Source organism: Mycobacterium sp. 29Ha, assembly GCF_032883055.1.
Taxonomy (GTDB): Bacteria; Actinomycetota; Actinomycetes; order Mycobacteriales; family Mycobacteriaceae; genus Mycobacterium; species Mycobacterium gallinarum.
Genome location: NZ_JAMQTI010000005.1, coordinates 228,178 through 281,781, shown reverse-complemented (window position 1 = coordinate 281,781; position 53,604 = coordinate 228,178). Strand labels below are relative to the sequence as shown.

Genomic DNA, 53,604 nt, shown 5'->3' with positions numbered 1-53,604 from the left:
TTTCGCTTATCTACACACCGTCACAGGCGACATTGCGCGAAAAATCCGGGCTAGAGGCGCGCGAAGCAGGGGTTGGCGTCCTCGTTGGGTATCGACGCGTTGCGGCTGGAGAACTTTCCGACGACTCCGGTGTCGGTCACGTCGACGCTGTCGGCGTGGATTCCCAGCGGATAGTTCTCGTTCAACTTCTTCGTCAATCCGTCCAGTGCGCCCTGCACACCATCCTTCGGCAGCGGGCCTGTCACCTCGAGAACTTCCAAATTCAAGTCACCGTCGGTGACGACGGGCTTGGCGGTGACGCGGTTGTCGCCGGCGTCCAGGATCACTGTTCCCGCCGCGGCGTCGGTGCGCACGCCTGTGACGAGATTGCCTACGCCAGGCAGGTTTTCGGCGACGGTGTCTTTGATACCGGCCGACCTCCAGCTGAGCGTCGCGTTGAGCGATCCGATCGTTCCCTTGGAATCTCCCGAGTCATGCAACCGCACGTCAGCGAGGGTGACTTCGGCCGTCATCCCCTTGGCGCTCTGCACGCGGTTGCCGTCGGTGGTGACCGAGATGTTGGTGTAGTCGCCGGTGATGTGCTGCCACAGGAAAGGCGGGTTCACGCCGAACGAAACGCTGGCGCCGTCCTCGACGACGCATTCGGCGACCTCGACCAGGATCGTGTCCGCGCGGTGCCGGGCGTAGAGCTCCGCACCCGCGAGTCCGCCGGCAATCAGAGCAAGCACGATGACGGAGGTCAGGATCACCGTCTGAGGGTTGCGGCGGCGCGGACCCCGGGGGCGGTCGGTGGAAGACGGTGCCGGTGACGCCGCCACCGGTGGAATCACCTGCGTCGGCCTCGCGTCGGCAGGCGACGGTGCCCGCCGGATTCGAGCGGTGCGCGGGGATCGGCGTGCTTTCGGGAGCTTTTCGGTCGGCGGCTCCACACGCGGCAGCTTTTCGGTCGGCGGCTCCGCACGCGGGAGCCGCCGCGTCGCCGGATCAGGCGGCGGCGTACGCCTGTCACGCCAATCGGGCTGACCGGGACGTTGCGGCGGTGTCACTTGCGCGATTGTGCCTTAACCGGGCCGGCTCGGAGGAAGTGTCCGCGCGACCTACGCCTGACCGAGTGTGACCTCGGCGGTCCCGTCCGCGCCGGACCTGTCGACGTAGCTGAGGGTGACAGTGTCTCCGGGTGCCTTCGCCCGCACCGCCGCGATCAGGGCCTCTGGGCCGTCGATCACCCGATCGTCGAGCTTGGTCACCACCACGCCGTCGGGCAATCCAGCCTCTGCGGCGGGTCCCCCGTCGACGACCCGTGCGATGGCCGCGCCGGGACCGTCGGCGTCGCTGCTGAGCTGCACCCCCAGCGAGCCATGGCTGGCCGTACCGTTCGATATCAGTTCTTCGGCGATGCGCTTGGCCTGATCCGAGGGGATCGCGAAGCCGAGGCCGATCGACCCGTTCGGCGGGCCGGACCCCTCCAGGCCGCCGCCGAGCGTCGCGATCGCGGAGTTGACCCCGATCAGTTCACCCTGCATGTTGACCAGTGCGCCACCTGAGTTGCCCGGGTTGATGGCCGCGTCGGTCTGGATCGCGTCGAGCACCGTCGGCTGTTCGCCTCCACCGCCGCCCGCGGAGACCGGCCGGTGCAGCGCGCTCACGATGCCCGTCGTCACTGTTCCCTGCAGACCCAGCGGCGAGCCGATGGCGACGACATTCTGGCCGACCTGGACATCGGCGGACGATCCGATCGTGATCGGCGTGAGTCCTGAAACCCCTTGGGCGCGAACCACGGCGATGTCGCCTGCCGGATCTGTCCCGACGACCTCAAAGGGCACCGTCTGACCGTTGGAGAAGGAGACGGTGGCACGGGTGCCGCGGCCGTTCCGCGACGCAGCCTCGGAGACCACGTGATTGTTGGTCAGAATCAGCCCGTCCGAGGTGAGGACGATGCCCGAACCTTCACCACTCGAGTTACCCGTGTCGATCTGCAACTTGACGACACTCGGCATCACCTTGGCGGCGACCTCTTCGACCGAGCCTGCGGGCGCGCTCGCCGCGGGCCTGGTGGACGGCTCTTGAGTCACCGCGGACTGTGCGACGGGCGCGGGGTCCGACTGACCCGCCACTACCGCCGCACCGATCCCGCCGCTCACCACGGCCACAGCGACGGCCCCACCGATCATCTTGACCCGACCATGCGAGCGGCTCTTGCGCTGGACAGCGATGGGGCCCGTAATCTCCTCACGCGCACTGTGATACGAATCATAGGGCTGCGTGATAACCGCTTGACCAGCGTAGCGCCAGTCATAGGGAGAGCGATTCGATCCTGTCGTGACGTCAGTCGGGTGCCCTTGTCCCCTAGCATGATCCGCATACGGCGGACGGGAGGGACGTCGCGGGGCGCGCGGCGGGGTGTTGGTCATGACGTCTTGGTCGCTCCTGAATCTTGGTATTGCACAGTTGATTAGACCAGCATGCCGCCGCCATCTGAGAGTGAACTGAGAGTTACCTATGGAGAGTCGACGACTTTTCCTGTCCCGCAGCGAGGATCGAGTGGCGTCGCTCACCGGTCTGCGCGCGGTCGCGGCGCTGCTCATCGTGGGCACCCACGCGGCGTATGGCACCGGGCAGTTATCGAATAGTTATCTCGGGACACTTTATGCGCGTTTGGAAGTCGGCGTCCCCATCTTCTTCGTGCTTTCGGGCTTCCTGCTGTTCCGACCGTGGGTGCGGGCGACTGCCGACGGAGCACCGACACCGTCGTTGCGCCGCTACGTATCTCGGCGCATTCGTCGCATTGTGCCGCCCTATTTCGTCGTGGTCCTCATCGCGTATGCGCTGTACCACTTCCGGGACGCCGGGCCCAATCCCGGGCACAACTGGAAGGGTCTACTGGAGCACCTCACCCTGACCCAGATCTATGAACCGGTCTACTTCTACGTCATGCATCAGGGTTTGACTCAGACCTGGAGTCTGGCAGTCGAATTCGCCTTCTATGCGGTGCTGCCGCTGCTGGCGGGGCTGCTGCTGAGGGTGCTCTGCAAGGGGGCTTGGCGGCCGCGGCCAATACTCGCAGGACTGGGTTGTCTGGCCGCGATCACACCGGCGTGGCTGTCGCTCCAATACGGGACCGACTGGCTGCCCACCTCGGCAGGCATGTGGCTGCCCGCGCATCTGCTCTACTTCGTGGGCGGAATGACACTGGCGGTGCTGCAGGTCATCGGAGCGCGCGTATCGCTGCTCATTGCGGGTGCGGTCGCGGTACTCAGTTATCTGATCGTGTCCACGCCGATCGCCGGGGACGTCATCGCCGGGGAGACCTCGCTGTGGCAGACCCTGGTGAAAGTCGCGCTGTACGCGGCCATCGCGTGCGCCGCGGTTTCGGCGTTGGTGCTCAGGGAGAGCCACGGGTTCGAACGACTTCTGAATGCATCTCCCGTGGTCTGGCTCGGCGAGATCTCCTACGAGGTCTTCCTGCTGCACGTGATCACGATGGAGATCGTGATGGCGTCGGTACTGAACTGGCCGGTCTTCACAGGATCGTGGGCCGTCGTCGTGGTGCTCACCGTGGCGATGACGGTTCCGTCGGCCTGGCTACTCCATCGCTGGACGCGGGCCGCCTGGGCTACCTCTGGCCCTCCCGCGAACACACCGCAGTCGATCGCACGTGTAGCTGCCGTCCCTTGATAGCGTCCGAAGCGATGGGCAGGGCGAACGCGTGACGATCGTGGTGATGGATGGCCCGACGGCATCCGCGCTGGCGCAGATCCTGCCGTTGCTGCTGCTGACGTTGATCATCGAATTGCGGCGTACGGCGTTGCATCGCAAGGTTTCCCGTACCACCCTGGTGGCATTCTTCGTGTTGTTCGGCGTCATCGAGACGGTCTTGGTGCTGTCGATCGACGGTGAGCTCTATCCGTTCCAGTGGGGCGATCTACTGTCCGCGATCACCATTTTCGGGTTGCTCGCCGCGATCCTCGGGATCTCCCTCATGGAACCGCGCGAGTTCTGACTAGTCGAGGCCACCCCAGAACTCGTTGAGTACCGCCGCGCTGTGGGCGGGATCCTCCACCATCCACCAGTGCCCCAATCCGTCGAGGACCTCGGTGCGCGCGCCGGCTCGGTCGGCTGCGCGACGGCGGATTTCGGCGGAGCCGACGTAGGTGTCCTCGGTGGCCAGAATGGATAGGCCCGGTCGGGCCGCCGCGTTCTCCAGCTCGCGACCGGCTTGCGCCAATGCCGGCTGCGCCGCCGAGCGGTATACCAGCAGGATGGCCCGGCCCAGGTCCGGATCCTGGCCCGCAGCGATCTCAGTCCCCACCTCGATCGGCATACCGCCCAGGGCGTAGGCGGCTGCCCGATCCTCAGCAGTGCCGCCGAGGAAGGCCTCGACCATCTCCTCGCCCTCGCCGGGCGTCTGCCACACCTGTGCCAGGTCGTGCCACACGTAGTCGGGGTCGAACATCCCGACGACGTCGCTGACCCAGCTGCGGACGAGCTCGGGCCGATGGATCATCGCGTTGACCACGTGGATACCGCCGAAGTCGTGGCCGACGAGGTCGATCGGCCCGTTGATGCCTTCGAGCTGCTCCTCGAGCCAGTCGCGGTACGCGAGGTAGGTCGCCGAGAATCCCTCGGGCAGCGGGACGCCGAACCCCGGCGGTGACAACCGCACCACGTCTTCGCGACCCAGGGCTGAGACGAGCGGGCCCCAAAGCGCTTCGGTCTCAGGATTGCCGTGCACCAGAACGATCGTCATGGGCGGCATCCTCGCACGCGCAGCGAGGCGTCCAACGCCGACATGAGCTGTGCCGAGCGACTCTTGCCGGTACGCGCCACGGGATACCTGCGCAGAACGGCGATCAGCGTCGGCGTCGCCCCGTCGCCGGCCTGGTCGATGAATCTGGCGCCAACATCAGGATCGTCGCCGGCCTCGATCTCGGCAATGCGGGCAGCGTTCGCCGCGGCGCGAAGGATGTGTCCGACCTGGTGGTCCTGCGCAATCGGATGCAGATAGGCGGCGGCGGCCGCGTCACCGGCGGCCTGCGCCGCCAAGCGCGCACTCTCTGTGGGAGCGGCACGTGCGGCGCGGTGGGCATTCATGGCGGTCACGCGCTGCAGCCGACTTCTCGGCGCCCCGTTGATGAACTCCCAAGCCGCCTCGATGGCCGCACGCGCACGATCATCGTCGGGCATCACACGCTCGAAATGGCACAGCACGTCTTCTGCCGACTCTGCGACGTAGCGGGCAACCTCACGCAACTCGTCGGCGGTCAGCTCGAAATCGCCTGCCACACAACGACGGTAGCACCGCGGTCTGATTGCGCTCGGCGCCTCGGTGTACCAGGTGGCCACGTTCGGCCCCCGCGGGAGAAGGGCACCCGGTGGCTCCCACTTCAAAATATGACAGACCCCGGGGCTTGCGGCAAGACCCCCTCGGTGGTTCACACTCGTCCGACCAGACCATCCGACGGACGGAGAACTTCGTGACAAACAGCCCGAAACCTTTTGAGCCACATGAGTCGGGCGCGTTCCTGCACGGCACCAAGGCCGACCTTGCGGTCGGCGATCTGCTGGTGCCCGGGTATCGGATGAACTACGACGCGGGACGCAGCGCCAACCACGTCTATGTGACCCGGACACTCGACGCCGCTACCTGGGGAGCCGAGCTGGCGGTCGGCGAGGGCCGGGGCCGCATATACCTCGTGGAACCGACGGGTCCCGTGGAGGACGATCCGAATGTGACGGACAAACGACTACCGGGAAACCCGACTCACTCGTATCGCACCAGGGAGCCCGTCAGAATCGTCGGCGAGATCGCGGACTGGGTTGGTCACTCCCCGGAACAGATTCAAGCCATGCGTGACGCATTGGCCGACCTCGCGCGGCGCGGACTGGACGTGATCTACGACTGATCCTCCAGATAGACCGGCACTCGACGACGTCACCATCGGCCACTCGCGGGCACTAGTCGGTTCCTCCGCCCTCGTGGATGCGCAACGTTCACGCGTTTACGATCGACCCATTTCGTCCAAGGCGACGCGCAGGGAAGTACTGGGGATCTTGACCACCCCGCCGTAAGGCTGATCCATTTCGAGCATCATGAAGATCGGCCCGGCGAGTGCAATTGCGGCGACCAGCAATGCCGCGATTACGCTTGCATTCCGCGGTGCGAACAGCCCGAAACTGGCAAAGATCACCGTGAGCCAACCTACGACAACAACGAAGAACGCCCATGGGAATCGGCTTCCGATTTGTTCGAAGGTCGTCCACCGCGACTGCGCAATCGTGTTGGTGCTCTCGAGCGCGTTGGAGCGCAGCCACTTCTGTCGTTCCGTCTGCGGTGAGAGTTCAAAGAGGTCCCGCTGAACCACAATGATGCCGGGCCCACTGCCGAGCGGCGTGAGCGACACCGCACCGCCTTCCTCCGGCCAAATCTGACTTATGCGTTGTGCAAGCAGATCCTTGGCCAACGCTCGGATTGGGGCGGTCTCTGGCCCGTACTCGGCCAGGGTCCGATCAAGCATGATGAATTGCACTCCGGCACTTCGTAATTCACTCTCTTTCTCGGCGAGCGAGCTGATGGATGAGCCGGTGAGGAGCCCGAGCACCACCGCCGATAGCGTCCCGAGCGTGGCCATTATGGTCCTGATGGTGTCTCGTGACTCGCTGCTCATATGCGGGTCGGGAAGGATCTTTCCGAGGAACATCCCCAACAATGAGCCGCCGAAGATGATCGCGAAGACAACGATGCCGATCAAGATGTCCTTCACTTAGCCCCCCGCTCCCCACCGCGAGAACTCGAAGATCGTTTGCGGCCGCATTCAACGTACTGCGTGGCGTCCGGAGCATATGGATGATCGAAAAGGTTGCCTTCCATCGTCTGGACGGTCAGCCCTCACCGGGAACCGGCGGGATTGGCGACGGCCTGCACGTCTGCCATGTATTGCCATACGCAGTGTGCATCTGACAGCCCAGCGAAAGATATATATGCGTCGTGAACCTTTCAGCCTGACATTGCGATCGGCAACACGCTCAGTCGGCTGAGGCTGATCGTTTAATCGGAATACAGTCACACGTTGAAACGGAACTCGACCACGTCGCCGTCGGCCATCACGTAGTCCTTGCCCTCCATCCGGACCTTGCCGGCAGCCTTCGCGGCGGCCATCGATCCGGCTTCGATCAGGTCGTCATACGAGACGATCTCGGCCTTGATGAAGCCCTTCTCGAAATCGGTGTGAATGACCCCGGCCGCCTTCGGCGCCGTGTCACCCTGGTGAATCGTCCACGCGCGCGCCTCTTTCGGGCCTGCCGTCAGATACGTCTGCAGCTTCAGTGTGTGAAAGCCCGCCCGCGCCAACGCATCCAGACCGCGTTCGGTCTGGCCGATCGACTCCAACAGCTCGGCGGCCGACTCCTCGTCGAGCTCCTGCAGTTCCGCTTCGATCTTGGCGTCGAGGAACACCGCATCCGCGGGCGCCACCATCTCCCGCAACTCCGCAACCCGCGCTTCGTCGGTGAGCACACCCTCGTCGGCGTTGAACACGTAGAGAAACGGCTTCGTCGTCAAGAGGTTGAGTTCGCGCAACAGCGCTGAATCAAAACTTGCGCCGAACAACGTTGTGCCGCCGTTGAGAATCTCCTGGGCCGCCACCGCGGCGTCGTACACCGGGCGGCGGTCCTTGTGGGTCCGCGCTTCCTTCTCCAGGCGCGGCAGCGCGCGCTCCAGCGTCTGCATATCGGCGAGGATCAGCTCGGTCTCGATCACCTCGATGTCGGACTTCGGGTCGATGCGGCCGTCGACGTGCGCCACATCGTCGTCGGTGAAGACTCGGACGACCTGGCAGATCGCGTCGCTCTCGCGAATGTTGGCCAGGAACTTGTTTCCCAGACCCGCGCCCTCGGACGCGCCTTTGACTATTCCGGCGATGTCGACGAACGTGACCGGCGCATGGACGATCTTTTCCGAGCCGAACATCTTCGCGAGCTCCGTGAGCCTCGGATCGGGCAACGGGACGACACCCTCGTTCGGCTCGATCGTCGCGAACGGGTAGTTCGCGGCCAGCACGTCGTTTCGCGTCAACGCGTTGAACAGCGTCGACTTACCGACGTTCGGCAGTCCTACGATTCCGAGATTCAGGCTCACAGGAACGACAGTCTAGGAGACTGTGACGCGCTCGCCAGCAGCGCGCTCACAGCCTCGCTGAGCAATAGCCGGTACGGTCTACGTGTGTCAGCACAGCGCGCGAGGTCGGCCGTCGCGGCCGACCATCGTTCCGTGCACCCCAACATCCCGGGTGTCCCCTGGTGGGGTGCGGTGCTCATCGCCGCGACATTGATGGCGGTCGGGTTCGCCTACGACGCCGGTTCGGGGGCCAAAGAACTGACGTCCGTGTTTGCCGGCACCTATGTGGTCGGCTGTATCTTCGCGGTGCTCGCGGTGCGACAGTCCGGCGTCTTCACCGCCGTCATACAGCCGCCGCTGCTGCTGTTCGGCGCCGTCCCCAGCGCGTACTTCGTATTCACCGACAGCACGCTCTCGAATTTCAAAGACACACTGATCAACTGCGCCTACCCGCTGATCGAACGCTTCCCGCTGATGTTCTTCACATCTGCTGTGGTGTTGCTCATAGGCATGGCGCGTTGGTATTCCGGAATGTCCGCACGCCGCGTCACGCCCGCCGCGACGGACAAGGACGAGACCAGCGAGGGTTCTCTGGTAGCCGCGGTGACCGCCAAGGTGTCCGCGCTGCTGGCCGGCCTTGGTTCCAAGACCAAAGTCGAGGATGCCGACGAAAAGCCGCGCCGCCGCACCAGCGCGGAGCGCCCCAGCCGAGCGTCGGGTCGCTCCGGCAGACCCGCAAGCCGCACCGCCCCACCGCGTTCCCGGCACGCCCGCCCCCCCGAATCGGAGTACGAACCCGGCGACCGGCCACGGCGGCCGCGCCCCAGCCGACAGGCCGAGCCGCCCATGGAGCCGCCGCGCCGCAAGCCCCGGCCGGGGTCGAGCCAGCGCAGGGCCACGCCGCCGCCGGAACGACGCAGCGGATACGAGCGTCCCGAGCGTCGACGCCGCTACGACGACGACCCGCCCCTGCACGGCAGCAACGTCAGCGGCACGCATCACCCGGTCTCGCGGGTGCGCTACCGAGGATCGGAAGACGGCGGAGATGCCGGAGACTACGCGCAGTATCGGCGGCCGCCGCGGTCAGCGCGCGACCGCGCCGTCGAAAGCTGGGAGTACGACATCTGACCGCTAGACGCGGGCCGGCCGGATCTCTCTGGGCAGGGCGAAGACCAGCGTCTCGTTGGCTGTGGTGACCGGCTGCACCGTGTCGTAGCCGTACTCGGCGAGACGCTCGAGCACACCGCGCACCAGCAATTCCGGCACCGACGCACCCGATGTGACGCCGACGGTCGTCACCCCTTCGAGCCACGCCGGGTCGATGTCCTCGGCGTAGTCGACCAGATAGGCGGCATCGGAACCCGCGTTGAGCGCGACCTCCACCAACCGCACGGAGTTCGACGAGTTGCGTGACCCCACAACGATCACCAGCTGGCATTCCGGCGCCATGGCCTTGACCGCGACCTGGCGGTTCTGGGTGGCGTAGCAGATGTCGTCGCTGGGCGGATCCTGCAGCGTCGGGAAGCGTTCGCGCAGCCGGCGCACGGTCTCCATCGTCTCGTCCACGCTCAGCGTGGTCTGCGACAGCCAGATGATCTTGTTCTCGTCGCGGATCGTGACGTTGTCCACGGAATCGGGACCGTCGACCAGCTGCACGTGGTCGGGCGCCTCACCGGCGGTGCCGACCACCTCCTCGTGGCCCTCGTGGCCGATCAGCAGAATGTCGTAATTGTCCCGGGCGAAACGCTTGGCCTCGTTGTGCACCTTGGTCACCAGCGGGCAGGTGGCGTCGATAACCTTCAGATTGCGCTCGGCGGCGTTCTGATGCACCGTCGGGGCCACGCCGTGGGCAGAGAACACCACGATGGCCCCCTCGGGCACCTCGTCGGTCTCGTCGACGAAGATCGCGCCCGCCTTGGCCAGCGTCTCCACGACGTGCACGTTGTGGACGATCTCGTGGCGCACGTACACCGGCGCGCCGTGCTTCTCCAGTGCGCGCTCCACGGTCTCGACGGCGCGGTCGACCCCAGCGCAGTAGCCGCGCGGCTCGGCCAGCAGCACCCGTTTGCCCGCGACGCCACCGGTGACCGAGCTCGAAGCGCCCGGGATCCCCATATTGATAGTCGGTGGCATGTTTCCAAGGGTACTGACCCGCGGGCTCAACTGGCCAACCGTAGGGTGGAGCACATGGCAACCGCACCGTATGGGGTCCGTCTGCTGGTCGGGGCGGCAGTGACCGCCATCGAGGAAACCCGCAAGATTCCGCAGACCATCCTCACCTACCCGATGACCGTGGCCAGCCAGCTCGCCCATCTCGTCATGAAGATGCAACAAGATGTCGCTGACCTGGTCATCAAGGGCGACGAGGCCCTCGAGTCGCTCTTCCCCCCGAAGGACGAGCAGCCCGAATGGGCCACCTTCGACGAGGACCTCGACGACGCCCCTGCGACGCCGGTGGCCGACGGGGAACGCCTCACCGAGGGGCGATTCGCGCTCTTCACCGGCGGCGAACCCGCGACCGACAAGAAGTCCGAGCCTGAGCCGATCGTGCGGACGACGTCGGAGAGCGTGCCCGAGATCGTCGAGGAGCTCGAATACGAGACGCTCACCCTGGCACAGCTGCGGGCACGCCTGACAACGCTGCGGGTCGCCGACCTCGAGGCCCTCCTCGCGTACGAGGAAGCCTCCAAGGCGCGCGCACCCTTCCAGACGCTGCTTTCCAACAGGATCACTCGCGCGACCGCGAAGTGACGACCCCAGCCGCGCGGGAACATGACGGACGCCGAGCCGGGTAAGTCCCCCGACAACCCCTGGCCCGTTCGCGCGGTTTCCACCCGCGTCGCCAAGTACATCGACAAACTCGGCACCATTTGGGTCGAGGGTCAGATCGCCCAGTTGAACCTGCGGCCCACCGTCGCGTTCATCATGCTTCGCGACCCGGCCGCCGACATGTCGCTGTCCGTGGTGTGCCCACGCGACCTGGTCGAGAACGCGCCGGTCGAACTGGCCGAGGGCGTGCAGGTCATCATGTTCGGCAAGCTGGCGTTTCACACCGCACGGGGCTCAGTCTCTTTGCGCGTCAGCGAGATTCGCGCTGTCGGCCTCGGCGAGCTGCTCGAGCGTATCGAGCGATTGCGCAAACTGCTGGAGGCCGAGGGTCTGTTCGATCCGCGTCTCAAACGGCCGCTGCCCTTTTTGCCGCACACCATCGGATTGATCACCGGGCGCGCCTCGGCTGCCGAACGCGACGTCGTTTCCGTCGCGCAAAATCGTTGGCCCGCAGTGCGGTTTGCGATCCGCAACACGGCGGTCCAGGGCCCCAACACGGTGTCGCAGGTCGTCGACGCGCTGCGTGAGCTGGACGCCGACCCCGACGTCGACGTCATCGTGATCGCCCGCGGCGGTGGTGACATCGACGCGCTGCTGCCCTTCTACGACGAAACGCTGTGCCGCGAGATCGTCAGGTGCACAACGCCGGTCGTGAGCGCCATCGGTCACGAGCCCGACAATCCGCTGTGCGATCTGGTCGCGGACGTACGCGCCGCCACACCGACCGACGCGGCCAAACGCATCGTTCCCGACGCCGCCGCCGAGCAGGCCGGCATCCGGGATCTGTGCCGGCGCGGCGGTCGTGCACTGCGGAACTGGGTGCACCGTGAACAACACCACTTGGACCAGTTGCGCAGCAGGCCGGTGCTCGCCGCACCGCTCGCCGCAATCACCGCCCGTTCCGACGAGGTGCATCGCGCCCGTGCGGCCGCCCGTCGCGACATCGCCCGCCTGGTGGCCGCCGAAGCCGACCGGGTCGAGCACCTGTCGGCGCGGCTGGCCACACTGGGACCCGCGGCGACGCTCGCCCGCGGCTACGCGGTGGTGCAGACACTGACGGATGCCTCGAGCACTGGGAGGGTGCTGCGGACCGCCGCCGACGCGCCGTCAGGCGTCCGGCTTCGGATCCGGGTGGCCGACGGCGCGATCACGGCTGTCAGCGACGGCCCAGAAGGGGAGTGTGAATGAAGCCCATTAGTCAGCTGGGATACGAAGAAGCTCGCGATGAGCTGATTGCCGTGGTGCAGCAGTTAGAGCAGGGCGGACTCGACCTGGACACCTCGCTGAAGTTGTGGGAACGGGGCGAAGAGCTGGCCAAACGATGCGAGGAGCACCTCGCCGGGGCACGTAAGCGGGTGGAGGATGCGCTGGCCGCCAAGGACCCGGGAGAAAGTTGAGATCGGAACGATTTCCGACATTGAGGGTCGAAACTGTAACACGTTTCAGTTATTCTGCTCGGCATGGGTGATTCAACGTTGACCACCGAACTCGGCCGCGTCCTCGTCACCGGCGGCTCCGGATTCGTCGGCGCCAACCTGGTGACCGAGCTACTGGAGCGCGGACACGACGTTCGCTCGTTCGATCGCGCCCCCTCGCCGCTGGCCGCACATCCGCGCCTCGAGGTCCTCGAGGGCGACATCTGCGACGAAGAGACCGTCGCCGCCGCCGTCGCCGGCGTCGACACCGTCTTCCACACCGCCGCGATCATCGACCTGATGGGCGGCGCGTCGGTCACCGAGGAATACCGCAGGCGCAGCTTCTCGGTCAACGTCACAGGCACCGAGAACCTGGTGCATGCCGCGCAGGCGGCCGGGGTGAAGCGCTTCGTCTACACCGCATCCAACAGCGTCGTGATGGGCGGCAAGAAGATCTCCGGCGGAGACGAAACCCTGCCCTACACCGAACGGTTCAACGACCTCTACACCGAGACGAAGGTGGCCGCGGAGAAGTTCGTGCTAGCCGCCAACGGTGGCGAAGATGGAGCTGGACTACTCACCTGCTCGGTCCGGCCGAGTGGCATCTGGGGCCGAGGCGATCAGACGATGTTCCGCAAGGTGTTCGAGAGCGTGCTCGCCGGACACGTCAAGGTGTTGGTCGGCGGCAAGAACGTCAAGCTCGACAACTCGTACGTGCACAACCTGATTCACGGTTTCATCCTCGCCGCGCAGCATCTGGTGCCCGGCGGGAGCGCACCGGGCCAGGCGTACTTCATCAACGACGGCGACCCGATCAACATGTTCGAGTTCTCCCGGCCCGTCGTGGAGGCGTGCGGCCAGCGTTACCCCAAGATCCGCGTGCCCGGCCGGCTGGTGTGGTTCGCGATGACGGTGTGGCAGTGGTTCCATTTCAAGTTCGGCCTCCCCAAGCCGATGATCGAACCCCTCGGCGTCGAACGGCTGTACCTCGACAACTATTTCTCTATCGCGAAAGCGAAGCGCGACCTCGGGTACGAACCGCTGTTCACGACCGAGCAGGCAATGAAAGAGTGCTTGCCCTACTACGTCGACCTTTTCCACCAGATGAAGAACGAAGGCGATGCGCCGGCGGTCAGCGTCGCCGGCACAGCACCGCCCGAAGGCTGATCCCTTTCGCCGTACCGCGCCTCAGCTGACGAGGTGGACGGGGTGTCGGGTGACCGCCTCGATCCGCGACCCGGCCCGGTGTAAGAGTTCGGTCCCGAGGGCGATCAGCCCACGCGCCGCGGCGATCTCCTCACCGATCATGGGCTGACTGGGGTCCCTGGGGTTGCGGCGGGCGTCCCCGACGGCGGTCATGCTGTCGCCGTCGTCGAAGTCGACGCGGACGGTCGCATGCGTATGCGTCTCGTCCTCATCGAACCGGATCTCGATGCGCCACGTGTTGGTCAGATCTCTGTCGTACATGTTTGGGTCTCCGCCCTCTGCCTGGTACGTACAGCCTGCGCCTCTCCGGGCGTTTGCGGGCGAAAACTGCCAGGTAAGTATCCGCTGAGAGCCGCGGCGAAGTGCCGCGCAAACGGCCTGGAGCGGAATAATGTCGAAGACTTCCTGGCAAGCGACTGATAGGCCAGACCTTCCGCGTACGGCCGCGACAATTCAAGAAGGAGATCGTGCATGCCTGACAAAAAACCGAACATTCTCGTCATCTGGGGTGACGACATCGGGATCTCTAATCTGAGCTGCTACAGCCGGGGATTGATGGGGTACTTCACTCCCAACATCGACCGGATCGCAGACGAGGGAATGCTTTTCACCGATTCCTACGGTGAACAGAGCTGTACCGCCGGGCGGTCGTCGTTCATCACCGGGCAGAGCGTCTACCGCACCGGCATGAGCAAGGTCGGCATGCCCGGCGTCGACATCGGCCTGCAAAAGGAAGACCCGACGATCGCCGAACTCCTCAAGCCGATGGGTTATGCAACCGGACAGTTCGGCAAGAACCACCTAGGCGACCTCAACAAGTTTCTGCCGACCGCGCACGGATTCGACGAGTTCTTCGGCAACCTGTACCACCTCAACGCCGAGGAAGAACCCGAGCATGAGGACTATCCGACGGCCGACGAGGCGCCATTACTCCGCAAGGCACTGCTGCCGCGTGGCGTCATCCACTCCTGGGCAACCGAGGAGGACTCCGGAGAAGTCGATGACCGGTACGGCCCCGTCGGCAAGCAACGGATCGAGGACACGGGGCCGCTGACGAAGGAGCGAATGGAGACCATCGACGACGAGACGACGTCAGCGTGTGTGGATTTCATCCGGCATCAGCACGAGGCGGACACTCCGTTCTTCGTGTGGATGAACATGACGCATATGCACTTCCGGACCCACACGAAGCCCGAGAGCCGCGGGCAGGCGGGACGCTGGCAGTCGCCGTACCACGACACGATGATCGACCATGACCGCAATGTCGGCACGCTGCTGGATCTCGTCGACGAACTCGGGATCGCTGAAGACACCATCGTCATCTACAGCACCGACAACGGCCCGCACGCGAACAGTTGGCCAGATGGTGCCACCACCCCGTTCCGCAGCGAGAAGGCCACCAACTGGGAGGGAGCCTTCCGAATCCCGGAGATGATCCGCTGGACAGGAAAAATCAAGCCACGCACCGTTTCGAATGAGATTGTCCAGCATCATGATTGGCTGCCGACATTCCTCGCCGCCGCGGGCGATGCCGACATCGTCGAGAAGCTCAAGAAGGGTCACAAAGCCGGCGACATGACCTACAAGGTACACATCGACGGCTACAACCTGCTGCCGTACCTCACCGGCCAAGTCGACCAGAGCCCTCGGCGGGGAATGATCTACTTCTCCGACGACGGAGACGTACTGGGAATCCGCGCCGAGAATTGGAAGATCGTGTTCATGGAGCAGCGCTGCCCAGGCACTCTGCAGGTGTGGTTCGAACCGTTCACCCCGCTACGCGCACCGAAGCTGTTCAATCTACGCACTGATCCGTACGAGCACGCTGATGTTACGTCAAACACCTACTGGGACTGGCTTATTGATCGTCTCTACCTGATGTTCTACGGGTCGGCGATCGTCAACCAGTTCCTGGAGACCTTCAAGGAGTTCCCGCCACGGCAGGAACCGGCGTCGTTCACCATCAACAACGCGGTCGAGGAACTGGAGAAGTTCCTGGCCACCCGGGGCGGCTGATGCTCGAGTCGTGGACCGACGGACCTACGAAGTCGGCCATCGTCGACTTCGTAGCGCGGGTCACCTCCGAGGGTCCGGATTACGTTGCCCCCGACGCGCGAGTCGCCGTGTTCGACAACGACGGCACGCTGTGGTGCGAGAAGCCGATGTACATCCAGCTGGATTTCCTCCTTCGGCGGTTCAAGGAGCAGGCCGAAGCGACTCCGTCGCTGCGCGATCAACAGCCCTACAAGGCTGCTTATTCCGGCGACCTCCAATGGCTGGGCAACGCGGTCACGAAGCACTACCAGGGCGACGACACCGACCTGAAACCCTTGATGGGCGCGATACTGCGAGCCCATCACGAGATCACGGTCGAGGAGCATGCTGGCCGGGTCAACACGTTCTTCGCCGACGCGAAGCACCCGACACTTGGCAGGGCCTACACGTCATGTGGGTATCAGCCGATGGTGGACCTGCTCCGCCATCTCGAGGCCAATGGCTTCACCAACTACATCGTCTCCGGTGGCGGCCGCGACTTCATGCGCCCGGTTACCAGTGCGCTGTATGGCATTCCGCCCGAACGGGTGGTGGGCAGTTCGGTAGGCCTGGTCTATCGGGGCGGACATCTTTACACGACAGACCAACCGGAGTTCCTCGATGACGGCCCCATCAAACCCGTCCGGCTGTGGAGCCGAATCGGACGCCGCCCGATCTTCGCTGCAGGCAACTCCAACGGCGACATCGAGATGCTCGAGTTCACCGACGGCTTCCGCCTCTTGATCTTGCATGACGACGCAGACCGCGAATTCGATTACACCGCAGGCGCGGAGAAGTCATTGAAACAGGCGGCGACCGATGACTGGACAGTCGTCAGCATGAAGAATGACTGGACGACGGTGTTCGCCTAGTGTGCACACAGATCGGCGAATCAACTCGATACGCCCTGATTCTCGATCTCAATGCACACTTGAAGAAGCCATGACGCCTGACGACCTCGTCTGGATCCCCTCGCAGACCGCGACGCTGGGATCGGATCGCCATTACCCCGAGGAGGCGCCGGCGCGGGTGGCTGACGTCGAGGGGTTCTGGATGATGGCCAGAGCCGTGACCAACAGTCAGTTCGCCGAGTTCGTCTATGCCACAGCGTATCTCACGGTCGCCGAGCGGCCGTTGAATCCCAGGGACTACCCGGACGCGCCGCCGGAGAATCTGCTGCCGGGGTCGATGGTGTTCACTCGCACAAAGGGCCCGGTGGACCTTCGGCACCTCAACCTGTGGTGGACGTGGACGCCCGGGGCGTCGTGGCGCCACCCTGTCGGTCCGCTCTCGTCGATCGACAAGCGCGTCGATCACCCCGTGGTACATATCGCATACGAAGACGCCGAAGCCTATGCGGCGTGGGCCGGTATGTCCCTGCCGACGGAGGCCGAATGGGAAACCGCCGCCCGCGGCGGACTCGACCACACCGAATACACGTGGGGTGACGAGCCGGAATCACCTGATCAAAGGCTGGCCAACTACTGGCACGGCGACTTCCCGTGGCGGCCGGAGAAGGGGTACGGGCGCACCGTCCCGGTCGGCAGCTACCCGCCCAACGGCTACGGGCTGTTCGACATGGCCGGCAACGTGTGGGAATGGACCACCGACTGGTACGGCGAAACCCGCGACGACCAACCCTGTTGCGCTTCGGACAGTTACGATCCGCGACAACCCCAGTTCCAGGTGCCGCGCAAGGTGGTCAAGGGGGGCTCGTTCCTGTGCGCCGACGTCTACTGTCTGCGATACCGCCCCGCCGCCAGACGTCCGCAGGCGGTTGACACCGGCATGAGCCACATCGGCTTTCGCTGCGTCAAACGCTGATGATCTAGCCCTTTTCAGCGGCCTTCTTGATTGCGGCGAGCGTGGCAGGTATCCCGCTCTCCGCCGCCGCGCGCCGCTTCTCGATCTCGGCGTCGGCCTGCTCGCCAAACCGCTCGCGGAAACCCGCTATACCTGCGGGCAGGAAGATCCATTCCTCAGTGAGCAGCGAGCCCGCTCCGTGGGGCGCGAAGGTGAAGCACCAGTACACCCAGCCGTTATTGACCTCCCACGCGAACCTGCGGCCGGGCTCGGCGGCCACGACCTGACTGCGGGTCTCCCACGTACGCCCGGGGATTTCGTTGCGGCCCGTGAACCATGCGCCTTCGCGCGGGCCTGCGCCCTCGTCCCACCAGCATTCCCGGCAGACGGGACTCCACTCGCCCATCCGCGTCACATCGGACACCATCTCGTAGAGGTCCTCGGGTGAGGCCGCCACGTGGACCGTCTGCGACATATTCAGATCGCTCATTAGTCGAGTGTGTCAAAGCGCTAAGTTAGAACACGTTCCACTGCGTCGAAAGGGCAACCGTATGAGCAACGGGCGAGTGGCAGTCGTGATCGGAGGTGCGTCCGGCATCGGCTGGGCGACGGCGCAGGCCCTGGCGGTCGACGGCTGCCGCGTCACGATCGCCGACCTCAATGCGGACGGGGCGCGCGAGCGGGCCGGGGAACTGGGCGAGCACCACACCGCTGCACAGGTGAACGTGACTGACGAGGCCTCGGTGGAACGCCTGTTCGACGAGACCGGGCCGGTCGACGTCGTCGTGAACTGTGCGGGGTTCGGCAGCCTCGGCCTGATCACCGATCTTTCCGTCGACGAGTTTCGCGGCGTTGTCGACGTCTGCCTCAACGGGTCGTTCATCGTCGCCAAGTACGCGGGACTGAAGCTGCGCGAAGGCGGATCGCTGGTCTCGATCAGCTCCTTGAACGGACGCCAACCGGCCGTCGGGATGAGCGCCTACTGCTCGGCCAAGGCCGGGCTGTCGATGCTGACCCAGGTCGCGGCGCTGGAGTGGGGGCCGCGCGGCATCAGGGTCAACGCGGTGGCGCCCGGTTTCGTCGACACGCCGCTGACGGCGGGCTCGTCGCTCATCCCCGGCCTGGTCGAGGACTACACCGAGAACACCGCGCTCGGGCGTGCGGGTAGGCCGGAGGACATCGCGAACGCGGTGGTGTTCCTGTGCTCGCCGCAGAACTCGTGGCTCACCGGTGAAGTGCTCGATCTCAACGGCGGCGCACACCTGAAGAAGTACCCGGACGTACTGGGACATGTGATGAAACTGGCGGAGGCGCGGTGATGAGTGCTTGCGCGAAGAACAGACAGCTATGAGCTTCGCCGGTAAACAGGCCATCGTCACGGGCGCCGGATCGGGGATCGGCGCAGCGTTGTGCCGCGCGCTGGTTCAAGCGGGCGCGCATGTGGTCTGCACCGACATAGACGGTGAGGCCGCCGAGCGGACCGCCGCGCCGCTCGGCGACAACGCACGGGCCGCGCGACTCGACGTCACCGACGCGGCGGCGGTGCAGGCCGTCGTCGACGACGTGCTCGACCGCTCCGGCCGACTCGACCTGATGTTCAACAACGCGGGAATCTGTTGGGGCGGCGACACCGAGCTGCTGACGCTGGACCAGTGGAACGCGATCATCGACATCAACCTGCGCGGCGTCGTCCATGGCGTTGCGGCGGCCTACCCGCTGATGCTGCGCCAGGGCCACGGCCACATCGTCAACACCGCGTCGATGGCAGGCCTTGCCGCGGCCGGTCAGATCACCAGTTACGTGACGACCAAACATGCCGTCGTCGGGTTGTCGATGGCGTTGCGCTCCGAAGCAGTCCCACGCGGCGTCGGCGTGCTCGTGGTGTGCCCGGCCGCCGTCGAGACGCCGATCCTCGACAAGGGCGCCATCGGCGGGTTCGTCGGCCGTGACTACTTCTTGCAAAGTCAGGGCGGCAAGCCGTACGACGCCGACCGGTTGGCGCAGGACACCCTGCGCGCGGTCGAGAAGAACAAGGCGATCCTGGTGAAGCCCCGGATCGCGCGCGTTCAATGGCTGTTCGCCAGGCTCGCACCCACACTGATGAATCGCATGTCGATGCGGTTCATCGAGGGTCAACGCGCCAAACAGGTCGAGGCCCGAGCGAAAGTTCTGTAGAAATAGCGCGTGAACACCGAATTCACGCTGACTCAGAAGCGTGCGCTTGCCGTCGCGACCGTCGTCGCGATCGCCTTCGGCGCGTACTTCCTGCGTGGGTATTTCATTCTGATCGTGGTCGCCGCGGTGGCGGCCTACCTGTTCCAGCCGCTCTACACGCGGCTCAACAAGAAACTCGGTGCGGGATTGTCGGCGACGCTGACGCTGCTGGCCGCATTCGCGGCGGTGATCGTGCCGTTGAGCCTGTTCGTGTTCCTTGCGGTCATCCAGATCACCACCATGGTCGAGCGGGTCGCCGTCTGGGTCGAGCGCACCGACCTGTCGGCCCTCGGCGACCGGTCGTTGGCATTGGCCAACGAACTGCTACACCGCGTGCCGTTTGTCGACTACACGATCACCCCTGAGTCACTGCAGGATTCGATGACGACCGTTGCACAGGAAGTCGGCAAGTGGTTACTCGACCTACTCCAGGGCGCGGCCGGCGGTGCGTTCGGCGCTATCACTGCGGCGATCCTGTTCCTGTACGTGTTCCTGTCGCTGCTGACCAACCGGGACAAGGTGCTGCTGCTCATCCGGCGACTGAATCCGCTGGGCGAGGAGATCACCGACCTGTACATGTCGAAGATGGGCGCGATGGTCAAGGGCACCGTCATGGGCCAGTTCGTCATCGCCGTCTGCCAGGGTGTCGCAGGCGCGGCGTCGATCTACATCGCCGGGTTCCACCAGGGCTTCTTCCTGCTCGCCGTTCTACTGTCGGCGCTGTCGGTCATTCCGCTCGGAAGCGGCATCATCACCATCCCGTTCGGTGTCGGAATGATCCTGTTCGGCAATGTCTACGGCGGCATATTCGTGATCCTGTTCCACCTCATCGTGGTGACGAACATCGACAACTTCCTGCGCCCCATACTGGTTCCCCGCGCTGCCCGCCTGGACTCGGCATTGATGCTGCTGGCGGTGTTCGCCGGCATCGCGATGTTCGGCGCGTGGGGCATCGTGATCGGGCCGGTGCTGATGATCGTCATCGTCACCACGATCAGCGTGTATCTGGCCGTATACAAGGGCGTGCCGATGGATCAGCCCGACGAGAAGGACACCCAACCCAAGAAGCGAAACCCGTTGTGGCGGTTGGGCCGCCGCATCAAACAGAAGCGCGAACAAGCCAAGGAAGAGCCCCAGAGCGAGGACGAACCCGAGAAGGACGAAAAGTCGCCCGCGGCTACGTCAAGCGCTGATTGAAGAACTCGATGACGCGCTTCATCACGTCGTCGGTGGGGTGGCCTTCCTGCTCGCGGCGCTCCAGGGTCAGCACGGAGTGCGCCATCTTGCCGAAGCCGTGCTCGTTGCCCTTCTTCGAGTTGATCTCGATGACCTCGAACGCATCGCCGAGCCGATCTTTGAGAGTCTTGAATCGTTCGGCAGGCACCAACGGGTCCTCGCTGAAGCGCAATCCCAGCGCGCACAGTCCCTCGTTGGCCGCGCGTCGTTCGACGATCTTCAGCTCGGCTTCGGACAGGCCCGGGTCGCGCCGCTGTTTCGGCGTCAGCGGAAGCGGCAGCGATGGCTGGCTGAGAACGGGCGCGAGCACGCTGTCGTCGACCGCAGCCGCCAGCGCGAAGCCACCGGTGAAGCACTGCCCGATCACACCGACGCCCTTGCCCGGTGTGTTCTCATTGAGATCGCGGGCCAGCGCACGCAAGTAGTGCGCGACCGGACGGTCGGCATTGGTCGCAAAGCCCGCGAATTCCTTTGCCACACAACCACGCAACATGACCGGGACCGCGCCGGGACGCATGGCCGGCGCCCCGGGAGTGCCGAACAGCGACGGTATGGCCACCGTGAACCCGTTGTCCACCAGATGATTTCCCAGGGCGAACACGCCGGGATGGGCGCCGGGCATTTCCGGGATCAGCACCACGCCGGGGCCCTCACCCCTGCGATACACGTCGTGGGTGAAGCCGGCAGCGGCGAACGGCGAAACGGTCCAGCCGGTGAGGTCTGCTTCCGGAGCCGCCTGGCCGGCGACATCGGGATCGGGCGCGGTCATGGCGTCTCCTACTTGGCAGTCGGCTATTTGGCAGGCAACGGCGACGCGGTCTGCGTCGCCGCAGCCAGCGTACGAAACTCGTCGGGGGTAGCGGCGCCGGTCAGCGCAATCTGCACCGGACCCGTCGGACCGTTCAGCCGCGTCGTCCACAGCGGCTCGGCGGGTCGCCCCTCCCGATCTCCGCCCTCGTAAACCACCCACGACACGCCGTCGACGTCCTCGGCGCCCGTCGGGCGCATGTCGGGTCGCATCGAAGCGACGAGCTTGTCTTCGTCGGCGTTGCTCTGCGTCAGGCTCACGTACATACCGCTCGGCGCCAGATAGCCGACGGTCGAGCTGACCGCGCGCAGGCTGTCCCCCGACGTCGGGTCGATGCGACCCCCGTCGATGCCGTTCCTGCTGCCGGAGTTCGGCTGCCAACCCAGGGGCAGCTGCGGCACCCTGATCGGGATCTTGAGGGCGTCCGCGTCGGCTTCAAGCGCACCAGGTGCGTCGTAGGTTGGCACGGGACCCTCGGCGGGTCCGCTGGCCTGAAACGAGCACATTCCCAGCACCCCGGCCAGCACGACGCAGGCCAGTATCAGCGGCGCGATCGACCAGAACATATCCCGGCCGTCCTGCAGTAGCCGCGACTTCGCTGGCTTCGGAGCCGGAGCCGGCTGGGTGGTCATGGTAGCCAGTATCCCAGGTCCCAACTGGCGGGCGGCTAATGGGACAATCTGCCCATGACGCCCGCGCGCGGTGAAGCACCCGACCGTAACCTCGCCCTTGAACTCGTGAGAGTCACCGAAGCCGGTGCCATGGCGGCAGGACGATGGGTAGGCCGCGGTGACAAGGAGGGCGGCGACGGGGCCGCCGTCGACGCAATGCGTGAGCTGGTCAACTCTGTATCGATGCGCGGCGTCGTCGTGATCGGCGAGGGCGAGAAGGACAACGCGCCCATGCTCTACAACGGCGAAGAGGTCGGCAACGGTGACGGGCCGGAGTGCGACTTCGCGGTCGACCCGGTCGACGGCACCACCCTGATGAGCAAGGGCATGCCCAACGCCATCTCGGTGCTCGCGGTCGCCGAGCGCGGTGCCATGTTCGATCCGTCGGCGGTCTTCTACATGAACAAGATCGCCGTCGGCCCCGACGCGGTGAATGCGATCGACATCACGGCGCCCATCGGCGAGAACGTCCGCGCCGTTGCGAAGGTGAAGGGGATGTCGGTGCGCGACGTCACCGTGTGCATCCTGGACCGGCCGCGTCACGAACAACTCATCGCCGACGTCCGAGAGTCGGGCGCCCGGATCCGATTGATCTCCGACGGAGATGTGGCGGGCGCCATCTCCGCGTGCCGCCCCAACTCGGGGACCGACATGCTGGCCGGCATCGGTGGCACTCCCGAGGGCATCATCGCCGCGGCCGCCATCCGCTGTATGGGCGGCGCCATCCAGGCAGTGCTGGCACCCACCGACGACAAAGAGCGTCAGAAGGCCGTCGACGCCGGCCACGATGTCGACCGGGTGCTCACGACCGAGGACCTGGTCTCCGGCGAGAACGTGTTCTTCTGCGCCACCGGTGTCACCGACGGGGACCTGCTGCAGGGGGTGCGCTACTCCGGCGGAGGCTGCACCACCCAGTCCATCGTGATGCGCAGCAAGTCCGGCACGGTGCGCATGATCGAGGCCTACCACCGCCTCTCCAAACTCAACGAATACTCCGCGATTGATTTCACCGGCGACAGCAACGCGTTCTACCCGCTGCCGTAACCACAAACACACCTAAGAACAGGGAGCACAAATGCCCGACAGCGCTGCGGAAAGCACCGAATACCGCATCGAGCACGACACCATGGGCGAGGTCCGGGTGCCGATCAACGCGCTCTGGCGGGCACAGACCCAGCGTGCGGTGGAGAACTTCCCGATCTCCGGCCGTGGGCTCGAGCGCACCCAGATCCGTGCACTGGGCCTGCTGAAAGGCGCTTGCGCACAGGTCAACAAGGATCTCGGTCTGCTGGCGCCCGACAAGGCCGACGCGATCATCGCCGCCGCCGGCGAGATCGCCGACGGTCTGCACGACGACCAGTTCCCCATCGACGTGTTCCAAACCGGTTCGGGCACAAGCTCGAACATGAACACCAACGAGGTCATCGCAAGCGTCGCCGAGCGCAACGGCGTGAAGGTGCATCCCAATGACGACGTCAACATGTCGCAGTCGTCCAACGACACGTTTCCCACCGCGACGCACATCGCGGCCACCGAAGCCGCGGTACGCCACCTGATCCCGGCGCTCGAGGTCCTACACGAGTCGCTCGACTCCAAGGCCCACCACTGGCGCACGGTCGTCAAATCCGGCCGTACCCACCTGATGGACGCCGTCCCGGTCACGCTGGGCCAGGAGTTCAGCGGCTACGCCCGCCAGGTGGAAGCCTCCATCGAACGGGTGAAGTCCACGTTGCCGCGGCTGGGTGAACTGGCCATCGGCGGGACCGCGGTGGGCACGGGCCTCAATGCCCCCGATGATTTCGACGAGCGCGTCGTCGCCGTGCTCACGGAGCTGACCGGCCTGGCCGAACTGCGCGTCTGCGCAAACCATTTCGAGGCCCAGGCGGCCCGCGACGGGCTGGTCGAGGCGTCCGGAGCGCTACGCACCATCGCGGTGTCGCTGACCAAGATCGCCAATGACATCCGGTGGATGGGCTCGGGCCCGCTGACCGGCCTCGGCGAGATCCAGCTCCCCGACCTGCAACCCGGCAGTTCGATCATGCCGGGCAAGGTCAATCCGGTGATTCCGGAGGCGATCACCCAGGTCGCCGCGCAGGTCATCGGGAACGATGCCGCGATCGCTTTTGGAGGCGCCTCGGGTGCTTTTGAGCTCAACGTCTACATCCCGATGATGGCGCGCAACCTGCTCGAATCGTTCAAGATCCTCACCAACTCGTCCAAGCTGTTCGCTCAGCGCTGCATCGACGGCCTGGTCGCCAACGAAGAGCGCCTGCGCGAGCTGGCCGAGTCCTCGCCGTCGATCGTGACGCCGCTGAACTCCGCGATCGGCTACGAGGAGGCCGCGGCGGTCGCCAAGCAGGCGCTCAAGGAGAAGAAGACCATCCGTCAGACCGTGATCGACCGCGGGCTGATCGGCGACAAGCTGTCCCTCGAGGAACTCGACAAGCGTCTCGACGTGCTGGCGATGGCGAAGGTCAAGGACGGCACCCGCTGAGCGCTCGCGCGAAGAGCATCCAATTGCGCTGAGCAGTTGCTTAGAGCCGCCGTGTAGCGGGTACACGCACACTGCCACCGCGTGACCCCGGTCCCATCCGGGGAGTTGTGCGGTGCAGGGGTTGTGTCAGTTGTCTACGTGCCGGGAACTGTGGATGCCGGAGGCTGGTCTACGAGGCCGCCCGATGGAGGATCGTTCGGTCAAGGCGTTCTTGACCTCGACGACCGTCGGGCCATCGGCGCTGCTGATCGAAGGCGAGCCGGGGATCGGCAAGACCACGCTGTGGTTGGCCGCCATCGAGGAGGCAACGGCCCGAGGGTTCCGGGTGCTGTCCACGCGCGCCGCGGCCGCTGAATCGGTTCTTGCGTACACCGCCCTGGCGGACATGCTCGACGACGTCGACGCCCACACGTTGGCCGACCTGCCCGCACCTCAGCTGCTCGCGGTGGACCAGGTGCTGTTGCGGGCGGGCACGGGTGAGGTGACCGACCAGCGCGCCGTCGCGGCCGCGTTTCTCGCCGTCATCGAGCGCCACGCCGAAACCGGCCCGGTGCTGTTGGCCTTCGACGATCTGCAGTGGCTCGACCCGTCCAGCGTGCACGTGATCGCATTCGCCGCGCGACGTCTGACCGGGCCGGTCGGAATACTCGGCAGCGTGCGCACCGAGGTCCACGACGGCGCAAGCGCGGCATGGCTGCAGTTGCCGCGCCCCGAAGCCCTCACCCGTATTCGCCTGAATCCGTTGAATGTTCACGAACTGCACACCGTGATTTCCTCGCGCCTGCAGCGGCCCTTCTCACGGCCCGCGATGGGGCGTATTCATCAGGTGTCCGGCGGAAATCCCTTCTATGCCATCGAATTGGCCAGGGCGCTGGACGACGGGACGATCAACACCACGATGGCATCGTTACCGCGAACGCTCAACGATGTCGTCCGCAGCCGCCTCGGCGGCCTCGACCCCGATGTGCACGAAGCCTTGCTCGCGGCGTCGTGTATGGCCGCGCCCACGGTCGAGATGGTGGCGATGGCGACGATCGGCGACGGCGACCAGCTTGTCGACCTGCTCGAGATCGCCGAGGGCAAAGGCATCATCTCCATCGACGGCAACCGGATCCATTTCACGCACCCGCTGCTGGCCAGGGGCGTCTACACCGAGGCGCGCCCCGCAACCCGCCGAGCGATGCACCGTAGGCTTGCCGAGCTCGTCGACGAGACCGAGCTGCGCGCAAGGCATCTCGCGCTGGCCGCCACCAGAGGCGACGATCTGACGCTGCGCGCGCTCGACGAGGCTGCCGACTCGGCGCGGGCGCGTGGGGCACCCGAGGCCGCGGCCGAACTCGTGGACCTGGCCATCGGCCTTGGTGGTGACGCGCCAGAACGCCGGCTCCGCTCGGCGCTGAACCACTTTGACGCAGGCGACCATGAGCGGGCGACGACGATTCTCGAGGAGACCGTGGACCGGCTGCCGCCCGGAGATCTGCGGGCAGAGGCGCTGTGTCGCTTGGCCGTTGTGAGCCTCTACACCGAGGGCTTTTTCGAGGCGACAACTGTGCTGCAGCAGGCACTCGACGACGCGGATGACAACAGTCCGCTGCGCGTGCAGGTGCTGATCACGCTGGCCTATTCGCTCATGCACGCCAACCAGGTTCGCGAGGGTAAGGACGTCGCACGGCAGGCAGTCGAAGATGCCGAGCGACTCGCCCAGCTGCACCTGCTCAGCCTGGCGCTGGGCATGCGGGTCATGTTGGACTTCGTCGCCGGCGAAGGTTTAGATGGCGCAAGCCTGCAACGCGCGCTCGAACTCGAGGACGAGGACACCTTCACACCGCTGGTGTTCCGCCCCAGAATGCAGCACGCACTACTGCTGGAGTGGACCGGTGAACTGGCGGCAGCGCGGCAGGAACTCGAAGCGATTCGGCTGCGCTGCATGGAGAAGGGCGAGGACGGCGAATACGTCTTCATCGCCCAGCACGTCGTGATGAGCTCGGTATGGGCGGGCGACTTCATCAACGCCAACCTGGTGGCCGAAGATGCCATGGAACGCGCCCGTCAGCTCAGCGGCGGCACGCCACTGTTTCTGGCTCACAGCATGCGCGCACCCTTGGCCGTGTTCGCCGGACAGGAGGCCGAGGCGCGTCGCACTATTGCGGCAGGGCTCGAGATCAGCAGGCAGACAGGAACTTTCCGGCTCGGGGCGCGGCTGCTTGCTACCCTCGCTTTCCTCGAGGTATCGCTGGGCAACTACCCGGAGGCGCTCGCCGCGGTCGCTCCACTGCTGTCGGGCTTCGATCCCGCGTCCACGCCGACCGAACTGCCCGGCGCAGCATTCCTGCCCGATGCCATCGAGTCCCTGGTGCAGTTGGGCAGGCTCGCCGAAGCCGCGCCGCTCGTCGACGCACTGGAACGCAACGGCCGTGCCTTCGACCGGGCCTGGATGTCGGCCGTCGGCGCGCGTGGCCGCGCCATGACGCTCGCGGCGACGGGTGACCTCCACGGCGCTCACGTCGCGGCGCAGCAGGCGATGACCGAACACCAGCGGGTGGACATGCCGTTCGAGCGGGCGCGGACCCTGCTGCTGCTCGGCCAGCTCGAACGTCGAATGCGCAAGAAGGAGGCGGCGTCGAGAAGCCTGCGGCTGGCGCTCGAGGTCTTCGAGCGGCACAACGTGCCGCTCTGGGCCGACCGCGCGCGCGCCGAGCTGGCGCGGGCCAACGTCGGCCCGCAGGGATCCGGCCAATTGACCCCGTCTGAGCAGCGTGTCGCCGAGCTTGCCGCGTCGGGCATGAAGAACCGTGACGTCGCCAATGCGCTGTTCATCAGTCCCAAGACCGTCGAGGCGAACCTGGCCCGGATCTACCGCAAGCTCGGCATCCGGTCGCGTGCGGAGCTGGGCCGCCACATAGGTCGGGTCTAGAGCGACTCGACGATAGGGAAACACCCTATTCCCCAGCGCCGTCCTACGAATTAGCGTCAAGTCGCCCGGACCGAACAGGCTTCCCCAGGAGGACTAGGTGAGCGTCGACCAAGCTGCCTCGATCCCGACTCCCGTGGTCTCCGAGAGCATCGCTCTGGTGACAACGGCGACCAGTGCACCAGCGCTGCGGACAGGTTTCGCGGTGCTGGGGTTGGCGTCGCTGCTCGATCTGCCGAGGGCGGACCGGGCTGACCGAATCGTGGCATTGAGCGCTGCGGCGGCCGCGGGCTGGTTCCTGGTCCGGGGTTCAATGTCGCCGGCCACGCGGCGCCCGGGCCGGCGCCGCGCCTCGTCGATCAGGGCAGGGCGCCCGGGCTGATTTCCTCGAGCATCTCGGTGACGAGAGCCGCGATCGGCGAACGCTCGCTGCGAAGCAGGGTGATGTGGGCGAATAGCGGGTGACCCTTTAGCTTTTCGATCACCGCGGCCACACCGTCGTGACGGCCCACGCGCAGATTGTCGCGCTGGGCGACGTCGTGGGTGAGCACCACCCGAGATCCCGCACCCAACCGCGACAGCACCGTCAGCAGCACGTTGCGTTCCAACGACTGCGCCTCGTCGACGATGACGAACGAGTCGTGCAGGGACCGACCGCGAATGTGTGTCAGCGGAAGCACTTCGAGCATGCCGCGCGACAGCACCTCCTCCAGCACCGCAGGGCTGGCCAGGCCCTCGAGCGTGTCGAAGACCGCCTGCGCCCAGGGGCCCATCTTCTCGCTCTCGCTGCCGGGTAGGTAACCGAGATCCTGTCCGCCGACCGCGTACAACGGCCGGAACACCACAACCTTTCGTTGGGTCCGGCGCTCGAGCACTGCCTCGAGGCCTGCGCACAACGCGAGCGCGGACTTACCGGTACCCGCCTTGCCGCCCAGGGACACGATGCCCACCGATTCGTCGAGCAGGAGATCCAGTGCCACGCGTTGCTCGGCCGACCTTCCGCGTAGGCCGAACACTTCGCGGTCGCCACGAACCAACTGCACTCGCTTTTCGGCGTTCACCCGTCCCAGCGCGGACGAGCTGCCACCGAGGAGCCGGATTCCGGTGTGGCACGGCATGTTCCGTGCCGATTCGAGGTCGATTTCACCATCGGCGAAGAGCGTGTCGATCTCGTCGGGTGTGACGTCGACCTCGTCCATCCCGGTCCAGCCCGACGTGACGACGTCCTGCGCGTGGTACTCGTCGGCAGTCAAGCCGACCGCGCCCGCCTTCACCCGCAGTGGGATGTCCTTGCTGACGAGTGTGACCAGTTTGCCCTCCGCGGCGAGGTTGGCCGCGACGGTCAGGATGCGCGCATCGTTGCTGTCGTTGCGGAATCCCGCAGGCAACACCGTCGGATCGCTGTGGTTGAGCTCGACATGCAGTGTTCCACCTTGCGTCCCAACGGGTATCGGCTGATCCAGCCGGCCGTGTTCGAGTCGCAGATCGTCGAACATCCGCAGTGCCTGCCGCGCGAACCAGCCAAGCTCATGATGATGCCGCTTGGCTTCCAGTTCGCTGATGACCACGAGCGGGACCACGACGTCATGCTCGGCGAACCGGGTGCAAGCCCACGGATCGGAAAGCAGAACAGAGGTGTCGAGAACATAGGTCCGCAAGGGCGAATCAGTCACGTAGCGCTCCTCGAGCCCGCGCGGCCCCACGCGATCCGTTCGGCGGACGCTGCGGTACTAGGACCGGGGCCGGTCCTCTCGTGATCAAACGATCGGTACCGCCCGGATAGCAGAGCATGTCGCTAGCCATCGAAAACGACGCTACTCCCGTGCCGCCATATGCGCCGCGCAGGCGCGCCGTGGCTACGAGTTAGCGCTGTGTGAACTGCTGGAGCGCGGGCTCGTCGGCCACACCCCACGCGGTGATGCGATCGGCGATGACCTGGCGCAGTTGCTCGGGCCCGAAGATGCCGGCCTCGGCCATGTGCTGCACCTTGTCGGCGTAGGCGTCGATGTCACCACCCACGACGTCGAGCTCGGCGGCGCGCTTGGCGATGGCATCGATGGTCTCGTCGCGATTGGTCGTCAGCAGGTGCGCGACGAGGTTGGCGAAGAACTCCTCGTGCCGTTCTTCGTCTTTGGCGATGCGGCCGACGAGTGCCGCGAGCGTCGGCAGGGAGAGCTGCGTGATCTGCGCTTCGAGGTTGCGGCAGAAGACGGCGTGCTCGCGCTCGAAGAAGGCCATGAACGCCAGGCGCTCGATCTGGCTGTAGGTGTCGGCGCGATAGCCCTTCATCACGTGCTCGACGCGGACATCCTCGTTGGCGGCCGGATCGATCTCACGGGTGACGACCAGATAGTTGCGCAGCGCGATCGCGTGAAGGTGCTCCTCGGCGGTCCACCGGCCCAGCCAGCGGCCGAACTTGTGTTCGAGGATGAAGCTGAAGACGAGCTCGCGGTGATAGCCGGCGAGATTGTCCTTGTTGATCAGCAGGATCTCCAGCGCATCGGTGACTACCTTGGGCAGCGTCACCTGGGACGGATCCCAGTCTTTTCCGCCGAGGAAGGCGAAGTTCTCGCCCTGCTCGAACGGGACGTAGTCGTGGGCGTACCACAGGTCTTCCGAGTCGATATGACGACGCAGCTCCCGCTGCACGACCGGCTCGAGTTCGAGGATCAGCGCATTAGCGACAGGTCTCTGTGCCATGAAAGTAACTGTAACCCGAATTCACAGGTTTCCAAAAATCGCGCGGGGCGTGTCTTACAGCGTGAGCCCCGGATACAGCGGGTTCGCCGCGAGCAGTTCGCCGGCCGCGGCGTGCACACGGTCCGCGGTGCCGTCGGCCAGCTTGTACTTGGCCTTCGAAGTGCCCTCAGCCTCCGTGTTGGACAGCACCTCGACGATCAGCTCCGCGACGCGATCGAAGTCGTCGGCGCCGAATCCCCTGGTGGTCAGCGCGGGTGTGCCCAGCCGGACGCCGCTGGTGTACCAGGCGCCATTCGGGTCAGCGGGAATCGCATTGCGATTGGTCACGATCCCGGAGTCCAGCAGCGCCGACTCGGCCTGCCGTCCGGTCAGCCCGAAGGACGTCACATCGAGCAGCACGAGGTGGTTGTCGGTGCCGCCGGTGACCAGCGCCGCGTCGCGTTTGGTGAATCCGTCGGCCAGGGCCTGCGCGTTGTCGGCGATGGACTGCGCATACGTCTGGAACGCCGGCCGGCGGGCCTCGGCCAGCGCAACGGCCTTGGCGGCCATCACATGCGAAAGCGGTCCGCCGAGCACCATCGGGCAGCCCTTGTCGACTGCGGGTGCGTACTCCTCGGTGGCCAGGATCAGTCCGCCGCGCGGCCCGCGCAACGACTTGTGGGTGGTCGTGGTGGTGATGTGGGCGTGCGGGATCGGATCCTCGTCGCCGGTGAACACCTTGCCCGCAACCAGGCCGGCGAAGTGCGCCATGTCGACCATCAGCGTCGCACCGACCTCGTCGGCGATCTCGCGCATCTTGGCGAAGTTGACCCGCCGCGGATAGGCGGAGTAGCCGGCGACGAGTACCAGCGGCTTGAACTCGCGGGCGAGAGCGGCGACGGCGTCGTAGTCGATAAAACCCGTCTCTGGGTTGGTGCCGTACTGGCGCTGGTGGAACATCTTGCCGGAGATGTTGGGCCGGAAGCCGTGGGTTAGGTGGCCGCCGGTGTCCAGCGACATGCCCAGCAGCCGCTGGTTGCCGAGCTTGCTGCGCAGGGTCTCCCAGTCGGCTTCGGACAGGTCGTTGACGTGCTTGGCGCCGAATTCGGCCAGACCCGGGGCCTCGACCCGGGTGGCCAGGATCGCCCAGTAGGCCACCAGGTTGGCGTCGATGCCCGAGTGCGGTTGGGCGTAGGCATACGGCGCGCCGAACAGTTCGCGTGCGTGCTCGGCGGCCAGCGCCTCCACGGTGTCGACGTTCTGGCAGGCGGCGTAGAACCGGTGACCGATGGTGCCTTCGGCGTACTTGTCGGAGAACCAGGTGCCCATCGTCAGCAGCACCGCGGGCGAGGCGTAGTTCTCGCTGGCGATCAACTTGAGCGAATCCCGTTGATCGGCAAGCTCTTTGCGGGTGGCGTCGGCGATTCGAGGCTCGACGGACTCGATCACCCGCAGGGCGGCGCGGTAGGCCTCGCTGGCGGTGTCGGCGTACTCGGCTCCCAGACCATTGGACTCTGCAGTCATGCAGTTCAGCCTAGTCGGGCGAGATTTCAGGCGGTCCGCAGCGTCGACGGGATCAGTGGCTCGTCGAGTAGCCGGCCGAACCGCTGGGTCAGCGAAACGTCCGCAGGTCGCGCCTCCAGCCATGCCCGCAGCAGCCGATAGCCCTCGACGTAGGTGCTGGTGTAGGCCCGCCACAGCGGCGACGACAGAAACCGCAGCATCTGGCGGGCCCGCTCGTCGTTGACCAGCAGCCAGTGCTTGAGGAATTCGACGACGTCGTCGACGTCACGATGTTCGTCGTGCAGCATCAGCGCGGCATCCTGGCGCACGTCGGCCAGCGTCGCCGCCGCCTCGGAGACAGCCTGCGCACGATCGCCGTCGAAACTCAGACTCAGATCGGCGTAGATCTCGGCGGCCCAGGACCCCCAGTTCGGGCCGATTGCGGCGTACAGCGCCAGGTCGGCCAGCCCCTCGGCCATCAGGCATTGCGGAGTGTTGACGAGGAAGATCGTCTGCTCAGCCTGATTTCGTCCGGCCACTAACCCGAATTCTTTGCGGCAGTGCTCGGTGTGGTGGCCGGGATAGGACTCGTGCGCCACCAGTCGCGGCAGGTTGGACATCTGCTGCTTGAGGTCGGCGTTCACGGCCACCGTCGAGGTGTAGTTGCCCAGGTAGTAGTTGAAGCCCGACCAGGGCTTGTCGGTGACCACTTCGTAGGTGATGGTCTCGGCGTCCGGCAGCGGATATTCGGCGCGCACCCTGTCGCGAAGTGCGCTGGAGAACGCATGGATGCACTCCTCCAGGCGGTCGGGCGGCACCTCCTCACCGGCCCGGTAGGCGGTCATCCGCTCGGCGAGCGGCCCGGTGCCGCCCAGCGCCTCATCGAGCTTGGCGTGCGCCTGCCGGTACTGCTCGGGGTCGCCCTTGGCGATGCGCACGTCGAAATATGCGTCGACCTCGTCGACGAAACCGACGTTCTGGCCCGAGAACTTGCGGCCGGCGCAGGCCAGGGCCCGCAGGTGGGCGGCGATGAACTCGGCGCGGCTCTGCTCCAGGTCGGTGCCCGCATCCAGTTCGGCCAGCAGCCGTTCGGCCTGGTGGGTGAGATCGGCGGGCTCCGGAGGCGGTTCGTTGGCGACGATGCGGCGCAGTTCGGGATCGCCGGTGAAGGAGTCGACGTAGCCATCCTCGACCCGGTCGAAGCGCAGTCCGAGCATCAGATATTCACGGATCAAGGTGCTATTCGACAAGCCCGAGTTCATGTGCTCAACGCTAACTGCAAGACTGGGCGTATGCCGCGGCTGAGCGAGCCGAGCCCCTACGTGGAGTTCGACCGGACTGAGTGGCGTGCGTTGCGTATGTCGACCCCGCTGAAGTTGACCGAGGACGAGCTGCAGCGACTCCGTGGTCTCGGCGAGAAGCTCGACCTGCTCGAGGTCGAAGAGGTCTATCTACCGCTGGCCCGGCTGATTCACCTCCAGGTCGCTGCCCGCCAGGCGCTGTTTGCGACGACTGCGCAGTTCCTCGGCGAGCCGCAGCAGAATCCGGACCGCCCGGTGCCGTTCATCATCGGCGTGGCGGGCAGCGTCGCCGTCGGTAAGTCCACCACCGCGCGTGTGCTGCAGGCGCTGTTGGCGCGCTGGGAGCACCACCCCCGCGTCGACCTGGTCACCACCGACGGCTTCCTGTATCCGAACGACGAGTTGGCCCGCCGAAACCTGATGCATCGCAAGGGCTTTCCGGAGAGCTACGACCGCAGGGCGCTGATGCGGTTCGTCACGACGGTGAAGTCGGGCTCCGACGCGACCTGCGCGCCGGTGTATTCGCACCTGCTCTACGACATCGTGCCCGGCGAGAAGCAGATGATCCGGCATCCGGACATCCTCATCCTCGAGGGTCTCAACGTGCTGCAAACCGGTCCGGCCCTTATGGTTTCGGACCTGTTCGACTTCTCGGTCTACGTCGACGCCCGCATCGAGGACATCGAGCAGTGGTACATCTCGCGGTTCCTGTCGATGCGGGCCGGCGCGTTCGCCGACCCGGCGTCACACTTCCACCACTACTCGACCCTGACCGACGATCAGGCCGAGTTCGCCGCTCGCGACATCTGGCATTCGATCAACCGGCCCAACCTGATCGAGAACATTCTGCCGACCCGACCGCGGGCCACGCTGGTGCTGCGCAAGGATGCCGATCACGCGATCAACCGGCTGCGCCTACGAAAACTCTGAACGCCGAATGGCCACTCATGCCACGTATTTCGCGAGAAACCGTGCCATAAGTGGCCACTCGAGCCGCTACTTCTTGATGCGGCGCACACCCTGGTACTGCAGCTCGGCCATGACGAGGGTGTAGACGCCGGTGGCCAGCGTCGCCACCACGCCGAAGGTCGTCAGCGGGAACACGTCGACGAGGACGAACACCACGGTCAGGACTGTGTAGAGCACGTTTCCGGCGGCGATCACGATGCCGGTCAGTTTCACCGAAGGCCGGGCGGCGAAAGCGAAGACTCCGGTCGCGAAAGCGATGAAGAAGGCGCCAACCCCATACTCGAAGGCGGTTGTCGTGCCCGACATCTCGGCGATCCAGCCGGCAAGGGCGATGCCGACGATACCCATGACGACACTACAGGTCGCGTCGAGTCGTAGCGCGAAGCGCAGAAACGAGTCGTTGGAGGCCCGCAGTTTGGGAGTGGTGGTGGCGGTCATGCGATTTCCTTTCTCGGGGTGGGTGGTGGACCGTTCCGGAGCCGACGACGCAACCTCTTACGGCGGCGGCTCCGGACCAGTCATGTGGGGGTCACGCCAATCGGCGCACCCCGAGGTACTGCACGTAGGCGAAGCCCAACGTGACGACGGTGAAGGCGATGGTCGCGACGACACCGAACTCGCTCAGCGGCAGCCAGTCCCCCACAAGCGCGACGGTCACCAGGATCGCGAAGGCGATGTTTCCGGCCAACACACCGGTACCGACGCGACGGACGTCGGGCAGACCGGCGAGCAGGTACAGCGTGGCGCCGTAACCGACGAGCGCCGCACCGGCGATCCACTCAGAAGTGGGCGACAGGCCCGACAGCCGCGACAGCGGATCGGCGGCCATGGCGATCAGCAGACCGAGGCCGGCGCACAGGGTCGCGTCGGCGCGGAGGGCGAACCGCAAGAGCGAGCCTTCCGGAGCCTCCCCGGCGGCGAGATCGGATCGAGCTTCCCGGACTGGGCGGGTGGTGATGGCGGTCATGGCTTCGATGCTGCGCAGATGTCACTGCCAGATCGACGCCAGCCGCTGCCAGCTACTGCCAGCCGCAGGTCAGAGGTCTTGTGCGGCCACCAGGTTTCCGCGCAGATCGGCGGCGATCACGCGGGCTGCCGAGTTCTGCCAGTTGTGCAGCGACCGTTGGGGCACCTCGGTGACGAACCACTGCCAGGCCTGACGCGCGACGGGATCGAGCCCTGCGGCGGTCGCGTTCTGCGCGTAGGCCCGCACACCGACGACGTAGGGGAAGTACAGCGAGTTGTAGTAGCGCCATTCTTCGGTCGTGCCGAACTCGCCGCCGTCGCGCGGCTTGAGGCGGGCGATGCGATCGGCGAGCAGAGCCTTGAGCTCGTTGGCCCGCTCCAGCGGCTGGTCGGGGGCGCCGCGCGCGGCGAGCCGCTCGTCGATAACCGGCAGCGCGGTGAGCGGGCTGGCGACCAGCTTGGACAGGTCGCCGTAATGGCCGAGGGCTCGGCGGGTGAGACGGACGAAGGTGTCGTCGTCGATGTGGTCGAGCGGGCCGGCCTTTCGCAACGGCAGCGCCGCACCGGTGCTGCGCAGGGCGGCACGGTCGGCACGCAACCCGGGTGAGCGGAAAAACGCCAGCCGGTCCAGCACGCCGGCCAGCGGATCGGCCAGCACGTTGATCGAGATCGCGATGGCCAGGCTGGTGAACAGCATCACCGTCAACGCGGTCTGCGAGCCGGTGACCGACAGGCCGATCAGCGCCTGCCCTCCGAACAGCACCACGACGACGCCCGTTGCGACGAAGGACCGCAACATGTCGGCGCGCAGAGCCTGCCCCTCATCGAAGGCGTCCCACATCGCGACGGCCACACCGAGCAGCACGACGTCGAATCCCGTCGACGCCAACGCCAACCAGCTCGGGACCAACCCGAGCGGGATGACGATGATCGCGTTGCCGAGTGCGAAGAACAACGTTGCGACGATGATGTAGGGCACCACCGGCCTCGGTTGCCACGATCCGAACACCGCGCGCAGCATCGCGCCGAGCGAGGACAGCGAGATGACGCCGAACATCACCCAGTGACCGAGACGCACCGGGCCGTCGACATTGCCCGCCATCGCCGCACCCATGAAGGCGCCCACCGCGACCGCGGTCACCGCCACGAGTTCGGTCGCCCTGCTTCGCCACGTGTCGCGGGGCCGCGACAGTTCGAGAAGTACGGCGAACCAGGCGATGCCCGGCACGGTGACGAGGTAGACCTCGACGCTGCTCAGCACGGTCGAGCCACTTTGGGTACGAACGGCGTCCAGCGCGACGACCGTCGCGAAGCTCGTCAGGCCGACAGCGGCCAATACCAGGACGGGCTTACGAGGATCACGGGCCAGCAGATACAGCCCCAGCCACCAGCTGAGTGAGAAGACGAGCGCCGACAGCGCAGCCATAGGTCCCAGTGTCGCAGGCATGAGCGCTTGCGCGAAGACCAGATGGTTCTAGATGCCGTAGCGGCGATGACGCGCGGTGTAGTCGCGGAGCGCCCGCAGGAAGTCCACCCGCCGGAACTCGGGCCAGTAGGCCTCGGTGAACCACATCTCCGAGTAGGCGCTCTGCCACAGCAGAAAACCTGACAGTCGCTGCTCCCCCGAGGTGCGGATCACCAGATCGGGATCCGGCTGCCCCGACGTGTACAGGTTCTCCGAGATGTTTTCCGCGGTCACGGCCTCGATCAGCTGTTCGCCGGTACGCCCGTTCGCAAGCTCCTTGGCGAGCAGCTGCCGCACCGCGTCGACGATCTCCTGGCGGCCCCCGTAGCCGACGGCGACATTGACATGGAAGGACCCGGCGCCGGCTTGCGATCGCGTCGACTCCACGGCGTCGCGCAACCGCTTGGCCGGCTCCTCGCCGATCAGTTCCAGGTCCCCGACTGTGCGCACGCTCCACCGGTTGGCGGGCGCACAGATCTCTTCGACGACGTCGGTGATGATTCCGATCAGCGTCGCCAATTCAGCGGGTTCGCGCTGCAGGTTCTCGGTGGACAGCAGGTACACCGTGGCCATCTCGACGCCCGCTTCCTGGCACCAGCGCAGCATCTCGGCGATTTTGTGGGCGCCCATCCGGTACCCGTAACTGACGTCGTCGTGACCAGCGTCACGAGCCCACCGGCGGTTCCCGTCACACAGCACCGCGATGTGGCGTGGGAGCTCGGATTTCGAGGAAGCCAGGCCTTGGCGCAACCGCAACTCGTACAGGCGGTACATCGGTTCCTTGAGTCGCGAAGGAATGATGGCCACCGAATCAGACTACTGTGGCAGTCGAATCCCCCAAGGCATAAGCGGAGGTGAACATGGTGCAGGTAGATGCCGACGAGGCTCAGCAGCCACCGGTGCGCGTCTACGCGGAGGATTTGCCCGAAGCGGTCGTCGATGGTGTCGCCAACTTCTTCCACAAACCGCGGTTGCGCGGTTGGATCCACGTCTACGCCGCGGTCGTCGCGTTCATCGCCGGCGCGGCGTTGGTGTCGGTGTCGTGGTCAGTGGTGTCCACGCGCGCAGGCCTCTCCACCCTTGTCTACACACTGACGATCGTCGCGATGTTCGCTGTGAGCGGTGCGTACCACCGGGTCGACTGGAAGTCGGCGACGGCCCGGAAATGGATGAAGCGCCTCGATCACTCGATGATCTTCATCTTCATCGCCGGCAGCTACACGCCGTTCGCGGTGCTGGCACTGCCGGAGTCCGACGGCATGGTCCTGTTGGCGATCGTCTGGGCCGGGGCCCTCGCCGGGGTACTGCTCAAGATGTTCTGGCCGTCGGCACCGCGCTGGGTCGGGGTGCCGCTGTACCTGTTGTTGGGCTGGGTCGCGGCGTGGTTCGTCGGGCCGATCATGCACGGCGCGGGCGTCGCCGCGCTGGTGCTGCTGATCGTCGGTGGCGCGCTCTACAGCATCGGCGGCGTGCTCTACGGCCTCAAGTGGCCGAACCCGTGGCCGACGACGTTCGGCCACCACGAGTTCTTCCATGCGTGCACGGCGGTCGCCGCGATCTGCCATTACATCGCGATGTGGTTCGCCGTCTTTTAGCGGCGATTTCGGTGTAGCTGGTCGCGCTCAGCGCGACTCAGAACACCGAAATCGCTCAGCCCTGGGTCATGTTCTCCGGGGTCCAGTAGGCCTTCATCGACGCGATCTTGCCATCGGAGTTGAACGTCATGACGCTGATGATGTCGATGCTCATCTTGGCGTCGCCCATGCTGATGGTCAGCACCCAGTGGAACGCCACCTCGTTGCCGAGGGCGCGCAGGGTGAGAACCTCGGTCCCGTTGTCGCCCTGGGGAATGGCCGAATAGAAGCCCCGGATCGCCTGGCTCCCGATGTGCACCTCGCTGCCGACGGGATCCTCGACGGTGGCATCGTCAGCGTAGAGCCCGACGATGTCATCGACCTTTCCCGCCGCGGCGTATTCGAGGTAGCGGTTGACGGTCGCGGCGTTGTCCTCAGGCGATGGCATGCGCCGAAGGCTACACGGACACACCGAGCGCGACGGCGAGATCCCCGGCGGAGGTGACCGGCAGGTCACAGGTCCTGCCACGGCATACATACGCGGCGTCGGCCCCGGCCACCCGGTCACGGTCGGCCAGCAGTTCCGAGGAGTTCACTTCACCGCCGACGACGACCGCGCCCCCGGGGGCCAGCGTGCGTGCGGCGGCCAGGAGGTCCGAGCCGACGGGATCGCAGGCGACGGCGATCTGAATGGGCCCGCGCACAGCAGCTTCGGCGACGGCCAGCCAGTGGCCGCCAGAGCGTGGCAGACGCGCCAGGATGGGCGCCGCACCCGTCAGCGTCGACGCGGCCGCCGAGGCGTAGACGTCAGCGCGGTGCGCGGGAGCCAGATGAGCCGCCAACTGCAACGACTCGGCGATCAGCGACGCACCGGACGGCGTCGCACCGTCCAGCGGATCGGCGGGCCGAACCATCAGGGTCTCAGCGTCATCCGCCGTGTCGTACCAGCGCCCAGCGGTCTCTGAATCGGCGAAATGCTGCAGCGCGATGTCGATCAACAGCATCGCCGAACTCAGCCACGACGTCTCGCCGGTCAGCTGATACAGCGTCAGCAGGCCGGTCGCCAGCGCGGCGTGGTCCTCCAGAATGGCGGCGCTGTCGCCGACACGGCCGCCGAGGCTGGCCCGGCGCAGTCGGCCGTCCACGATGTGCAGGCCGACGATCGCTCTCGCACATTGCGTTGCGGCGATGAGGAATTCGGGTTCATCGAGCGCCACCGACGCCTCGGCGAGCGCGGTGATCGCCAGTCCGTTCCATCCGGTGACGACCTTGTCGTCGCGGCCGGGTTGGGGGCGCGTCGACCTGGCGGCCAGCAGCGCCGTGCGAACCCGATCGAACCGATCGGCATCGTCGGGGTCACCCGGTAATTGCAGCACCGAGCTGCCGTGTTCAAAGGTGCCGACTTCGGTGACACCGAAAACCTCTGCGGCCCAAGAGCCGTCATCCGGCCCCAACAATTCGGCCAGTTGGGCCGGCGTCCACACGTACGTCAAGCCCTCGTGTCCGTCGGAGTCGGCATCCAGCGACGAGGTGAACATGCCGTCGGCGCCGAGGTCGTCGATGAGGAACCGCGCCGTTTCACCGGCCACTCTGCGCGCCAGCGGGTCTGAGGTGCGGCGAGCCCAGTGCGCGTATGCCCGCAGGAGCAGGGCGTTGTCGTAGAGCATCTTCTCGAAGTGCGGCACCACCCACGCGGCGTCGACGCTGTAGCGCGCGAACCCACCTGCCAGCTGGTCGTAAATGCCGCCGCGCGCCATCGCCGTACAGGTCCGCTCGACCGCCTCGAGGGGCATCAGGTCATTGGTGCGTTCGTGGTTGCGCAGCAGCGCCTCCAGCATCGCTGACGGCGGAAACTTGGGCGCCCCAGACTGATTGGTGATGAAACCGGCGTTGACGGGATCCTCGTGCTGAAGCACTTCGGCGACGGCGTGATCACACAGCGACGGCTGAATCGGCGGTCCGCCCCGGGGTAGATCCGACACCATCGACCGCAACTCGCCGCTGATGTGGTCGGAGGTCTCCTCGACGTCGGCACGGCGGGTTCGCCACGTATCGGAGACGGCGGCGAGCAGCTGCAGGAAGTTGGCCTTGGGGTAATACGTACCGCAGAAGAACGGGCGGCCATCCGGCGTCAGGAAACAGGTCATGGGCCAGCCGCCCTGACCGGTCAGCGCGACAGTGGCGTTCATGTACACCGCGTCGATGTCGGGCCGTTCCTCGCGATCGACCTTGATGCAGACGAACCCCTCGTTCATCGCGGCCGCGACCTGCTCGTCCTCGAACGACTCGTGGGCCATCACATGACACCAGTGGCAGGCCGCGTATCCGACCGACAGCAGGATCGGCACGTCCCGTGCCGCCGCCTCTTCTAGCGCCTGCGGTGACCACTGCAGCCAGTGCACCGGGTTGTCGGCGTGCTGGCGCAGGTAGGGACTGGTGGCCCCGCCCAAGGTGTTTCGGCCGGCGTACTCAGCCGGACTCACGCTTGCTCTCGCCGTCGTCGGCAGGGTCGTCGGAGCCCCCGCCAGCCTGTTCGTCGGGCTCGTCGAAGGACTTCGGCAGCTTACGCAGATGACGGTTCATGGACCACACCAGCAGGAACGTGCCGATCAACAACAGCACGAGGACCAGGAGGCCGAACGGGCTCGCCTTACCGAAATCCGGACCGGTCTGGCGGGGGGGATCCTGAGCCAGCAGGGTGACGATGGTCAGCGCGATGTCGTTCATTCGTCGATCTCGATCCCTGCGAACAAGTCCGTCTCGGGCACAGACACCGGGACGCGTGACCGTGCCAGCTCGAATTCCTCTGTCGGCCAAAGCCGTTGCTGCCATTCGATCGGCGCGCGGAAGAAGTCGCCGTTGGGGTCGATCTGGGTGGCGTGCGCTCGAAGCGCGTCGTCTCGCTGGGCGAAGTACTTCGCGCACTCGACCCTGGTGGTCACCCGCTTCTCGAAGATGTCGTGATCGGCTTCCCAGTGCTTGAGCCATTTCTCGAAGGGGCCCACCTCACCGTGCTTGGCGAACTCGTCCTGAATCAGCTGCATACGCTTCCGCAGGAAGCCGTGGTTGTAGTACAGCTTCAGCACGTTCCAGGGCTCCCCCGCATCGGGGAACAGCATATGATCGCCCGCGGCCTCATATGCGGCGATCGACACCTGGTGGCACCGGATGTGATCGGGATGCGGATAGCCGCCGTTCTCGTCATACGTCGTCATCACGTGGGGCCGGAACTTGCGGATGACGCGCACCAGCGACTCGGTGGGCTCCTCGAGGGGCACCAGGGCGAAGCAACCGTCGGGCAGCGGTGGCGGCGGGTCGCCCTCCGGCAGGCCCGAGTCGACGAAACCGAGCCAGTGGTGCTCGACGCCCAGGATCTCGGCGGCCTTGGCCATCTCGTCGCGCCGGATCTCGGTCATCCGGCCGTGCACCTCGGGCAGGTCCATGGCCGGGTTGAGGATGTCGCCGCGCTCGCCCCCGGTCAGCGTCACCACCATGACGCGCACGCCCTCGTCCGCGTACCGTGCCGTGGCGGCCGCACCCTTGCTGGACTCGTCGTCCGGGTGTGCGTGTACCGCCATCAACCGCAGTTCACTCAACCTGTTCTGCCTCATCTATGTCCCGAAGATGTCGCCACTCGGCCCTTACCGATCACGTCGATCGATTTCAACCATTCCGAGTAGCCCTATAGTTCCAGTTCTGTAGATCCATCCGACCGACGGGCATGAAAACTAGATGATCGAGCGTCCCTCCGCGCGTTATGGGCGCCAGCGTCTGACCCGGCGCCGGCGGCGGTTGATCGCCGGTGGGCTGACCGCGCTGGTCCTGGTGGTCGGGGTGACGATCGCGGTCATCGCTTCGGGACGGTTCAGCAATGCGGTCAAGGGCGAACTGGGCGGTTACCGCCTGGTCGACGACGAAACCGTCGACGTCACGATCAGCGTGACGCGCGAGGATCCGTCCCAGCCGGTGGTGTGCATCATCCGGGCCCGTTCGATCGACGGCGGCGAAACCGGTCGCCGCGAGGTCCTGGTCCCGCCGGCCACCCAGCAGACCGTGCAGGTGACGGTCGCCGTCAAGTCCAACAAGCCGCCGGTCGTCGGCGACGTGTACGGCTGCGGCACCGACGTGCCGTCCTACCTGGTGGCTCCATAGACACCAGTACGAGACAACGCAACAAACGCCGAACTGCGAATACGTGAAAATCCGCTGTCCCCGCGGTGCTACGATGGATCGATACACGGTTCCCCGTTGGGACCGTGTATTGCTGCATTTAGTGCGCTGATTAGGCGTCGACGACGGTGGCAATACACGAAGAGCTCCCGGCGGCGCGACATGAAACCTACTTACGCGAAGAGCGCGAGAGCAACGAACGACAGGAGCGCGACATCATGACCGACACGCAGGTCACGTGGCTGACTGAGGAAGCACACGATCGGCTGAAGGCCGAGCTCGATCAGCTGATCGCCAACCGACCGGTCATCGCCGCGGAGATCAACGACCGACGCGAAGAGGGCGACCTGCGCGAGAACGGTGGCTACCACGCCGCCCGCGAGCAGCAGGGCCAGGAAGAGGCCCGCATTCGCCAGCTGCAGGAGCTGCTGAACAACGCCAAGGTAGGCGAGGCCCCCAAGCAGTCCGGCGTGGCGCTGCCCGGTTCGGTGGTCAAGGTGCAGTACGGCGACGACAAGAGCGATACCGAGACGTTCCTGATCGCCACCCGCCAGGAGGGTGTCAGCGACGGGAAGCTCGAGGTCTATTCGCCGAAGTCACCGCTCGGCGAAGCGCTCATCGACGCGAAGGTCGGCGACGTCAAGACCTACACGATCCCCAACGGCAACACCGTCAAGGTGACGCTCCTCAGCGCTGAGCCCTATCACTCCTGAGGCAGCCGCCTCGGCGCCCGCGCTACAGTCCGCACTATGGCGCAGATCGCCGAGGATCTCCTTCTGCTTCTACTCGACAACGCGTCGGCACAGCCCGGACTGGAACGCCACCGACGTGAGCGCGTACTCGCGGCGGCGGTGCTGCTGGATCTCGCGTACGCCTGCAGAATCCGGCCTGCGATGGCCGAAGACGCAGTCGAACCCGGTCGGCTGATCGCGCTGTCAGTGCCGGGTGTGATGGATCCGATTGCCGAGTCGGCGTTCCAGTTGCTGCAACGGCGGCCGCTGCGACCGGCGGCTGCCGTGAAGAAGCTGTCCAAGCGCACCGCCGATGATCTCACCCACTATCTGGAGCAGACCGGCCAGATTCGGCGTATTCGGTTGCAGTCCAACCGATTGACCCATCCCTACGCGTGGCCGCTGACGAACCGGCAGCGGGTGGATCAGGCGCGTTCGGCGCTGTTGGCCGCGCTGTTCGACCGACGGCCGCCGGCACCGGTGACAGCGGCGATCATCACCCTGCTTCACGCTGTCGACGGGCTGGGCGCTCTACTGTCGCTCAACGATCGCGGATGGCGGTGGGTGCACGCCCGGGCTGGTGAAATCGCAAGCGGCAGTTGGATCGACGAATCTCCGACGTCGATACGCGAAGTGAATCTCGTGGTCACCGCGTCGGCGTTGCGGCCCGTCCTAACCTAACGCCTGCGCCAGATCGGCGATCAGGTCCACCGAGTCCTCGATGCCGACCGACAGACGCACGAGATCGTCGGGCACCTCCAGTTGGGATCCCGCTGTCGAGGCGTGCGTCATCGCGCCGGGGTGCTCGATCAGCGATTCCACTCCGCCCAGCGACTCGGCGAGGATGAAGATCTCCGTACTCGCGCATAGCTTGCGGGCGGCGTCCGCACCGCCCCGCATACGCACCGACACCATGCCGCCGAAGCCGCTCATCTGCTTCGCGGCGACCTCGTGGCCCGGGTGACTCGGCAATCCCGGATACAGCACCGTCGCGATCGCCGGGTGATCCGCAAGGAATTCGGCGACCAGCGCCGCGTTTTCGCTGTGCTGGCGCATGCGCAGCACCAGGGTCTTGAGTCCGCGCATCGTGAGATAGGCGTCGAACGGGCCCGCCACCGCGCCCGCACCGTTCTGGAGGAACGCGAACGCGGTGTCGAGTTCTTCATCGCTGGTCAGCAAGGCGCCACCGACCACGTCCGAGTGGCCACCGATGTACTTCGTCGTCGAATGTAGGACGATGTCCGCCCCGAGTGTCAGGGGCTGCTGCAGCGCAGGCGACGCAAACGTGTTGTCCACCAACACTTTCACCTTCGACGACGACGCGATACCGGCGATACCCGCGATATCGGCGATCGACAGCAATGGATTGGTCGGCGTCTCCACCCAGATCAACTTGGTCTGCGGTGTGACCGCGGCGCGGACGGCGTCGAGGTCGGACAGTGACACCGCGGTGTAGTCGATACCCCACTGCGTGAACACCTTGTCGATCAATCGGAAGGTGCCGCCGTAGGCGTCGTCAGGCATGACGACGTGGTCTCCGGGCCGCAAGACCGCGCGCAGCGCGCAATCGGTGGCCGCCATCCCCGACGCGAACGCCCGACCGTACTGGGCCTCCTCGACGGCGGCCAGCGATGCTTCCAGTGCGGTACGGGTCGGGTTGCCGGTACGGGCGTACTCGTATCCGCCGCGAAGGCCGCCGACACCGTCCTGGGCGAAGGTGGAACTCGCGTAGATCGGGGCGTTGACGGCGCCGGTCGCCGGGTCGGGCCGAAAGCCTGCGTGGATGGCCTTGGTGGCAAGCCCCCTCGACCTGTGCTGTTCAGTCATCACCGATCAGGGTAGCGACGGGTCCTGCGGCTCGATCCACTGCGGGGGTGGCGGCGGCCCAGCACCCAGCGGGAGGCAGACGGTACCCACGATCTTGTCGGCCAACGTCTGCCGCTTCTTGTCCCACAACGGCCACAAATATCCGACGCAGCAGACGATTTGGTCCACGTAGTGGGCGATCTGGCGGACGAGCGACATCCAGAAGCCGATGGGCTGCCAGGTCTGCGCGCTGACGACGCGGAACTTCATCACCGACTTGCCGATGCTCTGGCCCGTTGCGCCCTGCCGATAGCAGAAGTTCCAGATGAAATAAACCACGCCCGGCAGCACCGCGATGAACTGGATCGACGTCCAGAAGTCAGACACTGCCGGGGAGCAATAACTCTGGCCGCTGCCATAGATGCTGTCGAGACACTCCACATCCCCCGCGACCACCAGACCGACGAGTGGAATCAGGAAGATCACCCAAATGGGGGTCCAGTCGATGAGGTTCGCGACCACCCGGGTACTCCAACGCGTGTACGCCTGCTTCGGCAGCACCGAGGCCGGCGGCGCGTGGTACGGATGCGGAGCGGGTGATGAAGCCGTCACGTGCGCCGATCTACAGCGGTACGCAGACGGTTTTGAGGAGCTTGTCGGCGATTGTCTGCCGTTTGGCATCCCACAGTGGGAACAGGAATCCGATGTAGCAGATGACGGCGTCGACACCGTGGGCGAGCTGGCGCAGAAGCGACTTGCCGACTCCGATCGGCTGCTGCGTCTGCTCGCCGACGACCTTGAAATCCATTATCTGTTTACCGATACTGGAGCCGGTATTACCCTGCCGCACAACGAAATTCCACAGCGTAAACGCCACGGCGACCAGTACACAGAGCGAGAAGATGATCCACGCCGTCGTCGAGGGTCCGTTTCTTCCGGTGGCGCAGAACGCCTCGGCCACACACAGAGTTTCGGTCGGCTGGAAGGTGTAGAGGACGACGCCACCGATGGCGGTGAGCAGGTACACCGGGATGCTGTCGATCACGTAGGCGAGCACTCGGGTGAACCACGGCGTGTAGTTACTTCCACTGACGACGGGCGCAATCGAGGGAACACCCTGCGCGAAATCACCCGCGGGTGGCTGTGGCGGCTGACTGGTCACGTTCGCCCTCACTGTCAATCCATCGCGACTGGTCGCAGCTTACAAATGTGACCGCGATGGCGCAGAGAGTCGCGAAGACCCGGTCTGCGCACATCTGCGCAGACCGGGTCTTTCACGATCACGGCGTCAGCGGAGCAATCTGGCCGTTGGTGAGCTTGCGGTAGGTGTACACCAGAAACAGCCCGGCGACCGGGATGGCAACGATCAGCCCGATCAAACAGGCCAACGTCCCGACGATCGTGATGGCGTAGATGACGAGTAGTGCGAGGATCACCGGAACAAAGTTGTTCTTGGTGATCTCGAAGCTCTGTTTGATCGCGTCAATGGGAGAGGCATTGCGATCGACGATGATCACGGTCGCAAAGAGCGTGAACAGCGACACCGCGATCCCACCGATGAAGCAGAAGGACAGGATTCCCGCCGCTATCCCGATGATCAGGGTCGCGACGATCACGCTGCCGACGTTTCTCGGCTTGAAGAACGACCCGATCGTCACCGGTTGTCCGTTCGCGATATCCAATAGGCCACCCAGGTAAGCCGATTGCATCGCCGCGGCGACCACCATCAGGATGAGGTATCCGACGATCAGCGCCAGGAAGCTCGCGAAGCCGAAGCTCGCCTCGTAGCTGTAACTGGTGCCGTAGGACTCATAGGTCTGCGTCGGCGCAAGAGCGAACGCCAGCCCGTAGACGGCACCGAGGAGAATGCCGACGATGAGGGCGTACACGAGCGCCGGGACGATCAGCGCCGCAGCGTTTTTGCTGAACTTGTTCCACGCCCACGAGAACCCCTCGCCTACGTTAAGGTCTTGTGCGCCAGGGAAACCCGGGCCCGCAGCCGGTGGATAACCGCCGGGCGCGCCCGGTTGCGGGTAGCCCGACTGCTGGCCGTAACCGCCCGGTCCAGGTGGCGGCGGTGCGTAACCACCACCGGGAGGCGGGGGTGGTGCGTAACCACCACCTGACGGCGGCGGGTAGTTACCACCCGGCGGTGGTGGTGGGTAGTTACCCCCCGGCTGGGGCGGTGGGTAGTTACCACCCGGCGGGGGCGGCGGGTAGCCGCCACCCGGTGGTTGCGGAGGAGGCGGTTGATCACTCATGGTTTGCCGTTCCTTTCCATGACTTCCATGACTTCCATGACTGCCGGATTTCACGATCCGGTTTCAATCCAAATCCCCACTGGCACCGTCGAAGTGGCAACCGCGGCCCAGGGCGACGACGCGGAGCGAGAGCTCCGTGAACGCTAGGAGTAACTAGTTGTCGCGCCGATGCCGACGACGACGTTGATGACGATCACGATCACGAACACGATGACGCCGGCGATCGCACCCCACACCGCGTACTTCTTTGCGTCGTCAGCCGCCTGCTGCGCTTCGGCTGCGCGCCCCTGTGCCCACAGACCGGAGACCTGAGTGGACTTCACGATCGACACGATTCCGAGTGGTAGACAGCACAACACCGTCACCAAAATGCCCCAGATCAGGTTGTTGTTCGGCTGTGCCGCGGGAGCGGGAGGGGGGTAGCCGCCGCTCGGTGGTGGCGGCGGCGGGTAGTTCCCTGGCGGCGGCGGAGGGTAGTTCCCGGGGGGCGGCGGGGGTTGTTCGGTCATGGGGCCTTCCAGTCATTGTCTTAGCTGGCAACGAGCGTGCTTACCCTACCGGAGAAGTGGGGTGCCGCAGAGGTTTCTGCGCGGAAGTTGATCATGTGGCGAATGAGCGAAATCCGCTGGTAACCGCCGGATCGGGAGCCCGCCACCCCAATTGTTTGCCAGCCTTTGCAAGTCCGACTACCGGACTCGACGACTGCTTCCCTCGGACAGAAAGCCCAGTAGGTCATGGCGGGTCAGGACGCCCACCGGCTTGCCCTCTTCCACCACCATCACGGCGTCGCACTCGCGCAATGTCTTGGCGGCGGTGCTGACGAGCTCTCCCGCACCGATCAGCGGCAGTGGCGGACTCATGTGCTGCGACACCGCATCTGCCAGGTTGGCGCGGCCCTCGAACACCGCGGACAGCAGTTCGCGCTCTGCGACGCTGCCCGCCACCTCACCCGCCATCACGGGCGGCTCGGCGCCCACCACCGGCATCTGTGAGACGCCGTACTCGCGCAGGATGCCGATCGCGTCGCGCACGGTCTCCGACGGGTGGGTGTGCACCAGGTCGGGCAGCGCACCCGACTTGCCGCGCAGCACCTCCCCGACGGTCGTCTCCTCGACAGAACCGTCGAGCCGGCTACGGAGAAAGCCGTAGGACGACATCCATCCGTCATTGAAAACCTTTGACAGATAACCTCTTCCGCCATCCGGCAGGAGGACGACCACTAGCGAATCCGGGCCCGCCTTCTCGGCTACCTTGATGGCGGCGACCACGGCCATGCCGCACGAACCACCGACGAGGAGGGCCTCTTCGCGGGCCAGCCTGCGCGTCATCTCGAATGAGTCCGCGTCGGACACGGCGATGATCTCGTCCGGCACAGTCGGGTCGTAGGCCGACGGCCAGAAGTCCTCGCCCACTCCTTCGACCAAGTACGGCCTGCCGGTGCCGCCGGAGTACACCGACCCCTCGGGGTCGACGCCGATGACCCTGACCGGGCCTTCTGGACGCCGCCCAGAAACCTCCTTGAGATACCGACCGGCCCCGGTGATCGTGCCGCCGGTGCCGACGCCCGCGACGAAATGGGTGACCTTGCCGTCGGTGTCCGCCCATACCTCGGGGCCAGTGGTCTCATAGTGGCTGGCGGGCCCCATGGGATTGGAATACTGGTCGGGCTTCCACGCGCCGTCGATCTCCTCGACGAGTCGATTCGAGACGCTGTAATAGCTGTCCGGATTGTCCGGCGCCACGGCCGTGGGGCAGACCACGACATCAGCGCCGTACGCGCGCAACACGTTCTGCTTGTCCTCGCTGACCTTGTCGGGGCAGACGAAGATGCATTTGTAGCCGCGCTGCTGCGCCACGAGCGCCAGCCCCACACCGGTATTGCCGGAGGTCGGCTCGACGATGGTGCCGCCGGGCTTGAGTTCGCCGCTGGCTTCGGCCGCGTCGATCATCTTGATCGCGATGCGGTCCTTGGAGCTGCCGCCGGGATTCAGGTACTCGATCTTGGCGGCGACGGTGCCCGCGCCGTCGGGGACGACGGAGTTCAGCTGTACCAGAGGGGTATTGCCGATGAGCTCACTGATGTGCCGTGCGATCCGCATGACTCCATCGTGTCAGGCGGGGCAGCGGGGTACCAGCTCAGGGTTTACCAGGTGGCTTCGCGGATGTAGTCGCCGATCTGGCGCAGCGACCGCTTCGCCTCGGGAACCGCGGGCGATGCCAGCTGGAACACGTGCATTTGACCCGGCCAGACGCGGACCTCGACGGGTACACCAGCGGCCGCCAGCCGTCGGGCCGCCTTACGCGCGTCGCTCACCAGAACTTCGGACCCCGACACATGAATCAGCGTGCGCGGCAGCCCCGGCTCGATGTGGTCGAGCGGCTCGTAGATCTCTTCTGGCTTTCCGTCGACCATGTGCCGACCCGCCGCCTCCTTGACCAAGTCCACCAAGGCGTAGAACGCGCGCGGCGGGAACATCGCATCGCTGTGGATATTCGGGTGGTTGGCGCGGCCTTCGTTGTCGATCTCGAACAGCGGCGACATCGTAACCATCGCTGCGGGGATTTCGCCTTCCAAGCCCTCGCGTTGCAGTTTCTCGGCGAGCGCCAGGGCCAGGTACCCGCCGGCGGAGTCGCCCGCCAGCACGATCTGATTGGGCTCATAACCCTTGAGTCGCAACCACTTATAGGCGTCGTAACAGTCGTCGAGCGCCTGACCGACGGAGTGCTTGGGGATCATCCGGTAGTTGACGACCAGCACCGGACAGTCGGCGTAACCCGACAGCGCGGTCACCAGCCGGCCGTGGGAGTTCACTCCGCACGTCAGGAATGCCCCGCCGTGCAGGTACAGAATCACGCCGCGCTTGCCGTCCGCAGGCAGTACGCCGCCCGCCCGCACGAGCTGTGCGGTGCATTTCGGCAAAGAAATCGTCGCGCGCACCGTGCCGGGGGCGGGACGCATGACCCGCGACGCAAAATCGACCAAACCCCAAGGCCAGGGCAGGCGCGGAGCGTAGCTTCCGATAGCTAGTGTCGGTCGGATTGTTAGCAGAGCCGCAAGAGAAGTGAGCCGCCCCGCGAGGCTCGGGCCGTCCTCGACGACCTCTACGGGTGCGCCGTCGCTGACTGGGAACTTGCGCGGTTTACGTACTCTAGCAGGCGTTTCGCCGACGCGAGACGCTGTGGCCACCTTACTGGGTGCCGTCATCGCCACCACTCCCTACGACTTTGTAGAGCCTCGGGCCGCCGTTTGCTTCAGCGTTACCGTTACCTTAGCTTGACAGGCTCTGTTCATTTCAACAATCAACGAGTCGATTTCGATACCGGACTTGATACCGCACTGTGATCCGCTGTCGTTGGTCGCCACGCGGATATCCCAGAAAATCCCTTCTAAACTTGTCACGTGGGCATACGTGTTCCGCGTAGGACAACGACGGTCGCCGTTGCGGCCGCGGCCACCCTCGCATCCACGGGCTCCGCATATGTGGGAGCCCGCAATCTGCTGAGCGGCCAGGCAGACAAGGCTCGCCGCGTCATACCGAAGGCGTGGGACGTGCCACCACGCGCCGACGGCGTCTACGCGCCCGGTGGCGGACCCGTGGAGAAGTGGCACCGCGGCGTCCCCTTCGACCTGCATTTGATGGTCTTCGGCGACTCCACCGCCACCGGTTACGGCTGTGATGACGCCGAGGAGGTGCCTGGCGTGCTCATTGCGCGCGGGCTCGCCGAAGTGTCGGGCGAACGCATCAGGCTGAGCACGAAAGCCATCATGGGCGCGACGTCGAAGGGGCTATCCGGGCAGATCGACGCGATGTTCGTCGCGGGCCCACCCCCGGATGCCGCGGTGATCATGATCGGCGCGAACGACATCACCCGGCCCAACGGCATCGGTCCGTCGGCGCGACGACTGGGCAGGGCGGTCGGGCGGCTACGGGCCAGCGGCGCCGTCGTCGTGGTGGGGACCTGCCCGGATTTCGGTGTGATCACCGCGATCCCCCAGCCGCTGCGGTGGGTGGCACGCAGTCGCGGGTTGCGCCTGGCGCGCGCCCAGGCGTCGGCCGTGCGCACCGCGGGCGGTGTGCCCGTGCCGTTCTCCGATCTGCTCACGCCCGAGTTCCGCAAGGCGCCCGAAGAGCTCTTCAGCCAGGACATGTTCCACCCGTCGGGCGCCGGTTACGCGCTCGCGGCGCAGCAGTTGCTCCCCGCTCTGTGTAATGCGTTGGGCGAGTACATCGATGGTGAACAGCCCGAAGATGCGCTGGAACCACGAAACGCCGAGGGTAGCTCGCTGCTGGCGCGGGTGGGCAACATCAGCCGGTTGTGGCGCCGCTCAACTGGGGTCCCCGCACCCATCGTGGTGCCCGCAAGTTAGGTTTGCTTCAGTTTCGATATCCGTCGAATACAAGGAGAAATCTCATGGCTGAAGCCGTCATCGTCGCCACTGCACGCTCGCCGATCGGCCGCGCCGTCAAGGGGTCGCTCGCCACGATGCGCCCCGACGACCTCGCGGCGCAGATGGTTCGGGCGGTGTTGGACAAGGTTCCCTCGCTGGACCCGAAGGACATCGACGACCTGATGATGGGCTGCGCGCAGCCCGCCGGTGAGGCCGGCTACAACATCGCCAGGGCGGTGGCCGTCGAACTCGGCTACGACTTCCTGCCGGGCACCACGGTCAACCGGTACTGCTCGTCGTCGCTGCAGACCACGCGGATGGCTTTCCACGCCATCAAGGCCGGTGAAGGCGACGTGTTCATCTCCGCGGGTGTCGAGACGGTGTCGCGGTTCGGCGTGGGTGCGGCCGACGGCGCGCCGAACTCGAAGAACGCGATGTTCGAGGAGGCCCAGGCGCGGACGGCCAAGCAGGCCGAGGGGGCCGACGAATGGCACGACCCGCGTGCGGACGGCCTGGTGCCCGATGTGTACATCGCGATGGGCCAGACCGCGGAGAACGTATCGCTGTACACCGGCATCAGCCGCGAGGACCAGGATCACTGGGGCGTGCGGTCGCAGAACCGCGCCGAGGATGCGATCAAGAGCGGCTTCTTCGAGCGCGAGATCGTGCCCGTCAAGCTGCCCGACGGTACGACCGTCACGACGGACGACGGCCCGCGCGCGGGCACCACGTACGAGGCTGTTTCGCAGCTGAAGCCGGTGTTCCGCCCCAACGGCACCATCACTGCGGGCAACGCGTGTCCGCTGAACGACGGTGCGGCCGCGGTCGTCATCATGAGCGACACCAAGGCCAAGGAATTGGGCCTGACGCCGTTGGCGCGCATCGTGTCCACGGGTGTGTCGGGGCTGTCGCCGGAGATCATGGGCCTCGGCCCGATCGAGGCGATCAAGAAGGCGCTTGCCAAGGCGGGCAAGACGATCAGCGACATCGACCTGGTCGAGATCAACGAGGCGTTCGCGGTGCAGGTGCTCGGGTCGGCGCGCGAACTCGGCATCGACGAGGACAAGCTGAATGTGTCCGGCGGCGCGATCGCGCTGGGTCATCCGTTCGGCATGACCGGAGCGCGTATCACCGCCACGCTGCTGAATAACCTTGCAACGCACGACAAGACGTTCGGCATCGAGTCGATGTGCGTGGGTGGCGGCCAGGGCATGGCGATGGTGGTCGAACGCCTCAGCTAGCTTTCGTTGACTCTGCGTAACGCCGTAGTGTGCACTCAGATCGCAAATCGAGCCGACTTCAGGCGATTTCGCGATCTGAGCGCACACTAGACGGCCACGCCCGGCGGACACGGTTGACGATGTCGGCCGGATGGGCGCCCGCCACGACTCGAATATGGGTCCAGCCGCGGTATGTGATGAATTCCGATCGCACGATGTCCTTTCCGAACGCCGGACGCTGGCGATGGTGATCACCGTCGTACTCGACGGCGATCATGACGTCTTCCCAACCCATATCGAGGAAATAGCGGGGACTGCCGAAGTCGTCGAGAATTGGGATCTGCGTTCGCGGTCGTGGAAATCCGGCGCGAACGAGTAGCAATCGAAGCCAGGTCTCCCGCGGCGACTCGGCGCCCTCGTCGCACCAGTCCAGGGCTGATAGCAGCCGAGGTATGCCGGGAGATCCCCGATGCCGACCGGCGAGTTCCTCGACGGTACTGCGGTCGAAGCGGGTGGCATTACCTAGCGCATCCAGTCGCGAAATCCCCGTGTCGCCGCGGATCAGTCGCCCGACGTCGAATGCGGTGCGCTCCGGTGTGGTCACCGCGATTCCGGCAATCAGCTGGCTTTCGCCAGGGCCCAACCGATCTCTTCGGGTCGTGATCCCATCGGGCGACCGTGCGTTCGCCCAGATGAGCTCGATCGGAATGTCATCGGCGATCCACTGCGCCCCATGCATCGCCGCGGCCGCCTCGCCCGCAACGACGCCCCGCCGTCGCGTCCACAGCCATGCCCCCCTCGTCCGTTGCGCCAACGTCGGCGGTGCATCGCCAGC

General features: G+C 65.6%; 56 protein-coding genes (1 of these 56 only partly in view). 25 read left to right on the top strand and 31 right to left on the bottom strand.

Annotated elements, in window-relative coordinates; all coding sequences use genetic code 11:
• Positions 1–50: 50 nt before the first annotated feature.
• Positions 51–1,046: an LmeA family phospholipid-binding protein gene (locus M1248_RS09215; protein WP_410506645.1), complete on the bottom strand. Its 996-nt coding sequence runs from the start codon at positions 1,044–1,046 to the stop codon at positions 51–53.
• Positions 1,047–1,097: 51 nt separating this feature from the next.
• Entirely contained in the window at positions 1,098–2,411 is a 1,314-nt protein-coding gene (locus tag M1248_RS09210; RefSeq protein WP_163730369.1) for a S1C family serine protease, read from the bottom strand.
• An 88-nt stretch (positions 2,412–2,499) separates the two neighbouring features.
• Here M1248_RS09210 and M1248_RS09205 point away from each other — a divergent pair, with 88 nt between their 5' ends.
• Together M1248_RS09205 and M1248_RS09200 are read left to right on the top strand one after the other, a co-directional pair.
• Positions 2,500–3,675, top strand: a complete 1,176-nt coding sequence (locus M1248_RS09205; RefSeq protein ID WP_317148147.1) for an acyltransferase — start codon at positions 2,500–2,502, stop codon at positions 3,673–3,675.
• A gap of 31 nt (positions 3,676–3,706) precedes the next feature.
• Positions 3,707–4,000, top strand: a complete 294-nt coding sequence (locus tag M1248_RS09200; protein WP_174262090.1) for a hypothetical protein — start codon at positions 3,707–3,709, stop codon at positions 3,998–4,000.
• On the opposite strand, the gene M1248_RS09195 is transcribed toward M1248_RS09200, so the two are convergent.
• Positions 4,001–4,747, bottom strand: a complete 747-nt coding sequence (locus M1248_RS09195) for an alpha/beta fold hydrolase (protein ID WP_163730371.1) — start codon at positions 4,745–4,747, stop codon at positions 4,001–4,003.
• Entirely contained in the window at positions 4,744–5,283 is a 540-nt protein-coding gene (locus M1248_RS09190; RefSeq protein WP_163730372.1) for a putative immunity protein, read from the bottom strand. The genes M1248_RS09195 and M1248_RS09190 overlap by 4 nt, the downstream gene beginning before the upstream one ends.
• Before the next feature lie 191 nt (positions 5,284–5,474).
• On the opposite strand from M1248_RS09190, the gene arr reads away from it, so the two are divergent.
• Positions 5,475–5,903, top strand: coding sequence for an NAD(+)--rifampin ADP-ribosyltransferase (gene arr / locus M1248_RS09185; RefSeq protein ID WP_163730373.1), 429 nt, complete (start codon positions 5,475–5,477; stop codon positions 5,901–5,903).
• A 96-nt stretch (positions 5,904–5,999) separates the two neighbouring features.
• Here arr and M1248_RS09180 read toward each other — a convergent pair whose 3' ends face one another.
• Positions 6,000–6,749 (bottom strand): hypothetical protein, encoded by a 750-nt coding sequence (locus tag M1248_RS09180; protein ID WP_317148146.1) that lies wholly within the window; start codon positions 6,747–6,749, stop codon positions 6,000–6,002.
• A gap of 311 nt (positions 6,750–7,060) precedes the next feature.
• Positions 7,061–8,134: a redox-regulated ATPase YchF gene (gene ychF, locus M1248_RS09175; protein ID WP_163730375.1), complete on the bottom strand. Its 1,074-nt coding sequence runs from the start codon at positions 8,132–8,134 to the stop codon at positions 7,061–7,063.
• A gap of 84 nt (positions 8,135–8,218) precedes the next feature.
• Here ychF and M1248_RS09170 point away from each other — a divergent pair, with 84 nt between their 5' ends.
• Positions 8,219–9,241 (top strand): DUF6542 domain-containing protein, encoded by a 1,023-nt coding sequence (locus tag M1248_RS09170; RefSeq protein WP_317148145.1) that lies wholly within the window; start codon positions 8,219–8,221, stop codon positions 9,239–9,241.
• A gap of 3 nt (positions 9,242–9,244) precedes the next feature.
• Here the strand turns inward: M1248_RS09170 and M1248_RS09165 are convergent, their stop codons facing one another.
• Positions 9,245–10,246 carry a 4-hydroxy-3-methylbut-2-enyl diphosphate reductase gene (locus M1248_RS09165; protein WP_317148144.1) on the bottom strand — a complete coding sequence of 334 codons (1,002 nt, stop codon included), beginning with the start codon at positions 10,244–10,246 and terminating at the stop codon, positions 9,245–9,247.
• Positions 10,247–10,300: 54 nt separating this feature from the next.
• Between M1248_RS09165 and M1248_RS09160 the strand changes: the two genes are divergently transcribed.
• Genes M1248_RS09160 through M1248_RS09145 form a run of 4 tightly spaced genes read left to right on the top strand, consistent with a single transcriptional unit; the run spans position 10,301 to position 13,524 of the window.
• Positions 10,301–10,864, top strand: a complete 564-nt coding sequence (locus M1248_RS09160) for a lipid droplet-associated protein (RefSeq protein WP_317148143.1) — start codon at positions 10,301–10,303, stop codon at positions 10,862–10,864.
• A 21-nt stretch (positions 10,865–10,885) separates the two neighbouring features.
• On the top strand, positions 10,886–12,130 hold the full coding sequence (xseA, locus tag M1248_RS09155) for an exodeoxyribonuclease VII large subunit (protein WP_163730379.1): 1,245 nt from the start codon (positions 10,886–10,888) through the stop codon (positions 12,128–12,130).
• Complete coding sequence (locus tag M1248_RS09150) at positions 12,127–12,339, top strand: exodeoxyribonuclease VII small subunit (protein WP_163730380.1); 213 nt, start codon at positions 12,127–12,129, stop codon at positions 12,337–12,339. The genes xseA and M1248_RS09150 overlap by 4 nt, the downstream gene beginning before the upstream one ends.
• A gap of 51 nt (positions 12,340–12,390) precedes the next feature.
• Positions 12,391–13,524 carry an NAD-dependent epimerase/dehydratase family protein gene (locus M1248_RS09145; protein WP_317148160.1) on the top strand — a complete coding sequence of 378 codons (1,134 nt, stop codon included), beginning with the start codon at positions 12,391–12,393 and terminating at the stop codon, positions 13,522–13,524.
• A gap of 21 nt (positions 13,525–13,545) precedes the next feature.
• On the opposite strand, the gene M1248_RS09140 is transcribed toward M1248_RS09145, so the two are convergent.
• Positions 13,546–13,824 (bottom strand): DUF1876 domain-containing protein, encoded by a 279-nt coding sequence (locus M1248_RS09140; protein ID WP_317148142.1) that lies wholly within the window; start codon positions 13,822–13,824, stop codon positions 13,546–13,548.
• 210 nt (positions 13,825–14,034) lie between these two features.
• Here M1248_RS09140 and M1248_RS09135 point away from each other — a divergent pair, with 210 nt between their 5' ends.
• The 3 genes from M1248_RS09135 to M1248_RS09125 all read left to right on the top strand — a co-directional run bounded on the left by M1248_RS09135 (position 14,035) and on the right by M1248_RS09125 (position 17,421).
• Positions 14,035–15,579, top strand: coding sequence for an arylsulfatase (locus M1248_RS09135; protein ID WP_317148141.1), 1,545 nt, complete (start codon positions 14,035–14,037; stop codon positions 15,577–15,579).
• Positions 15,579–16,469 (top strand): HAD family hydrolase, encoded by an 891-nt coding sequence (locus M1248_RS09130; protein WP_317148140.1) that lies wholly within the window; start codon positions 15,579–15,581, stop codon positions 16,467–16,469. Before M1248_RS09135 ends, M1248_RS09130 begins: the two co-directional genes overlap by 1 nt.
• A gap of 70 nt (positions 16,470–16,539) precedes the next feature.
• Complete coding sequence (locus tag M1248_RS09125; protein WP_317148139.1) at positions 16,540–17,421, top strand: formylglycine-generating enzyme family protein; 882 nt, start codon at positions 16,540–16,542, stop codon at positions 17,419–17,421.
• 4 nt (positions 17,422–17,425) lie between these two features.
• On the opposite strand, the gene M1248_RS09120 is transcribed toward M1248_RS09125, so the two are convergent.
• Positions 17,426–17,890: an SRPBCC family protein gene (locus M1248_RS09120; protein ID WP_317148138.1), complete on the bottom strand. Its 465-nt coding sequence runs from the start codon at positions 17,888–17,890 to the stop codon at positions 17,426–17,428.
• 61 nt (positions 17,891–17,951) lie between these two features.
• Here M1248_RS09120 and M1248_RS09115 point away from each other — a divergent pair, with 61 nt between their 5' ends.
• The 3 genes from M1248_RS09115 to M1248_RS09105 are packed head-to-tail and all read left to right on the top strand — an operon-like array spanning position 17,952 to position 20,811.
• On the top strand, positions 17,952–18,719 hold the full coding sequence (locus tag M1248_RS09115; protein WP_317148137.1) for an SDR family NAD(P)-dependent oxidoreductase: 768 nt from the start codon (positions 17,952–17,954) through the stop codon (positions 18,717–18,719).
• Between the two features lie 28 nt (positions 18,720–18,747).
• On the top strand, positions 18,748–19,575 hold the full coding sequence (locus M1248_RS09110; protein WP_317148136.1) for an SDR family oxidoreductase: 828 nt from the start codon (positions 18,748–18,750) through the stop codon (positions 19,573–19,575).
• 9 nt (positions 19,576–19,584) lie between these two features.
• Positions 19,585–20,811 carry an AI-2E family transporter gene (locus tag M1248_RS09105; RefSeq protein WP_317148135.1) on the top strand — a complete coding sequence of 409 codons (1,227 nt, stop codon included), beginning with the start codon at positions 19,585–19,587 and terminating at the stop codon, positions 20,809–20,811.
• Here M1248_RS09105 and M1248_RS09100 read toward each other — a convergent pair.
• Both M1248_RS09100 and M1248_RS09095 read right to left on the bottom strand, forming a co-directional pair.
• Entirely contained in the window at positions 20,792–21,619 is an 828-nt protein-coding gene (locus M1248_RS09100; protein WP_317148134.1) for a dienelactone hydrolase family protein, read from the bottom strand. The genes M1248_RS09105 and M1248_RS09100 overlap by 20 nt on opposite strands.
• Positions 21,620–21,642: 23 nt before the next feature.
• Positions 21,643–22,290, bottom strand: a complete 648-nt coding sequence (locus M1248_RS09095) for a DUF4245 domain-containing protein (RefSeq protein WP_317148133.1) — start codon at positions 22,288–22,290, stop codon at positions 21,643–21,645.
• Between the two features lie 54 nt (positions 22,291–22,344).
• Here M1248_RS09095 and glpX point away from each other — a divergent pair, with 54 nt between their 5' ends.
• The 4 genes from glpX (at position 22,345) to M1248_RS09075 (ending at position 28,116) form a co-directional block, all read left to right on the top strand.
• Entirely contained in the window at positions 22,345–23,373 is a 1,029-nt protein-coding gene (gene glpX / locus M1248_RS09090; RefSeq protein ID WP_317148132.1) for a class II fructose-bisphosphatase, read from the top strand.
• Positions 23,374–23,404: 31 nt separating this feature from the next.
• Positions 23,405–24,823, top strand: a complete 1,419-nt coding sequence (locus M1248_RS09085; protein WP_317148131.1) for a class II fumarate hydratase — start codon at positions 23,405–23,407, stop codon at positions 24,821–24,823.
• Between the two features lie 154 nt (positions 24,824–24,977).
• Positions 24,978–27,737, top strand: coding sequence for a helix-turn-helix transcriptional regulator (locus tag M1248_RS09080; RefSeq protein ID WP_410506644.1), 2,760 nt, complete (start codon positions 24,978–24,980; stop codon positions 27,735–27,737).
• 97 nt (positions 27,738–27,834) lie between these two features.
• Positions 27,835–28,116, top strand: a complete 282-nt coding sequence (locus tag M1248_RS09075; RefSeq protein ID WP_410506643.1) for a hypothetical protein — start codon at positions 27,835–27,837, stop codon at positions 28,114–28,116.
• Here M1248_RS09075 and M1248_RS09070 read toward each other — a convergent pair.
• The 4 genes from M1248_RS09070 to M1248_RS09055 form a co-directional block, all read right to left on the bottom strand.
• Positions 28,094–29,407, bottom strand: coding sequence for a PhoH family protein (locus M1248_RS09070; RefSeq protein WP_083126816.1), 1,314 nt, complete (start codon positions 29,405–29,407; stop codon positions 28,094–28,096). The genes M1248_RS09075 and M1248_RS09070 overlap by 23 nt on opposite strands.
• 190 nt (positions 29,408–29,597) lie before the next feature.
• Positions 29,598–30,434, bottom strand: coding sequence for an acyl-ACP desaturase (locus tag M1248_RS09065; RefSeq protein WP_317148129.1), 837 nt, complete (start codon positions 30,432–30,434; stop codon positions 29,598–29,600).
• A 54-nt stretch (positions 30,435–30,488) separates the two neighbouring features.
• The gene (locus M1248_RS09060; protein WP_317148128.1) at positions 30,489–31,937 is read right to left on the bottom strand and encodes a glycine hydroxymethyltransferase; all 1,449 of its coding nucleotides are present in this window, start codon (positions 31,935–31,937) and stop codon (positions 30,489–30,491) included.
• Between the two features lie 26 nt (positions 31,938–31,963).
• On the bottom strand, positions 31,964–33,178 hold the full coding sequence (locus tag M1248_RS09055) for a DUF885 domain-containing protein (RefSeq protein WP_317148127.1): 1,215 nt from the start codon (positions 33,176–33,178) through the stop codon (positions 31,964–31,966).
• Positions 33,179–33,208: 30 nt separating this feature from the next.
• On the opposite strand from M1248_RS09055, the gene coaA reads away from it, so the two are divergent.
• On the top strand, positions 33,209–34,147 hold the full coding sequence (gene coaA, locus M1248_RS09050) for a type I pantothenate kinase (protein ID WP_163730398.1): 939 nt from the start codon (positions 33,209–33,211) through the stop codon (positions 34,145–34,147).
• Positions 34,148–34,213: 66 nt separating this feature from the next.
• On the opposite strand, the gene M1248_RS09045 is transcribed toward coaA, so the two are convergent.
• From M1248_RS09045 to M1248_RS09030, 4 genes are all read right to left on the bottom strand, one after another.
• Positions 34,214–34,624 carry a hypothetical protein gene (locus M1248_RS09045; RefSeq protein ID WP_163730399.1) on the bottom strand — a complete coding sequence of 137 codons (411 nt, stop codon included), beginning with the start codon at positions 34,622–34,624 and terminating at the stop codon, positions 34,214–34,216.
• 91 nt (positions 34,625–34,715) lie between these two features.
• Positions 34,716–35,153: a hypothetical protein gene (locus M1248_RS09040; protein WP_317148126.1), complete on the bottom strand. Its 438-nt coding sequence runs from the start codon at positions 35,151–35,153 to the stop codon at positions 34,716–34,718.
• A 69-nt stretch (positions 35,154–35,222) separates the two neighbouring features.
• Entirely contained in the window at positions 35,223–36,578 is a 1,356-nt protein-coding gene (locus M1248_RS09035) for a hypothetical protein (RefSeq protein WP_163730401.1), read from the bottom strand.
• A gap of 48 nt (positions 36,579–36,626) precedes the next feature.
• Positions 36,627–37,424: a (2Z,6E)-farnesyl diphosphate synthase gene (locus tag M1248_RS09030; RefSeq protein ID WP_163730402.1), complete on the bottom strand. Its 798-nt coding sequence runs from the start codon at positions 37,422–37,424 to the stop codon at positions 36,627–36,629.
• Positions 37,425–37,477: 53 nt separating this feature from the next.
• Here M1248_RS09030 and trhA point away from each other — a divergent pair, with 53 nt between their 5' ends.
• Positions 37,478–38,212, top strand: coding sequence for a PAQR family membrane homeostasis protein TrhA (trhA, locus tag M1248_RS09025; protein ID WP_163730403.1), 735 nt, complete (start codon positions 37,478–37,480; stop codon positions 38,210–38,212).
• Positions 38,213–38,267: 55 nt separating this feature from the next.
• Here trhA and M1248_RS09020 read toward each other — a convergent pair whose 3' ends face one another.
• Genes M1248_RS09020 through mca form a run of 4 tightly spaced genes read right to left on the bottom strand, consistent with a single transcriptional unit; the run spans position 38,268 to position 41,787 of the window.
• Positions 38,268–38,639 carry a nuclear transport factor 2 family protein gene (locus M1248_RS09020; protein ID WP_163730404.1) on the bottom strand — a complete coding sequence of 124 codons (372 nt, stop codon included), beginning with the start codon at positions 38,637–38,639 and terminating at the stop codon, positions 38,268–38,270.
• Positions 38,640–38,649: 10 nt separating this feature from the next.
• A complete protein-coding gene (locus M1248_RS09015) occupies positions 38,650–40,674 on the bottom strand; it encodes a thioredoxin domain-containing protein (RefSeq protein ID WP_317148125.1) in 2,025 nt (674 codons plus the stop codon).
• Positions 40,661–40,918: a hypothetical protein gene (locus M1248_RS09010; protein WP_317148124.1), complete on the bottom strand. Its 258-nt coding sequence runs from the start codon at positions 40,916–40,918 to the stop codon at positions 40,661–40,663. Before M1248_RS09010 ends, M1248_RS09015 begins: the two co-directional genes overlap by 14 nt.
• Positions 40,915–41,787: a mycothiol conjugate amidase Mca gene (gene mca, locus M1248_RS09005; RefSeq protein WP_317148123.1), complete on the bottom strand. Its 873-nt coding sequence runs from the start codon at positions 41,785–41,787 to the stop codon at positions 40,915–40,917. The genes M1248_RS09010 and mca overlap by 4 nt, the downstream gene beginning before the upstream one ends.
• A 136-nt stretch (positions 41,788–41,923) precedes the next feature.
• Between mca and M1248_RS09000 the strand changes: the two genes are divergently transcribed.
• From M1248_RS09000 to M1248_RS08990, 3 genes are all read left to right on the top strand, one after another.
• Positions 41,924–42,343, top strand: a complete 420-nt coding sequence (locus M1248_RS09000) for a DUF4307 domain-containing protein (protein ID WP_317148122.1) — start codon at positions 41,924–41,926, stop codon at positions 42,341–42,343.
• 236 nt (positions 42,344–42,579) lie between these two features.
• Positions 42,580–43,074, top strand: a complete 495-nt coding sequence (gene greA / locus M1248_RS08995; RefSeq protein ID WP_083126812.1) for a transcription elongation factor GreA — start codon at positions 42,580–42,582, stop codon at positions 43,072–43,074.
• Between the two features lie 36 nt (positions 43,075–43,110).
• Entirely contained in the window at positions 43,111–43,773 is a 663-nt protein-coding gene (locus M1248_RS08990) for a GOLPH3/VPS74 family protein (protein WP_317148121.1), read from the top strand.
• On the opposite strand, the gene M1248_RS08985 is transcribed toward M1248_RS08990, so the two are convergent.
• The 7 genes from M1248_RS08985 to M1248_RS08955 form a co-directional block, all read right to left on the bottom strand.
• On the bottom strand, positions 43,765–44,919 hold the full coding sequence (locus tag M1248_RS08985; RefSeq protein ID WP_163730410.1) for a cystathionine gamma-synthase: 1,155 nt from the start codon (positions 44,917–44,919) through the stop codon (positions 43,765–43,767). The genes M1248_RS08990 and M1248_RS08985 overlap by 9 nt on opposite strands.
• A gap of 6 nt (positions 44,920–44,925) precedes the next feature.
• Positions 44,926–45,510: an RDD family protein gene (locus tag M1248_RS08980; protein WP_232076156.1), complete on the bottom strand. Its 585-nt coding sequence runs from the start codon at positions 45,508–45,510 to the stop codon at positions 44,926–44,928.
• A gap of 10 nt (positions 45,511–45,520) precedes the next feature.
• A complete protein-coding gene (locus tag M1248_RS08975) occupies positions 45,521–46,072 on the bottom strand; it encodes an RDD family protein (RefSeq protein WP_317148120.1) in 552 nt (183 codons plus the stop codon).
• 106 nt (positions 46,073–46,178) lie between these two features.
• The gene (locus tag M1248_RS08970; protein ID WP_163730412.1) at positions 46,179–47,159 is read right to left on the bottom strand and encodes a hypothetical protein; all 981 of its coding nucleotides are present in this window, start codon (positions 47,157–47,159) and stop codon (positions 46,179–46,181) included.
• A 143-nt stretch (positions 47,160–47,302) separates the two neighbouring features.
• On the bottom strand, positions 47,303–47,668 hold the full coding sequence (locus tag M1248_RS08965; RefSeq protein ID WP_163730413.1) for a CD225/dispanin family protein: 366 nt from the start codon (positions 47,666–47,668) through the stop codon (positions 47,303–47,305).
• A gap of 177 nt (positions 47,669–47,845) precedes the next feature.
• The gene (locus M1248_RS08960) at positions 47,846–49,258 is read right to left on the bottom strand and encodes a cystathionine beta-synthase (protein WP_163730414.1); all 1,413 of its coding nucleotides are present in this window, start codon (positions 49,256–49,258) and stop codon (positions 47,846–47,848) included.
• A 44-nt stretch (positions 49,259–49,302) separates the two neighbouring features.
• A complete protein-coding gene (locus tag M1248_RS08955; RefSeq protein ID WP_163730415.1) occupies positions 49,303–50,364 on the bottom strand; it encodes an alpha/beta hydrolase fold domain-containing protein in 1,062 nt (353 codons plus the stop codon).
• A 195-nt stretch (positions 50,365–50,559) separates the two neighbouring features.
• Here M1248_RS08955 and M1248_RS08950 point away from each other — a divergent pair, with 195 nt between their 5' ends.
• Together M1248_RS08950 and M1248_RS08945 are read left to right on the top strand one after the other, a co-directional pair.
• Positions 50,560–51,528: an SGNH/GDSL hydrolase family protein gene (locus M1248_RS08950; protein WP_317148119.1), complete on the top strand. Its 969-nt coding sequence runs from the start codon at positions 50,560–50,562 to the stop codon at positions 51,526–51,528.
• Between the two features lie 44 nt (positions 51,529–51,572).
• On the top strand, positions 51,573–52,790 hold the full coding sequence (locus M1248_RS08945; RefSeq protein WP_163730417.1) for an acetyl-CoA C-acetyltransferase: 1,218 nt from the start codon (positions 51,573–51,575) through the stop codon (positions 52,788–52,790).
• 58 nt (positions 52,791–52,848) lie between these two features.
• Here M1248_RS08945 and M1248_RS08940 read toward each other — a convergent pair whose 3' ends face one another.
• Positions 52,849–53,604: the 3' portion of an endonuclease domain-containing protein gene (locus tag M1248_RS08940; RefSeq protein WP_163730418.1), read on the bottom strand. Its footprint extends 105 nt past the window's final position; only the last 756 of its 861 coding nucleotides appear in the window; the start codon falls outside the window, past its right edge; the stop codon is at positions 52,849–52,851.

What these genes read in the sequence shown, in the direction of transcription:
- M1248_RS08985 (WP_163730410.1), bottom strand. Translation starts at nt 44,919, where the DNA reads ATGACTGAACAGCACAGGTCGAGGGGGCTTGCCACCAAGGCCATCCAC.
- M1248_RS09010 (WP_317148124.1), bottom strand. Translation starts at nt 40,918, where the DNA reads ATGAACGACATCGCGCTGACCATCGTCACCCTGCTGGCTCAGGATCCC.
- M1248_RS09150 (WP_163730380.1), top strand. Translation starts at nt 12,127, where the DNA reads ATGAAGCCCATTAGTCAGCTGGGATACGAAGAAGCTCGCGATGAGCTG.
- greA (WP_083126812.1), top strand. Translation starts at nt 42,580, where the DNA reads ATGACCGACACGCAGGTCACGTGGCTGACTGAGGAAGCACACGATCGG.
- M1248_RS09125 (WP_317148139.1), top strand. Translation starts at nt 16,540, where the DNA reads ATGACGCCTGACGACCTCGTCTGGATCCCCTCGCAGACCGCGACGCTG.
- M1248_RS09140 (WP_317148142.1), bottom strand. Translation starts at nt 13,824, where the DNA reads ATGTACGACAGAGATCTGACCAACACGTGGCGCATCGAGATCCGGTTC.
- M1248_RS09020 (WP_163730404.1), bottom strand. Translation starts at nt 38,639, where the DNA reads ATGCCATCGCCTGAGGACAACGCCGCGACCGTCAACCGCTACCTCGAA.
- M1248_RS09065 (WP_317148129.1), bottom strand. Translation starts at nt 30,434, where the DNA reads ATGGCACAGAGACCTGTCGCTAATGCGCTGATCCTCGAACTCGAGCCG.
- M1248_RS09160 (WP_317148143.1), top strand. Translation starts at nt 10,301, where the DNA reads ATGGCAACCGCACCGTATGGGGTCCGTCTGCTGGTCGGGGCGGCAGTG.
- M1248_RS09080 (WP_410506644.1), top strand. Translation starts at nt 24,978, where the DNA reads ATGCCGGAGGCTGGTCTACGAGGCCGCCCGATGGAGGATCGTTCGGTC.
- xseA (WP_163730379.1), top strand. Translation starts at nt 10,886, where the DNA reads ATGACGGACGCCGAGCCGGGTAAGTCCCCCGACAACCCCTGGCCCGTT.
- M1248_RS09195 (WP_163730371.1), bottom strand. Translation starts at nt 4,747, where the DNA reads ATGACGATCGTTCTGGTGCACGGCAATCCTGAGACCGAAGCGCTTTGG.
- coaA (WP_163730398.1), top strand. Translation starts at nt 33,209, where the DNA reads ATGCCGCGGCTGAGCGAGCCGAGCCCCTACGTGGAGTTCGACCGGACT.
- M1248_RS09045 (WP_163730399.1), bottom strand. Translation starts at nt 34,624, where the DNA reads ATGACCGCCACCACCACTCCCAAACTGCGGGCCTCCAACGACTCGTTT.
- M1248_RS08945 (WP_163730417.1), top strand. Translation starts at nt 51,573, where the DNA reads ATGGCTGAAGCCGTCATCGTCGCCACTGCACGCTCGCCGATCGGCCGC.
- M1248_RS09130 (WP_317148140.1), top strand. Translation starts at nt 15,579, where the DNA reads ATGCTCGAGTCGTGGACCGACGGACCTACGAAGTCGGCCATCGTCGAC.
- M1248_RS08960 (WP_163730414.1), bottom strand. Translation starts at nt 49,258, where the DNA reads ATGCGGATCGCACGGCACATCAGTGAGCTCATCGGCAATACCCCTCTG.
- M1248_RS09165 (WP_317148144.1), bottom strand. Translation starts at nt 10,246, where the DNA reads ATGCCACCGACTATCAATATGGGGATCCCGGGCGCTTCGAGCTCGGTC.
- M1248_RS09035 (WP_163730401.1), bottom strand. Translation starts at nt 36,578, where the DNA reads ATGGCTGCGCTGTCGGCGCTCGTCTTCTCACTCAGCTGGTGGCTGGGG.
- trhA (WP_163730403.1), top strand. Translation starts at nt 37,478, where the DNA reads ATGGTGCAGGTAGATGCCGACGAGGCTCAGCAGCCACCGGTGCGCGTC.
- M1248_RS09210 (WP_163730369.1), bottom strand. Translation starts at nt 2,411, where the DNA reads ATGACCAACACCCCGCCGCGCGCCCCGCGACGTCCCTCCCGTCCGCCG.
- M1248_RS08955 (WP_163730415.1), bottom strand. Translation starts at nt 50,364, where the DNA reads ATGACGGCACCCAGTAAGGTGGCCACAGCGTCTCGCGTCGGCGAAACG.
- M1248_RS09085 (WP_317148131.1), top strand. Translation starts at nt 23,405, where the DNA reads ATGCCCGACAGCGCTGCGGAAAGCACCGAATACCGCATCGAGCACGAC.
- M1248_RS09095 (WP_317148133.1), bottom strand. Translation starts at nt 22,290, where the DNA reads ATGACCACCCAGCCGGCTCCGGCTCCGAAGCCAGCGAAGTCGCGGCTA.
- M1248_RS09100 (WP_317148134.1), bottom strand. Translation starts at nt 21,619, where the DNA reads ATGACCGCGCCCGATCCCGATGTCGCCGGCCAGGCGGCTCCGGAAGCA.
- M1248_RS08990 (WP_317148121.1), top strand. Translation starts at nt 43,111, where the DNA reads ATGGCGCAGATCGCCGAGGATCTCCTTCTGCTTCTACTCGACAACGCG.
- M1248_RS09135 (WP_317148141.1), top strand. Translation starts at nt 14,035, where the DNA reads ATGCCTGACAAAAAACCGAACATTCTCGTCATCTGGGGTGACGACATC.
- M1248_RS09000 (WP_317148122.1), top strand. Translation starts at nt 41,924, where the DNA reads ATGATCGAGCGTCCCTCCGCGCGTTATGGGCGCCAGCGTCTGACCCGG.
- M1248_RS09060 (WP_317148128.1), bottom strand. Translation starts at nt 31,937, where the DNA reads ATGACTGCAGAGTCCAATGGTCTGGGAGCCGAGTACGCCGACACCGCC.
- M1248_RS09040 (WP_317148126.1), bottom strand. Translation starts at nt 35,153, where the DNA reads ATGACCGCCATCACCACCCGCCCAGTCCGGGAAGCTCGATCCGATCTC.
- M1248_RS09115 (WP_317148137.1), top strand. Translation starts at nt 17,952, where the DNA reads ATGAGCAACGGGCGAGTGGCAGTCGTGATCGGAGGTGCGTCCGGCATC.
- M1248_RS09120 (WP_317148138.1), bottom strand. Translation starts at nt 17,890, where the DNA reads ATGAGCGATCTGAATATGTCGCAGACGGTCCACGTGGCGGCCTCACCC.
- M1248_RS09055 (WP_317148127.1), bottom strand. Translation starts at nt 33,178, where the DNA reads ATGAACTCGGGCTTGTCGAATAGCACCTTGATCCGTGAATATCTGATG.
- glpX (WP_317148132.1), top strand. Translation starts at nt 22,345, where the DNA reads ATGACGCCCGCGCGCGGTGAAGCACCCGACCGTAACCTCGCCCTTGAA.
- M1248_RS09110 (WP_317148136.1), top strand. Translation starts at nt 18,748, where the DNA reads ATGAGCTTCGCCGGTAAACAGGCCATCGTCACGGGCGCCGGATCGGGG.
- M1248_RS08970 (WP_163730412.1), bottom strand. Translation starts at nt 47,159, where the DNA reads ATGAGTGATCAACCGCCTCCTCCGCAACCACCGGGTGGCGGCTACCCG.
- M1248_RS08965 (WP_163730413.1), bottom strand. Translation starts at nt 47,668, where the DNA reads ATGACCGAACAACCCCCGCCGCCCCCCGGGAACTACCCTCCGCCGCCG.
- M1248_RS09205 (WP_317148147.1), top strand. Translation starts at nt 2,500, where the DNA reads ATGGAGAGTCGACGACTTTTCCTGTCCCGCAGCGAGGATCGAGTGGCG.